Source organism: Arcobacter sp. ISO1 (genome assembly GCF_058105185.1).
This window is the reverse complement of record NZ_CM176573.1, coordinates 2,479,746-2,537,416: the sequence shown is the minus strand read 5'-3', so window position 1 is coordinate 2,537,416 and position 57,671 is coordinate 2,479,746. Positions and strand designations below refer to the sequence as shown.

At 28.4% G+C, this 57,671-nt stretch carries 56 protein-coding genes (2 of these 56 cut by a window edge); 41 read left to right on the top strand and 15 right to left on the bottom strand.

Annotated features, from left to right (window positions below):
- The 11 genes from AC2TY9_RS12550 to AC2TY9_RS12500 form a co-directional block, all read left to right on the top strand.
- A protein-coding gene (locus AC2TY9_RS12550) for a hydrogenase 4 subunit F (RefSeq protein ID WP_489777851.1) crosses the window boundary here: on the top strand, nt 1–739 show its 3' portion. It extends 746 nt beyond the left edge of the window; 739 of the gene's 1,485 nt are visible here — the last part of the coding sequence; its start codon lies beyond the left edge, outside the window; the stop codon is at nt 737–739.
- Nucleotides 740–751: 12 nt separating this feature from the next.
- The gene (locus tag AC2TY9_RS12545) at nt 752–2,491 is read left to right on the top strand and encodes an NADH-quinone oxidoreductase subunit D-related protein (RefSeq protein ID WP_489777850.1); all 1,740 of its coding nucleotides are present in this window, start codon (nt 752–754) and stop codon (nt 2,489–2,491) included.
- A 9-nt stretch (nt 2,492–2,500) separates the two neighbouring features.
- Entirely contained in the window at nt 2,501–3,040 is a 540-nt protein-coding gene (locus AC2TY9_RS12540; RefSeq protein WP_489777849.1) for a formate hydrogenlyase complex iron-sulfur subunit, read from the top strand.
- Complete coding sequence (locus AC2TY9_RS12535) at nt 3,033–3,848, top strand: NADH-quinone oxidoreductase subunit B family protein (RefSeq protein ID WP_489777848.1); 816 nt, start codon at nt 3,033–3,035, stop codon at nt 3,846–3,848. Before AC2TY9_RS12540 ends, AC2TY9_RS12535 begins: the two co-directional genes overlap by 8 nt.
- A 14-nt stretch (nt 3,849–3,862) precedes the next feature.
- Entirely contained in the window at nt 3,863–4,213 is a 351-nt protein-coding gene (locus AC2TY9_RS12530) for a formate hydrogenlyase maturation HycH family protein (protein ID WP_489777847.1), read from the top strand.
- The gene (locus AC2TY9_RS12525; protein ID WP_489777846.1) at nt 4,210–4,656 is read left to right on the top strand and encodes a hydrogenase maturation protease; all 447 of its coding nucleotides are present in this window, start codon (nt 4,210–4,212) and stop codon (nt 4,654–4,656) included. The genes AC2TY9_RS12530 and AC2TY9_RS12525 overlap by 4 nt, the downstream gene beginning before the upstream one ends.
- A gap of 18 nt (nt 4,657–4,674) precedes the next feature.
- The gene (locus tag AC2TY9_RS12520) at nt 4,675–5,532 is read left to right on the top strand and encodes a formate/nitrite transporter family protein (RefSeq protein ID WP_489777845.1); all 858 of its coding nucleotides are present in this window, start codon (nt 4,675–4,677) and stop codon (nt 5,530–5,532) included.
- Between the two features lie 239 nt (nt 5,533–5,771).
- Nucleotides 5,772–6,866, top strand: a complete 1,095-nt coding sequence (locus tag AC2TY9_RS12515; RefSeq protein WP_489777844.1) for a transglutaminase-like domain-containing protein — start codon at nt 5,772–5,774, stop codon at nt 6,864–6,866.
- Entirely contained in the window at nt 6,863–7,192 is a 330-nt protein-coding gene (locus AC2TY9_RS12510; RefSeq protein WP_489777842.1) for a mercuric transporter MerT family protein, read from the top strand. The genes AC2TY9_RS12515 and AC2TY9_RS12510 overlap by 4 nt, the downstream gene beginning before the upstream one ends.
- Nucleotides 7,193–7,195: 3 nt before the next feature.
- Nucleotides 7,196–7,477 (top strand): heavy-metal-associated domain-containing protein, encoded by a 282-nt coding sequence (locus AC2TY9_RS12505; RefSeq protein ID WP_489777841.1) that lies wholly within the window; start codon nt 7,196–7,198, stop codon nt 7,475–7,477.
- Nucleotides 7,478–7,619: 142 nt separating this feature from the next.
- Nucleotides 7,620–9,713: a methyl-accepting chemotaxis protein gene (locus AC2TY9_RS12500; RefSeq protein WP_489777840.1), complete on the top strand. Its 2,094-nt coding sequence runs from the start codon at nt 7,620–7,622 to the stop codon at nt 9,711–9,713.
- Here AC2TY9_RS12500 and AC2TY9_RS12495 read toward each other — a convergent pair.
- Nucleotides 9,710–11,503: a sensor histidine kinase gene (locus AC2TY9_RS12495; protein WP_489777839.1), complete on the bottom strand. Its 1,794-nt coding sequence runs from the start codon at nt 11,501–11,503 to the stop codon at nt 9,710–9,712. The genes AC2TY9_RS12500 and AC2TY9_RS12495 overlap by 4 nt on opposite strands.
- Complete coding sequence (locus AC2TY9_RS12490) at nt 11,496–12,146, bottom strand: response regulator transcription factor (protein WP_489777838.1); 651 nt, start codon at nt 12,144–12,146, stop codon at nt 11,496–11,498. The genes AC2TY9_RS12495 and AC2TY9_RS12490 overlap by 8 nt, the downstream gene beginning before the upstream one ends.
- A gap of 201 nt (nt 12,147–12,347) precedes the next feature.
- Here AC2TY9_RS12490 and AC2TY9_RS12485 point away from each other — a divergent pair, with 201 nt between their 5' ends.
- From AC2TY9_RS12485 to AC2TY9_RS12470, 4 genes are all read left to right on the top strand, one after another.
- On the top strand, nt 12,348–14,717 hold the full coding sequence (locus tag AC2TY9_RS12485; RefSeq protein WP_489777837.1) for a cytochrome C: 2,370 nt from the start codon (nt 12,348–12,350) through the stop codon (nt 14,715–14,717).
- 109 nt (nt 14,718–14,826) lie between these two features.
- Nucleotides 14,827–15,519, top strand: coding sequence for a thioredoxin family protein (locus AC2TY9_RS12480; protein WP_489777836.1), 693 nt, complete (start codon nt 14,827–14,829; stop codon nt 15,517–15,519).
- Nucleotides 15,520–15,522: 3 nt separating this feature from the next.
- Nucleotides 15,523–15,993, top strand: a complete 471-nt coding sequence (locus AC2TY9_RS12475; protein WP_489777835.1) for a thioredoxin family protein — start codon at nt 15,523–15,525, stop codon at nt 15,991–15,993.
- 64 nt (nt 15,994–16,057) lie between these two features.
- Nucleotides 16,058–17,491 (top strand): sensor domain-containing diguanylate cyclase, encoded by a 1,434-nt coding sequence (locus tag AC2TY9_RS12470; RefSeq protein ID WP_489777834.1) that lies wholly within the window; start codon nt 16,058–16,060, stop codon nt 17,489–17,491.
- Between the two features lie 5 nt (nt 17,492–17,496).
- Here AC2TY9_RS12470 and AC2TY9_RS12465 read toward each other — a convergent pair whose 3' ends face one another.
- The 4 genes from AC2TY9_RS12465 to AC2TY9_RS12450 are packed head-to-tail and all read right to left on the bottom strand — an operon-like array spanning nt 17,497 to nt 21,401.
- Nucleotides 17,497–17,991 (bottom strand): type II toxin-antitoxin system antitoxin SocA domain-containing protein, encoded by a 495-nt coding sequence (locus tag AC2TY9_RS12465; protein WP_489777833.1) that lies wholly within the window; start codon nt 17,989–17,991, stop codon nt 17,497–17,499.
- Between the two features lie 9 nt (nt 17,992–18,000).
- A complete protein-coding gene (locus AC2TY9_RS12460; protein ID WP_489777832.1) occupies nt 18,001–18,666 on the bottom strand; it encodes a response regulator in 666 nt (221 codons plus the stop codon).
- Nucleotides 18,659–20,260 (bottom strand): ATP-binding protein, encoded by a 1,602-nt coding sequence (locus tag AC2TY9_RS12455; RefSeq protein WP_489777831.1) that lies wholly within the window; start codon nt 20,258–20,260, stop codon nt 18,659–18,661. Before AC2TY9_RS12455 ends, AC2TY9_RS12460 begins: the two co-directional genes overlap by 8 nt.
- Nucleotides 20,253–21,401 (bottom strand): ABC transporter substrate-binding protein, encoded by a 1,149-nt coding sequence (locus tag AC2TY9_RS12450; protein ID WP_489777830.1) that lies wholly within the window; start codon nt 21,399–21,401, stop codon nt 20,253–20,255. The genes AC2TY9_RS12455 and AC2TY9_RS12450 overlap by 8 nt, the downstream gene beginning before the upstream one ends.
- Nucleotides 21,402–21,563: 162 nt before the next feature.
- Here AC2TY9_RS12450 and AC2TY9_RS12445 point away from each other — a divergent pair, with 162 nt between their 5' ends.
- From AC2TY9_RS12445 to AC2TY9_RS12360, 18 genes are all read left to right on the top strand, one after another.
- Nucleotides 21,564–23,267 carry a 4Fe-4S binding protein gene (locus AC2TY9_RS12445; protein WP_489777829.1) on the top strand — a complete coding sequence of 568 codons (1,704 nt, stop codon included), beginning with the start codon at nt 21,564–21,566 and terminating at the stop codon, nt 23,265–23,267.
- On the top strand, nt 23,264–24,037 hold the full coding sequence (locus AC2TY9_RS12440) for a TorD/DmsD family molecular chaperone (RefSeq protein ID WP_489777828.1): 774 nt from the start codon (nt 23,264–23,266) through the stop codon (nt 24,035–24,037). Before AC2TY9_RS12445 ends, AC2TY9_RS12440 begins: the two co-directional genes overlap by 4 nt.
- A gap of 92 nt (nt 24,038–24,129) precedes the next feature.
- Nucleotides 24,130–24,336 (top strand): twin-arginine translocation signal domain-containing protein, encoded by a 207-nt coding sequence (locus tag AC2TY9_RS12435; RefSeq protein WP_489777827.1) that lies wholly within the window; start codon nt 24,130–24,132, stop codon nt 24,334–24,336.
- Between the two features lie 15 nt (nt 24,337–24,351).
- On the top strand, nt 24,352–27,183 hold the full coding sequence (locus tag AC2TY9_RS12430; RefSeq protein WP_489777826.1) for a formate dehydrogenase subunit alpha: 2,832 nt from the start codon (nt 24,352–24,354) through the stop codon (nt 27,181–27,183).
- 10 nt (nt 27,184–27,193) lie between these two features.
- Complete coding sequence (gene fdh3B / locus AC2TY9_RS12425) at nt 27,194–27,808, top strand: formate dehydrogenase FDH3 subunit beta (protein ID WP_489777825.1); 615 nt, start codon at nt 27,194–27,196, stop codon at nt 27,806–27,808.
- A 15-nt stretch (nt 27,809–27,823) separates the two neighbouring features.
- Nucleotides 27,824–28,723, top strand: a complete 900-nt coding sequence (locus AC2TY9_RS12420; protein WP_489777824.1) for a formate dehydrogenase subunit gamma — start codon at nt 27,824–27,826, stop codon at nt 28,721–28,723.
- Nucleotides 28,724–28,907: 184 nt separating this feature from the next.
- Nucleotides 28,908–29,696 carry a formate dehydrogenase accessory sulfurtransferase FdhD gene (gene fdhD / locus AC2TY9_RS12415; protein ID WP_489777823.1) on the top strand — a complete coding sequence of 263 codons (789 nt, stop codon included), beginning with the start codon at nt 28,908–28,910 and terminating at the stop codon, nt 29,694–29,696.
- A 4-nt stretch (nt 29,697–29,700) separates the two neighbouring features.
- On the top strand, nt 29,701–30,132 hold the full coding sequence (locus AC2TY9_RS12410) for a ModE family transcriptional regulator (protein ID WP_489777822.1): 432 nt from the start codon (nt 29,701–29,703) through the stop codon (nt 30,130–30,132).
- The gene (locus AC2TY9_RS12405; protein WP_489777821.1) at nt 30,104–30,466 is read left to right on the top strand and encodes a winged helix-turn-helix domain-containing protein; all 363 of its coding nucleotides are present in this window, start codon (nt 30,104–30,106) and stop codon (nt 30,464–30,466) included. The genes AC2TY9_RS12410 and AC2TY9_RS12405 overlap by 29 nt, the downstream gene beginning before the upstream one ends.
- On the top strand, nt 30,467–31,441 hold the full coding sequence (locus AC2TY9_RS12400) for a cysteine desulfurase (RefSeq protein WP_489777820.1): 975 nt from the start codon (nt 30,467–30,469) through the stop codon (nt 31,439–31,441).
- 9 nt (nt 31,442–31,450) lie between these two features.
- The gene (locus AC2TY9_RS12395; protein WP_489777819.1) at nt 31,451–32,695 is read left to right on the top strand and encodes a molybdopterin molybdotransferase MoeA; all 1,245 of its coding nucleotides are present in this window, start codon (nt 31,451–31,453) and stop codon (nt 32,693–32,695) included.
- 36 nt (nt 32,696–32,731) lie between these two features.
- A complete protein-coding gene (locus AC2TY9_RS12390; RefSeq protein ID WP_489777818.1) occupies nt 32,732–33,544 on the top strand; it encodes an ABC transporter substrate-binding protein in 813 nt (270 codons plus the stop codon).
- Between the two features lie 13 nt (nt 33,545–33,557).
- A complete protein-coding gene (locus AC2TY9_RS12385; protein ID WP_489777817.1) occupies nt 33,558–34,253 on the top strand; it encodes an ABC transporter permease in 696 nt (231 codons plus the stop codon).
- The gene (locus AC2TY9_RS12380; RefSeq protein ID WP_489777816.1) at nt 34,250–35,272 is read left to right on the top strand and encodes an energy-coupling factor ABC transporter ATP-binding protein; all 1,023 of its coding nucleotides are present in this window, start codon (nt 34,250–34,252) and stop codon (nt 35,270–35,272) included. Before AC2TY9_RS12385 ends, AC2TY9_RS12380 begins: the two co-directional genes overlap by 4 nt.
- Nucleotides 35,273–35,291: 19 nt before the next feature.
- Nucleotides 35,292–35,483, top strand: a complete 192-nt coding sequence (locus tag AC2TY9_RS12375; RefSeq protein WP_489777815.1) for a sodium-dependent tyrosine transporter — start codon at nt 35,292–35,294, stop codon at nt 35,481–35,483.
- A 166-nt stretch (nt 35,484–35,649) separates the two neighbouring features.
- Entirely contained in the window at nt 35,650–36,246 is a 597-nt protein-coding gene (yedF, locus tag AC2TY9_RS12370) for a sulfurtransferase-like selenium metabolism protein YedF (protein ID WP_489777814.1), read from the top strand.
- Nucleotides 36,247–37,278, top strand: coding sequence for a selenide, water dikinase SelD (gene selD / locus AC2TY9_RS12365; RefSeq protein WP_489777813.1), 1,032 nt, complete (start codon nt 36,247–36,249; stop codon nt 37,276–37,278).
- An 81-nt stretch (nt 37,279–37,359) separates the two neighbouring features.
- Nucleotides 37,360–38,151: a PAS domain-containing protein gene (locus AC2TY9_RS12360; RefSeq protein ID WP_489777812.1), complete on the top strand. Its 792-nt coding sequence runs from the start codon at nt 37,360–37,362 to the stop codon at nt 38,149–38,151.
- Nucleotides 38,152–38,169: 18 nt separating this feature from the next.
- Here AC2TY9_RS12360 and AC2TY9_RS12355 read toward each other — a convergent pair whose 3' ends face one another.
- From AC2TY9_RS12355 to AC2TY9_RS12345, 3 genes are all read right to left on the bottom strand, one after another.
- Nucleotides 38,170–39,144: an aldolase catalytic domain-containing protein gene (locus AC2TY9_RS12355; protein WP_489777811.1), complete on the bottom strand. Its 975-nt coding sequence runs from the start codon at nt 39,142–39,144 to the stop codon at nt 38,170–38,172.
- A gap of 86 nt (nt 39,145–39,230) precedes the next feature.
- The gene (locus AC2TY9_RS12350; protein ID WP_489777810.1) at nt 39,231–40,535 is read right to left on the bottom strand and encodes a methyl-accepting chemotaxis protein; all 1,305 of its coding nucleotides are present in this window, start codon (nt 40,533–40,535) and stop codon (nt 39,231–39,233) included.
- A gap of 9 nt (nt 40,536–40,544) precedes the next feature.
- Entirely contained in the window at nt 40,545–40,928 is a 384-nt protein-coding gene (locus tag AC2TY9_RS12345) for a PAS domain-containing protein (RefSeq protein ID WP_489777809.1), read from the bottom strand.
- 160 nt (nt 40,929–41,088) lie between these two features.
- On the opposite strand from AC2TY9_RS12345, the gene AC2TY9_RS12340 reads away from it, so the two are divergent.
- Complete coding sequence (locus AC2TY9_RS12340) at nt 41,089–43,287, top strand: endonuclease MutS2 (protein ID WP_489777808.1); 2,199 nt, start codon at nt 41,089–41,091, stop codon at nt 43,285–43,287.
- Between the two features lie 58 nt (nt 43,288–43,345).
- Here AC2TY9_RS12340 and AC2TY9_RS12335 read toward each other — a convergent pair whose 3' ends face one another.
- From AC2TY9_RS12335 to AC2TY9_RS12315, 5 genes are all read right to left on the bottom strand, one after another.
- Nucleotides 43,346–45,718 (bottom strand): bifunctional diguanylate cyclase/phosphodiesterase, encoded by a 2,373-nt coding sequence (locus AC2TY9_RS12335; protein ID WP_489777807.1) that lies wholly within the window; start codon nt 45,716–45,718, stop codon nt 43,346–43,348.
- Nucleotides 45,719–45,981: 263 nt separating this feature from the next.
- Entirely contained in the window at nt 45,982–46,368 is a 387-nt protein-coding gene (locus AC2TY9_RS12330; protein WP_489777806.1) for a DUF6858 family protein, read from the bottom strand.
- A 13-nt stretch (nt 46,369–46,381) separates the two neighbouring features.
- Nucleotides 46,382–46,930, bottom strand: coding sequence for a hypothetical protein (locus AC2TY9_RS12325; protein WP_489777805.1), 549 nt, complete (start codon nt 46,928–46,930; stop codon nt 46,382–46,384).
- A 94-nt stretch (nt 46,931–47,024) separates the two neighbouring features.
- On the bottom strand, nt 47,025–50,309 hold the full coding sequence (locus tag AC2TY9_RS12320) for a DUF748 domain-containing protein (RefSeq protein ID WP_489777804.1): 3,285 nt from the start codon (nt 50,307–50,309) through the stop codon (nt 47,025–47,027).
- A 69-nt stretch (nt 50,310–50,378) separates the two neighbouring features.
- The gene (locus tag AC2TY9_RS12315; RefSeq protein WP_489777803.1) at nt 50,379–51,257 is read right to left on the bottom strand and encodes a LysR substrate-binding domain-containing protein; all 879 of its coding nucleotides are present in this window, start codon (nt 51,255–51,257) and stop codon (nt 50,379–50,381) included.
- A 105-nt stretch (nt 51,258–51,362) separates the two neighbouring features.
- Here AC2TY9_RS12315 and AC2TY9_RS12310 point away from each other — a divergent pair, with 105 nt between their 5' ends.
- From AC2TY9_RS12310 to AC2TY9_RS12285, 6 genes are all read left to right on the top strand, one after another.
- The gene (locus AC2TY9_RS12310) at nt 51,363–52,391 is read left to right on the top strand and encodes a YeiH family protein (RefSeq protein ID WP_489777802.1); all 1,029 of its coding nucleotides are present in this window, start codon (nt 51,363–51,365) and stop codon (nt 52,389–52,391) included.
- Between the two features lie 41 nt (nt 52,392–52,432).
- Complete coding sequence (locus AC2TY9_RS12305; RefSeq protein ID WP_489777801.1) at nt 52,433–53,236, top strand: sulfite exporter TauE/SafE family protein; 804 nt, start codon at nt 52,433–52,435, stop codon at nt 53,234–53,236.
- Nucleotides 53,237–53,264: 28 nt separating this feature from the next.
- Complete coding sequence (gene dapE / locus AC2TY9_RS12300; RefSeq protein ID WP_489777800.1) at nt 53,265–54,365, top strand: succinyl-diaminopimelate desuccinylase; 1,101 nt, start codon at nt 53,265–53,267, stop codon at nt 54,363–54,365.
- A 230-nt stretch (nt 54,366–54,595) separates the two neighbouring features.
- Entirely contained in the window at nt 54,596–55,810 is a 1,215-nt protein-coding gene (locus AC2TY9_RS12295) for a type II toxin-antitoxin system HipA family toxin (RefSeq protein WP_489777799.1), read from the top strand.
- The gene (locus AC2TY9_RS12290; RefSeq protein ID WP_489777798.1) at nt 55,779–56,018 is read left to right on the top strand and encodes a helix-turn-helix domain-containing protein; all 240 of its coding nucleotides are present in this window, start codon (nt 55,779–55,781) and stop codon (nt 56,016–56,018) included. Before AC2TY9_RS12295 ends, AC2TY9_RS12290 begins: the two co-directional genes overlap by 32 nt.
- Before the next feature lie 13 nt (nt 56,019–56,031).
- On the top strand, nt 56,032–56,517 hold the full coding sequence (locus AC2TY9_RS12285; RefSeq protein WP_489777797.1) for a hypothetical protein: 486 nt from the start codon (nt 56,032–56,034) through the stop codon (nt 56,515–56,517).
- Between the two features lie 368 nt (nt 56,518–56,885).
- Here AC2TY9_RS12285 and AC2TY9_RS12280 read toward each other — a convergent pair whose 3' ends face one another.
- Entirely contained in the window at nt 56,886–57,305 is a 420-nt protein-coding gene (locus AC2TY9_RS12280) for a DoxX family protein (protein WP_489777796.1), read from the bottom strand.
- A 113-nt stretch (nt 57,306–57,418) separates the two neighbouring features.
- On the opposite strand from AC2TY9_RS12280, the gene mmuM reads away from it, so the two are divergent.
- A protein-coding gene (mmuM, locus tag AC2TY9_RS12275; protein ID WP_489777795.1) for a homocysteine S-methyltransferase crosses the window boundary here: on the top strand, nt 57,419–57,671 show its start. It continues 683 nt past the right edge of the window; 253 of the gene's 936 nt are visible here — the first part of the coding sequence; it begins with the start codon at nt 57,419–57,421; its stop codon lies beyond the right edge, outside the window.

Here is a 57,671-nt window from a genome sequence, read left to right as displayed (position 1 = left end):
TTCAGCTATGTTATCAGGTATTCTTTTAAAATGTGCCTTATTAGGTTTAGTAAGATACTACGCAGTTGTAGGAAACTCAACTTTAGGGTTTGAGTTTGTTCAAAATGTAATGATTGTAAGTGGACTTTTAACAGTATTTATTGCAGCATTATTTTTAATTAGACAACATGATGTAAAAAGAATGTTTGCTTATCACTCAATTGCACATATGGGTGTGATTGCTGTTGCTTTAGGTGTTGGTGGTTTTCTTGGAATATTCGCAGCATTATTTCACTCACTTGCTCACTCTTTTACAAAAGCGTTGGCATTTTGTGTAACAGGGAATATCCAAAAAATTTACGGTACTAGAAATATGGAAAAAATGGGTGGGATGATTAAAATTGCACCTATTACAGCAATACTGTTTGGTATAGCAGTTTGTTCTTTAGTTGGTGTGCCAGGCTTTGCGATTTTTGTAAGTGAATTTTATATTATTCAAGAAGCTATTGCCTCAGGGGGTTATATTCCTGTAGCACTATTTATCATTGGATTGATTATCATTTTTATTGCTGACTTTTCACATTATAATTTAGCAACTTTTGGAAAAAGTAAAACAGAAGTTCTATGCGGTGAAGTAGAAAGAAAAGCAAATGCACCACTTATCGCTCTTGCAGCATTAATCATTATATTTGGTATTTTCACAGTTGATAGCTGGGTTGCTTTACTAAATAGTGCAGTAAAAATCATAATTGGTGTATAAGGAGAATTCATTATGAAAAAAGGTGAAAATTTTATAAAAAAAGTAGAAGAGACTATTAAGGTTATTAACGTTGAAAGACAAGCTGATGACCAAATCACTATTACTGTAGATAGAAATGACCTACCAGAAACAGTTAGAATCTTATATTATGATTTAGGTGGTTGGCTATCAAGTATGATTCCAAATGATGAACGACAATTAAATGGTAGTTTTGCTATGTATTATGTGTTATCTATGGAAGGTGGAAAAATGACTCAAGAGGATGAACTTCCTCAAGAAGAAAAATGCTGGATGACAGTTAAAGCTTATCTTCCAGCGAATGATCCAACCTTTCCATCTGTAACTTGTAAGGTACCAGCAGCTGTTTGGTATGAAAGAGAAGCATATGATATGTTTGGTATCACAGCTGTTGGTTTACCAGATCCAAGAAGATTAGTTCTTTCTGATGATTGGCCAGAGGATCTTCATCCTTTAAGAAAAGATGCAATGGATTATAGACATAGACCAGCTGCAGTTGATCACAAAGATGAACCAGATTATGATTTTTTACATCCTGAAGGAAGTAAAGTTTTAGATGTTCCTTTAGGACCATTACATATTACAAGTGATGAACCTGGACATTTTAGATTATATTGTGATGGAGATACAATTATTGATGCAGATTTTAGACTGTTTTATCAACATAGAGGAATGGAAAAACTTGCAGAAAATAGAATGAACTATGACCAAATGGGATATCTTGCAGAAAGAGTTTGCGGAATTTGTGGTTATGCCCATGCCATTGCTTGTATAGAAGCAGCTGAAAAAGCAGTTGGATTAGAAATTCCATTAAGAGCCCAAGCAATTAGGGTTATTTGTCTTGAAATAGAAAGACTTCATTCTCATTTATTAAATATAGGACTTGCTTGTGAAGTTACAGGAAATGTGACTAGTTTTATGCAGATATTTAGAATTCGTGAATACTCAATGGAACTTGCACAGTTAGTAACTGGAGGAAGAAAAACCTATGGAAATGTTGTTATGGGTGGTCTTAGACGAGATATGTCAGGAGAAGAGATTAAAAAAAGTTTAGATCTTTTAAAAATTATTGAACAACAAACAAAAGAGGTTTGGGATGCAGTAATGGATGATAAATCTCAAATTGATAGATGGATTGGAGTTGGAGTATTAGATAAACAAGTTGCAAGGGATTTTTCTCCTGTTGGACCAAATGTTAGAGGTTCAGGATTTAAAAGAGATTCAAGATATGACCATCCATATGACTTTATTGACAAACTTGACTTTAATGTTCCTGTAGAACATGGTGGAGATGTATTTTCAAGGGAAACAGTTAGATATTATGAATTATTAGAATCTGTTTCAATAATTAGACAATGTTTAGAGATGCTTCCAGGTGGACAAACAGTTATTTCAACAAGAACACTTATTAGCCCAGAAGCTTTTGGAATTGGAAATGTAGAAGCTCCAAGGGGAGAAAATATTCACTGGATTATGCATGGAAATGCACAGAAAGTTTATAGATGGAGATGTAGAGCCGCAACTTATAATAACTGGCCATCTTTAAGATATCAGTTTAGAGGGAATACTATTGCTGATGCAGCATTAATCGTATGCTCACTTGACCCATGTTATTCATGTACTGAAAGAGTTACTGTAATTGATGTTAATAAGAAAAAATCAAAAATTCTTACACATAAAGATTTAAAACAGTATTCACAGACATTGAAAAACTCTCCTTTAATGAAAATGTAGGAGAATAGTATGAAAATAATAGACATAGCAAAAAAATATGGTTTAGCAACATACAATTACCCTTTTGAGCCTTATGAAGTTCACGAAGGGTTTCGTGGTAAACCAGTTTATGATTATGATAAATGTATAGGTTGTACAGCTTGTGCAGTGGCTTGTCCTTCAAATGCAATTAATGTGAAGTTAAATGATAATGCAGAGAAGTTAGTCTGGGAATTTGATTGTGCACGTTGCATATTTTGTGGACGATGTGATGAGGTGTGTCCTACTAATGCAGTTGTCCAATCAGATCAGTTTGAATTAGCTGTAAAATTTGACAAAAAAGCTCTAAAAATAGTTGGTGAACTCGAATTACAACATTGCGAAGTGTGTGACACTGCTTTTACAACTAAAAGGTTAATCTCTTATAATCTTGAAAGATTACAAGAAGCAGGTTGGACTAGTGAAAGTTTAGAAGAAAAAACAAAATATATTAGAACTTGTCCTGAGTGTAAAAAAAATAAAGTGGTTGAAGAGGCTAATAAATATTTTTCAGGAGTAAATAATGAGTAAAACATATGTAGTTCCAGATGATATTGCTTCTGCAAATTCATTAGAAGCAAAACTAGAACATCTAAATAACATACAAAGAAGTTTTAGTGTTTATAGAGTTGATGTTGGTTCTTGCAATGGTTGTGAAATTGAAATTTTTGCAGCAATTACTCCAATGTGGGATCCAGAAAGATTTGGTTTTAAACTTGTAGCAAGTCCAAGACATGCAGATATTTTACTTTGTACAGGACCCGTAACAAGACAAATGTATTATCCTCTTTTAAGAGCTTATGAAGCAATGCCAGATCCAAAAATAGTTGTTGCACTTGGCGCTTGTGGTTCAAGTGGAGGAATCTTTCATGATGCTTATGGTACTTGGGGCGGAACAGATAAAGTAATTCCAGTGGATGTTTACATCCCTGGATGTCCTCCCCATCCTGCAGGAATAATTTATGGATTAGCAACTGCTTTAGGTATCTTAGATCAAAAAGTTAATTATATTGAAAATAAAGATGGAGAAGACAATTTAAAATTAGTTACTGAATCTGTATTTGGAAATATACTTTTTGAAAGAGATGTCATGGCAAAGGCAAAAGTTTTAATGGGATATTTATTAGCAAGAAAACTTTTTGACAAATATATTAATGCTGTAAAACAATCTTTAGATATTAAAAATGTTGCCCTAACAAAGGTTGCATTGGAAAAAACTTTTGATGATGAAGATGATGAAAGGTATGTTGAGTGTATGAAAATAATACATGATGAAGTGTATCTAACGCATATGGTGTATCATGGAAAAATACTTGATGAATATAAATTTTTTGAATAAAAAGTGAGTTTATAATGATTGAAATATGTAGATTAACAAAAAGACAAGTAGATCCATCTTCAAAGAAAAAAATGCCAACACCCTTGGAACAAATAAAAATTTTTTCTTTAGCTGTAGGACATGGAATTGGAAGTGTTGACTTTGTTGAATGTGTAGGAGAAATAGAAGATAGTGCCTATGATGAAATGCTTAAATCTTGTGAAAAATATGCAACTTTTAAGCTTGGAAATCTTAGTAAATATTTTGAAATAGAAGTTTTCCCTGAGCATGCAAGAAAACTAGTCAATGAAATGCCTGATTGTTTTTTAAAAGAGCAATTTCTTTCATTACAAGAGGGCTATATCGTTATTAGGAAAAAATTATGAAAAAAGCATTTTTAGCAGTTGGAAATACTTTACGTGGAGACGATGGTATTAGCGCTTATGTAGGTAATTTACTAGAAAAAAAAGATTTAGGGTGGAAGGTTTTCTATGCAGAAGATACTCCTGAAAGTCAATTCAATTTAATAAGAGAATATAAACCTGATTTAGTAGTCATAGGTGATGCTATGACAGGTATTAAAGTTGGTAGTGTAGATGTAATTGATGTTAGTGATGATAGAGAATATATGTATTCAACTCACAATTTACCAATGCCAATACTTATTAGTTATCTAAAAGGTTTTTGTAAAGGAGTTCTGTTTTTAGGACTAAATGTAGATATTGAAAATGTATTAGAGATAAATCCAGAGATTTCTTCAGAAGCTAAGCAAACAGCTTCAAGGGGTTTAGAAAAGTTAATTGAAATTAATACAATTTTTGATAAATGATAATAAAAGGATTAATTAATGTTATCTCCAGCAGAAGCAGCAAAAGCTGTATCGGGTGGTTCAGGGCATAAGGCTACTATGCCAATGTTAAGTATAATTTTCTTGTCTATTATGGCAGGTGGATCAATTGCGATGGGTGATATTTTTTGGGCCCATGCAACTGTTGGTGTAGCAAAAGCTACAGCACCAGGGATTGCAAACTTTTTAGGTGGTATTGCATTCTCTGCCGGGCTTATGATGGTTGTGTTCTTTGGAGGACACTTATTTACAAGTTCAGTATTAACTGGTGTAACTACAATGGAACATAAATTACCATTAAGTAAAATGATAATTTATTGGATTGTAGTTTGGGTATTCAACTTTGTTGGATCGGTTTTAATTGCATATATGTATTATAGAACAAATTTACCATTAAAATATGATGGTGAAATTTTAAAACACTTTATTGCATTAGGTGCAGGAAAAACTTCTTTAGCATTTGATGAAGCATTTATTAGAGCAATTTTTTGTAATGTGTTTGTTTGTATGGCAGTATGGACTGCAATTGCAGCAAAAGATACAGCAGGTAAAATTTTAGGTATTGTATTTTTAATTGGTGCATTCGTTGGTTCAGGTTATGAACACTGCGTTGCAAATATGTTCATTATTACTGAAGGTTTATTAGCTAAAGCTCATTATTTAGCAGAAGTTGGTGGTAATATGGAAGCTTTATCTCATCTAGCTCATGTTTCTGTTGACAAAATTAATAACCTAACAATTGAAGCAATGTTAGTTAAAAACTTAATTCCAGTTACATTAGGAAATATCGTTGGAGGTTTTTTCTTTGTTGGTGTTATTGGATTTATGTCGCATAAAGTAGATATGAAAAATGATTAATCTCAAAAACCTTCTTTAAATGAAGAAGGTTTTTGAATAAAAGGGTTTATAAAAGTATTTTAACTTAAAAAATTAAAGGTAAAAATTTTTTTACCTTTAAGAAAAGATTTATACTTATTAGTTTAATATTACGTTTAATATTTAAAAATAAAGCATCACCTAAGGTTTAGGTTTGGACATAATTGATATGCGTGAAACTATTATGACTACATATGCTTCAACACACTTGGAGTAAAAAAATGAACAGAAGAACTTTCTTAAAAAACACAACAATCTTGGCTGCAACATCTACAGTTATTCCTAACTTAGTACTTGCTAATGAAAATAAAAACCCATTTGGTATCAAAGAGGGTGTAAGAAAATTTACAATTAACAATAACTTTAAGCTTGAATCATCAAATGAAAAAGCTCAAATTTGGATTCCAGTTCCATTAAGTTCTAATTATCAAGAACTAGTTGATATCTCTTATTCTGGAAATTATGAAAAAGCAGAAATCGTTGAAAATGAATACAACACAAAAGTTTTATACGCAACTTGGAAAGTAGAAGAAAAAGAACCAAAAATTGATGTAAAATTTGAGGTAATGACAAAACAAAAATTTGCAGATTTATCAAAAGCAAAAAATGATGAAAATTATTCAGGTGAATTAAAAAAATATCTCGAACCAACTGCTCATATCCCTGTAAATGATAAACTTAAAGAGTTTACTGCACAAATCATAAAAGATGCAAAAACACCTTTAGAAAAAGCTCAGGCAATTTATGACTGGACAGTAACTACAATGTATAGAGACAACTCAGTTATTGGTTGTGGTGTTGGAGATGCTGGTAAAGCATTAGATGAAAAAATTTATGGTGGAAAATGTACTGATATTAGTTCTGTATTTGTTTGCTTACTAAGAAATGCAAATATCCCTTCAAGAGAGGTATTTGGAATTAGAGCTGGTAAATCAAAAATCTCAAAAGTTTGCGGTAAAGCAGATGAAAATGGTTTTGCAAAAATTACTGGTGGACAACATTGTAGAGCAGAGTTTTATGCAAGTGGTTTAGGTTGGGTTCCAGCAGATCCAGCAGATGTTACAAAAGTAAGACTTGGTGAAAAATTAACAAATGAATCTAAAAAAATAATTGATACTAAAAAATTCATGTTTGGAAACTGGGAAATGAATTGGGTTGCATTTAACTATGCTAGAGATTTTGTTTTAAATCCAAAACCAACTCAATATCCTTTAAATATGTTAGGTTATCCTTATGCTGAATTAGGTGAAGATGCACAAAACTATTATGATGCAAAATCTTTTGCATATAGTTATACTTCTCAAGAGAGAGTATGAAAAAAAAGGTAAATTTACCTATTATTAGTGCGGTTTTTACCGCACTATTATCAACACTATGTTGTTTACCAGCATTTTTATTTATATTCTTTGGTATTTCAGGTGGTATTTTAACTTATTTTACAACACTTGAATATATAAGAATTCCAATGGCTGTTTTAACAGTTGTTTTATTTATCTATGGAATAAGAAAACTAAATAAAAAAATAAAATGTGAATGCACAAAAGGTGAAAAACTTAAAAACTACACTTTTGTAGTTTTGGCATTTCTTTTAGTTTTATCTATACTTTTATATCCAGAGATAATTCCAATGTTTATGGAGTAGAATATGAAAACTTTATTATTACTAGTTCTTTTAGTGAGTTCTATTTTTGCACAACAAACTTCAGTTTTTGAAGTTAAAGGTATGCATTGTCCTTTATGTACGACAGCTGTTAAAAAAGCTATTAGAAAACTTGATGGTGTAGAAAAAGTAAGCGCCCGATTAAACACAAAAAGAGTAACTGTTGTACACGATGATAACGTCTCAATTGACTCAATTTTAAAAGCAATAAAAACTACATCTTATGAGGGTGTAGAAATCTCTACAGAAAAACCTATTGTAAAATAATAAACTAGTAAATATTTTATTTTCAATAATTAGTAAATAATTTTTTACTTTTTAAACTCCCTTTTAAAATAATTTATATATTATATTAAATTTATTTATTAAAATAATGATTTAATTAAATAATTATCTTCAAGGAGAATATATGTATGGATTATGGCAGAAGCTTTTTGGTAATCTTAAAGTTTTTAAAAAAATGTTATTGGTATCGATTGTATCGCTAATTTCAATGGTTGTATTAACTTTTATCCTTTTATTGGGACAAGAAAAGATGATGGTTAAAGAGAAAAAAACTCAGTTAGTTAATATAATTGACCTATCCTATAGCTTTGTAGAAAAAGAATATAAAAGATTTAAAACTGGTGAAATAACAGAAGATGAAGCTAAAAATAATGTAATTGAAGCATATAAAAGTTTAAGATATGAGGGTAATAATTATATTTGGATAAATGACAATAATTTAGATTCAGTAAAAATGATTATGCATCCAATAGATTCAGATTTAGCTGGTAAAGTTATGGATGCTAAAGTTTATAATGCTGCTACTGCAATCGATTTTGGAAAAGATTCAAAATCAAGTAAAAAACTAGCAAATACTAATATGTTTAAAGCTTTTGTTGAAGCTACACAAGATGGTGGTTCTGGTTTTGTTTATTATTCAAGAGTTGATAAACAAACAAATAAATTACAAAAAAAGCTTTCTTATGTAAAAGAGTTTGCTCCATGGGGATGGGTTTTTGGTTCTGGAATTTATATTGATGATATAGATGAAGAGTTTATGAATTCAGCACAAAAGGCAGGATTGATTCTTTTACTTATCCTTGGTATTTTGTCTTTTATTTTTAGAATGATTACTAAAGAGATTGTATCAAAAGTAACATTTATAAATGAAGGTTTAGAAAACTTTTTTGCATATTTAAATAGAGAAACAAATGATGTAGAGATTAAACAGATTATTTGTAGAGATGAATTTGGTGTTATGTCTGATTTAATTAATTCAAATATTGAAAAAGCTAAAAAAGGTATTAGAGAAGATAGAGAGTTAATTGATGAAACAATAAATGTTTTAGGTGAATTTGAACAAGGTGATTTATGTCAAAGGGTAAATATAAATGTTTCAAATCCAGCAATGCAACAGTTAAAGGAAGTATTAAACAATATGGCTGCTCACTTAGAACATAATATTGATACTGTTTTAGATGTTTTAGAAAAATATTCTAATTTTAATTATCTTGACAAGGTTAATACAAATGGTATTCAAAAAGATTTATTAAAACTTGCAAATGGAGTTAACAGTCTAGGTGATTCGATTACAACTATGCTAGTTGCAAGTAAAAGAGATGGTTTAAAATTAGATGATAGTTCAGCTTTATTATTAGAAAATGTAGAATCTTTAAATAATAATGCCAACGAAGCAGCTTCATCTTTAGAAGAAACGGCTGCATCATTAGAACAAATGACTGGCAATATTAGAAGTAATACACAAAATATCGATGAAATGGCTCAAATCTCACAAAAAGTTACTAAATCAGCAAAAGATGGAGAAATCCTTGCAAGTCAAACAACAACTGCAATGGAAGAGATTGATTCACAAGTAAATTTAATCAATGAGTCAATTACAGTAATTGATCAAATTGCTTTCCAAACAAATATTCTTTCACTAAATGCAGCTGTAGAAGCAGCGACAGCAGGGGAAGCGGGAAAAGGCTTTGCAGTAGTTGCACAAGAGGTTAGAAATCTTGCAAATAGATCTGCAGAGGCTGCAAAAGAGATAAAAAATTTAGTTGAAAGTGCAACTAGTAAAGCAAATGAAGGTAAAGAGATTGCTACAAATATGATTAATGGCTATGTGGCATTAAATGAAAATATTAATCAGACTACCACCTTAATTAGTAATGTAGAAATGTCTAGTAAAGAGCAATTGACTGGAATAGAACAAATCAATCAAGCAGTTGCACAATTAGACACACAAACACAAAAAAATGCCCAAGTTGCTTCTCAAACACAAGAAATAGCCTTAGCAACAGATAAAATTGCAAAAATGGTTGTTGATAGTGCTGATGAAAAAGAGTTTATTGGAAAAGAAAAATTAAAAAGAAGAGACAGATCATCTAGAAAAACTTATACAGGTGAAGAAAGAAGAGAATTAGAAAAACTTATTAAACCTTCATCTTCAGTAAGAAATGAGAGTATTAAATCTAAGATTCAAGAAAAAGATGATGAGTGGGAAAGCTTTTAAGCTTTCAATTTAATGTTAAAAACAGCACCTTCTTCGCTGTTTTTAACAGAAATTTCTCCTTTGAATTTCTCTTCTATAATTGCTTTTGATAAATAAAGTCCAATTCCAGTACCTTTTTCCTCTTTTGTTGTGAAATAAGGGTCAAAAATATCATCTATTATTGTTTCTGGAATTCCTCCTGCATTATCTTCAATCAAAATATTAATATATTCTTCTTTTTTATCTACAGTGATTTTTATTTTTGGACTATTTATATTATTCTCTACAATTGCATCCTTTGCATTTATTATTAGATTCATAATAACTTGAGAAAATTCATTTTTATTACCAAAAATAGAAATTTTTTCTTCTTCTTTTATTGATATATTTATATTACAGTGATCTAAAATAGGGCCAATAATATTAATTATTGAATTATATGATTCATAAATAGTAAAATACTTCTTCTTTTTGTCTTTTTTATAAAAATCTTTAAAATTATCAATTGTATTTGACATAAAATCTATTTGATATAAAGAGGTTTCTATAGATTCCTCTAAAAGTTCATCACTAAGTTTCCCTTTATTGTGATATGCTTTTAAATTTTGTAAATTTAATGAAAGTCTAGTTAAAGGATGTCTCCATTGGTGGGCGATATTCCCAATCATATCACCTAATTCAGCAAGTTTACTTTGGTTTTGTATAAGTCTATCTTTTTTTGCATTTTTTAAAGTCTCTACTTGTACTTTCTTGTCTAAATTTGTAGCCAAATCATGTAGTCTATCTGCTTGAGATACTACTATCTCATACATGTGTTTTAATGGTCTTGAAAAGATTATACTAAATAAAATAGACATAAAAAATGAGAATATTAAAATCGCAATAATCATTTTATTATTATTCTCTTTTACCTCTTTGATGGATTTATCAGTTTCTATAAAAATAAGATTAAATCTCTGATTTTGTAGTGTTAATGGTTGCAGATAAATATTACTTGATAAAGCTCTTCCATTTAAATTTTCACTATAAATCTCTTTTAAAATATCTTTTTCTAACTCTTCATCAATTTTATATTTACTATCATAAAAAGACCAATTGTATATTGGGTTTTTGTGTTTTATAAAAAAACCATTTTTATCCGTTAAATAGATATTGTAAATGGTTGATTTAGTGATACTGTCAAAAAGCTCTTTCATAAATATATTTAGTATAAGTATACCTTTAAATTGATTATTTATAAAAATCGGGGTTGCAACCCTAACTACTGATTTATAGGGAGTTTCTATCTTCCCATGTTCTATATTTAAATCAATTGGTGAAAACCAAATTTCATCTTTTTTTAGTTCTTTTACTTCTTTGAAATAGTATCTGTTTGATTTGTCTTGAAATTTAAATGTTTTAAAAGGCTCTTTAGATTTTTTATCTCTTTCAAACCTAAGTTCTTCCATCCCTTTTTCATCAATAAAACGCATTTGCATGTAATCTTTATTTGCTTCCATCATAGTTAGAAAAAGTAAATCGATATAATAATTATATGAGCCATCATTTATGAATTTTAAGAAATATTCATTTTTAGCAATTGCTAAAACTGAGTCTCCCCTTTTTATAAAGAAGTTATAAAATTCTTTCTTTTTTTCATCACTTTGTAGAGAAGCCTCTCTATCAAATTTTTTTAATCTTAAATCGTCTGATAGATAAATATGTATTATTGTTATAGACGTTATTAGTAAAAGTGTAAATGTAACATATGAAAAAAATAGTTTTAAACCAAAGTTTTTTCGTTGTTGTGAAAGTTTTTCTATTTCAATCATATTTTTCTATCTTGTATCCAATATTTCTAATGTTTGTTATAAAGTTTTCATTTAATTTAGTTCTTAATTTTTTGATTTTAGTTCTTAAAGTATTGTCACAAACATTTTTCTCTTCCCAAACATAGTCTTTTATTAATTCAGGTTTAACAGCTACACCCATGTTTTTAATTAATAAGTATAACAGTTCTTTTTCTTGAGAATTTAAATCTACTATTTCATCATTGTAAAAAAGCTCCATATTGCATAAATTAAAGGAATAATTTTCTGATATTTTCACCACTTCATCACAATTTTTATGAATTAATTGATTTATTCTAAGTTCTAATTCTTCTAAAATAAAAGGTTTTCTAACATAATCGTTACAACCTATAGAATATCCCTCTTTTACATAATCAATTTCATTCATGGCAGTTAAATAGATTGCTGGAGTATCTGATGTTTTTCTTATCTCTTTTAGGGTTTCAAAGCCATTTTTTACGGGGGTATTAATATCTAATAAAAAAATGTCATAGATATTTAAATCTACGTTGTCTAAAAGGCTTTGACCATCGCTAAAAAAATCAACTTTATGGTCATTTAATTCAAAATAATTTTTAACTTGTTTAGAAATAAACTCATCATCTTCTAGTAGTAATATTTTCATCTTCTCTCTTTATCAGTAATCAAACTTGCTTATATTTTAGATAATAAAAACTTAATATACTCATAAACTGTTTCATAATTCTTAAAAAAATATAAATTATTAAAAATAAATTAATATTATTATAATTGGCACTTTGCAAGCACTTTCCTCTGATAAACTTCGTTAATAGTTGGGATAAATCCTAACAAAAAAGGAGAAGAAATGAAAAGCACAATGCTAAAAATTGCAAAAGTAGCTTTTTTTACTGTAGCATTATCAGTTTTTGCTTTTGGAGCTGAGCACTCAAAAGGAAAAGTTGAAATGGCACCTGTAGAAGGTGGTGATTCATGTATCAAATGTCACAAAGGTATTGAGTCTATTAGAGACACAAAATCTGATATGATGAATCAAATTATTGCTATGGGAGAAAGCTTAGGTGATAGTGCAGGTTGTGTAGTTTGTCACGGTGGTAATCCTGAAGATGGAACAGTTTCAGGAGCGCATAAGGGTGCACCTAAAGCTCATGCTGGCGGGTTAGCTGAATTTGTTAGAGATCCAGGTTCAATTTGGATTGCTGATAAAACATGTGGTATTTGTCATGCTGATACAGTAGCAAATACAAAAAAAGCTTTAATGCAAACAGAAGCAGGTAAAATCCAAGGTAATCTACATTCATGGGGAAGTGAACCAACTAAAAAAGTTAAGTTTGCAAACTACGATGTTAAAGATGAAGATGGTAAAGAACCAGCTTGGGGAACAAAAGTATATAAAGATTATATGGTAAAAATGATCGATAAATATCCTGATCAATTCCCTACTGAATTAAAACAATTACCATTACCTCCAACTGGTCCAGAAGATTTCAAAGGTAAATCTGAAGATGAAATTGGATATATGGCTTCTATTACTTATCAAAGATCTGATTGTCAAAGATGCCATATTGGAGTCAGAGGAAGAAAAGGTAGAGGTGACTGGAGAGGTATGGGATGTTCAGCTTGTCATATCCCTTATGGGAATGAAGGATTATATGAAGGAAATGACCCAACTATCGACAAATCACAAAATGGACATATGTTAGTGCATATGATTCAAGGTACTAGAGAAGCAAAAGTTAAAACGCCTTCTGGAATGGAGTTTAGTGGTATTCACCCAGAAACTTGTAATTCATGTCACAACAGAGGTAAAAGAATTGGTGTTTCTTATGTTGGTTTAATGGAACAACCTTATGGTTCACCATTTGATATGGGTGGTGAAAATCAACCTAAAAGTCATGGTAAAAAATATAAACATATCAAAGAAGATCTACACTTTGAAGCTGGAATGACTTGTCAAGATTGTCACACATCTATTGATATGCATGGGGATGGTACATTATTTGGTACTACATTAGGTCAGGTTGAGATTGAATGTTCTGACTGTCATGGTACAAATAATAAATATCCTTGGGAATTAAAAGTTGGATTCGGTGAGAACTTTGGAATAGATACACCCGAAGGTCCAAGAGGAATGGCAAATGAATTACCATATTGGATGACTCAAGGAACAGTTTATGATAAACAAGGTGGGTATTTATTATCAGCTAGGGGTAATCCTTTAGGAAATGTTGTCAAAGTTGAAGGTAAACAAAAAGTTATTGCACATTTAGCATCAGGTAAAGATTTAGAAGTTCCTTTATTAAAGTATAAAGCTGAAACAAAAACATATAAATCTAAAGACGCACATGTTGCTATGGGTGAAGTTCAAGCACACATGGATAACTTAGAATGTTATGCTTGTCACTCTGATTGGGCGCCACAATGTTATGGTTGTCACGTAAAAGTTGATTATACTCCAGGAAAATCAAAAACAGATTGGATCGCATCAGGATCAACTAACTTTAAAAATGGTGAAACTTCAGAGTCTATATTAGGTACAAAAGGTAAAAAATTATTTGGTAAAGCAAGTGAAACTAGATCATATTTAAGATGGGAAGACCCAATATTAGGTATCAATGGTGAGGGATTAGTAACTCCTATTATGCCTGGTTGTCAAGTAACATTTACTGTAATTGGACCTGATGGTAAAACATTAATTATTAACAAACAAGCACAAGTTCCAGATGGACCAAATGGTTCAATGGTTGCAGGAACAGATATGTCTCCAGTTCAACCACATACATCAGGAAGAAAAGCTAGAAGTTGTGAATCATGTCACACTAATCCTAAAACTTTAGGATATGGAATTCAAGATGGACAATTTATGAAAAAACAAGGTGATGATATTTATATGGATCTTCAAGATTTAAGAACCGGTAAATTTATACCTTCAAATAAAAAAGTTCAAATGAAAGGTATTCCTGGTATGGATTATGATTGGTCTCAAGTTGTAACTAGAGATGGTAAACAGTTACAAACTGTTGGTACACACTGGCCAGCTTCAAGACCTCTTGACCAAGACCAAAGGGACAGAATGGAAAAAACTGGTTTATGCATGGGATGTCATGAAAATATGAGTGATAAAGAACTATGGAATAAACTAAATACAGACAAAAAGTTAAATATGCAAGAGCATATTCAAAAAATGAGTGAAATCTTTAAAAAAGCTGCAAAGTAATTTTGAGATGAACATATAAATAAGGGGAGCTTAGGCTCTCCTTTATTGTCTTTAACAATGTTAATGTTTAGAGTTAATATTGTTAATTACATTAAATAAGGGGAAATAAATGAAAAGTAATCTTTTTTCTAAAATGGTATATGTATCATTAATTGGAGTGACAGTTTTATTATCAGGTTGTATAAGTGAAGAGACTAAAATAGATACAGTTAATAATGCTGAAGTTGATAAGAAAGTAAAAGAGATAGAAAAAAATATCCAAAAAGCTATAAATCAAAAGAATGTTTCAAAAAAAGATGAAAAACCATTAGTTTATGCATCTTATGATTATATAGTGCCTGAAGTTTTTAAAGACGTAGCAAAAATTCAACCAAATGGTAAACAAATGATGTTAGTTTTTGGAACTAATTCTGACCCATATTCAGATAGATTAAAGGCTGATATTGCAGCATCAAAAGAATTACAACAAAAAATAAAAGATGAATTCTCATCATATTATTTTAAAGCCCATGAAAATTTAAGACATAAACAATTTCATGAAGGACAATTATTAGATGTAGATACAAAAACTATGATTATGGTTTATGGGATTGAAGCAACCCCAACTATTATTTTTACAGATAAAGATGCAAAAGCTGTTATTGTTGTACCAGGTTATATGCCAACACAGCAGTTTTTAGTAACTATGGATTTTATGAAAAGTGGTGAATGGAAAGGTAAAGATAGAAAAAATGGTGAAGTTTATCAAGCTTTAAAAGATTTCTATATTAAAAATGGAATAGATGTATTAAAAAAAGGATAATAAATGAAAAAACTTATATTAATAGCTTTTTTAATTTTTTCAAACTCATTTGGAAATGAGCTTTTTCAAGGTGGTAATGAACTAGTTGCAAAGGGTAAAGGTGTAATGTTTATTTTTGAAAGTGATACTTGCCCTTATTGTGATGTATTAAAAAAAGATTTTAGAGAAAATAAACAAATGAATACACTAGCCAAAGAGTTTAATATCTATTTGATAAATAGAGAAAAAGAACAAGATTATTTAGTTGGGAAAGCAAAGAAAAAAGAAACGACTACAACTCTTAGAATGGCTTTTGCAGCTAAGACAACTCCAAATATTGTAATGTTTGATAAACATTGGAATAGGATTTTTCAATTACCTGGATATGCAAGTCCATCTCAAATGATTACTTTTATGAAGTTTGTAAAAGGATTACATGAGGGTACATATAATACAAAAGATTGGGAAAAATATTTAAGAGAGAATGGGGTTTAACAATTAGTTTTTAATTGTTAAGTTTTAAAAAGATATGATTTCCTTTTAATTTTAAAGGTTTGATTTGAATTCTAAATATAAAGTTATTATAGTTATTACAAGTTTGTTAATAGTTTTATCGATAAGTATATCTTTTGTAAATTATGTAGTTTCTTTAAATAGTGCCCAAAAGCAATTAAAAAATCAATCCCTTCCTTTATCTTTGGATAATATATATTCTGATATTCAAAAAAATATTATCCAACCCTATTTAGTTTCTTCAATGATGGCAAATGATACTTTTGTTCATGATTGGTTATTAAACGAAGAATCAAATGAAAAGAAAATTATTAAGTATCTTGAAGCTATTAAAAATAAATACAATATGTTTAATACTTTTTTAGTTTCTAATGAAACAAAAAATTATTATACTCCCCACGGAGTTGTAGAAAAAATTAAAAAAGATAATCCAGCAAATAAGTGGTATTTTGACTTTTATAGTTCCCAAGGTAAGCATGAAATAAACTTAGATTTTAATGAACATTTGTCAAATAATATGATTATGTTTATTAACTATAAAATTTTTGATAGTAACTTTCACTTTATTGGTGCAACAGGAGTTGCTATTAAAATATCATATATTGATGAATTACTTGAGACGTTTAGAAGTAAATACAATTTCCATGTAACTTTCTTTGATAAAAACGGAAGGGTAGTTTTATCTGAAAGAAAATTTTATAAATATAAAACTATAAAAGAAGATAAAACTCTTAAAAAATTTGAAAATGTTATAATTTCTAAAAAAAGTAATATCATTGAATATGAGCATAATGACTCAAAATATATTATAAATACAAAGTATATACCAGAGCTTGATCTATATTTAACAGTAAAAGTAAATTTAGATGATTTTACTGAAGATGTAAAGAATATTTTTTATTTTAATTTGATTACTTCTATTTTTATCACCTTTATAATTGCCTTTATTGTTTTTTATATTATTAGAAACTACAGTAAAAAATTAGAATATTTATCACAATATGATTCTTTAACTGATCTTTCAAATAGAAGGGACTTTGAAGAGAAATTAAATAGACAAATTGATTTACACAAAAGAAAACCCCAACACATATCTTTTGTATTTTTAGATATTGATAATTTTAAATCAATAAATGATAACTATGGTCATGCAAAAGGGGATTTAGTCTTAAAAGAGATTGCAAATATTTTAAAAAGAAATACTAGAAAAACAGATATTTTAGGGAGATGGGGTGGAGAAGAGTTTGTTATCTCTTTTATTGGTTCCTCTTTAGAAAATGCTATTTCAGTTTGTGAAAATATTAGAAAAGAGATTGAATCAAATATAAAAATAAAAAAACTTGTAAGTCTTAAAGTAACAGCAAGTTTAGGTATCACAATGCTAAAACAAACAGATACAGTTGATACAATCACTTCAAGGGCAGATGAAGCGATGTATAAGTCTAAAAAGAATGGTAAAAATCAAATAAATAGTTTGTAATAAGTTTAGATGATTATTTCATCTAAACTTTTATTTCTTACATCATCAATTTGAAAACAAGCATTTGCTATTTTTCTTGCTGTGTCTTCTTTGTATTTTTCTACAATGTCTTTGATACACTTCATTTCATCTTTATCAAACATAGAAGAATCAAAATCCTCTTCCATTTTTAAAAAATTTAGTTCAATAAATTTTTCTTTTGTAAGAATTTCAATATCTATAAAATCAAGCATATCAGTAATAAGATAAAGTCTTTCATCATCTTCTTCTAAATCTTCACCATTTGCAATAATATCAAAAAGTTCAGTTAATACAAGAGCTTCTGGATTTCTTTTTTGCTTTATATACTTGTCTCCAAAAATCTTTCTACCTTTATTCTTAAAAAAGTCATAATCAATTAAAAATAATAGAATTAGTAGCTTTCTATCATTTAAATGTTTTACATCCTCATCAAGCATGTAGATTATTACATTTGCAACTTTTGTTATATCAATATTCAAATTATTCCTTTAAATTAAATCTAATGAGTCTTCATTAAATTTATATGTTTTATGTGCAACCTTTGTTAAAATCTTTTTCTCTGCTAATTCTTTAAAAAGCTTAATTAATGTAGGTTTAGAAATAGAAATTTTATCCATAATATCTGAATATGAGGTTACAAGCTCATTATTACTGTCTAAATTTGAAATAATATATTTTATGATTTCAACTTGCTTACTATCTGTAACTGCTGATATTGTTTTTATCACATTAATATTTTTTTGCATCTCATGGGATTGAACTATCGGGAACAAAATATCATGTAAAGTATTTAGCAACTCTTTTATATTTATTGGTTTTACAATATAATTTTCAACTTTTAGTTTTATAGCATCTAAAAGATATTTTGTGTCTGTATGCGCAGTTGTTAATATAGTTGGTATATTTATATCTTTTTGTTTTGTATCCCTTAAAAAGTCAATTCCATTTTCATTTTCTAATAAAATATCTGAAATTATAACATCTACTTTTTTGCTTTCTAAAACTTCAACTGCTTCCTTTGATGTGTTTACTGCATAAACATTTGCAACAAAATCATCTAAGATATCTTTTGTATGTGTTAGTAGAGACTTATCATCTTCTAAATATAGTATATTAAATGTTGACAAGATATTAAGGTTTCTTTCTTTAGTCATCACTTTGTCCTTCATTTTTATTATCTAATGGAATATCCACAATAAAAAGTGCTCCATATTCCAGTTTTTCACTATTTATTTTATTGTAAACATTCTTACACTTTATATTACCATTCATATGTGTTTCAATAATTTGTTTACACATATAAAGTCCAATCCCCGTTCCTGCACTTTTATATTTGGTTGTATAGTATGGTTCAAAGATGTGTGGAAGGATTTTTTCATCTACTCCATCACCATTATCATATATAAGTATTCTTGCTTTTTGTCTATACTCTTTAACCACAATTTTGATAGCTTTTTCTTTATCAATATTTTTTAATGCATCTTTAGAGTTTGAAATCATATTTAAAACTACATGGGATAATTCATTGTAGTATCCATAAATATTTAAGTCATTCATGATGATTATATTTAATTTTATATTCTCTTTTTCGAGTATATATTTAGATAAATCAGCTGCATGTAAAACACAATCCTTTACTGAAAACTTCACTTTATCCTTATTCGGACTAAAAAAGTTTTGAAAATCATCTAAGGTATTTGACATATTTTCTGCAAGAAGCACTGCATCTTTAGTTTTTTGTTCAACAAATTCAAAGGATAGTTTTCCAAATTCCATTTTTGTTTGAAATGATTGAATAATCATCATTAGTGAGCCTAATGGTTGTCTCCATTGATGTGCAATATTTCCTAACATCTCACCTAAACTTGCTAGTTTTGATTGTTGGAACATTATTAAGTCTTTTTTTCTAGAGTTTGCTACTTCTTTATTGATTTTTATTTCAAGATAATCATTTAGTTCTTGTAACTCTTTTGTTTTTTCATTTACTGCATCTTCAAGGTTAAAGTGCAATTTTCTAAAGTTGTTAATTAATAAAACTGATAAAATAACTGAAAATAAAAATACAGAAACAATAGAATAGATTAAAATAGTTGTTAATAGATTAAAGGTTTTTTGAGTCTCTCTTTTTTCTGTTACTGCTAGATTTAAATCATAGTTTGTAAGATTTGTAATATATACATTTACTGAATTTATCTCAAAATAAAGTTTATCAATAAAAAATATTGCCTCAACAAAGTTGTTTCTTTGAAGAAGTTGAACTATTCTATTGATATCTTTATGTAAATCTGAGATTTTTTCATTTATATTCAAAATTAAATTACTTTGTAAAATCTTTTCATTATCATCTTCTTTATTTATTTCAAAAAAATCATTAATAAAATTAGTAATAAAAGATTTCTCATATTTTTTGTCAATAGTTGCTTTTTTATAGTTTTTCCAACTTTTGTTAATAAGTTGTTGTGCTAAAGAGATAATATCTTTTGCTTGATAAATGGTAATATTTTTTTGTTGGATTTCATAAAATGTATCATAAATATTGATTTTATAGATATCTTTTATATTTTCCAGTTCAATAATAGGCTTTGTTCTTTTTTCAAATAGGGTATCAAAGTCACTTTTCATTGAGTAAACAGATATCTGAGATAAAGCAATAATTGATATCATACCACCTGTTATAATAAACAGTAAAATAGAACTTTTATATCTAAATGACAAGTTCTCATAATAATGTAGTATTTTTTTAATCATCTTTATTTATCTCTTTGAAAGTTGAATCTTCATATTTAAATAAGTAGACTTTGTTTGATAGTTGATCTTTCTTATGATCAAGTTTAATACCTCTTAATAGTTCATTTGGCAGTTTATTCCATTGTTCTAAGAAAGCACTTCTAGTTAAAATACCTTTTACATTTTTAATCGATTCAACAACACTTTTTGCAATAAGAAAGGCTTCAAGGGAGATAAAACTTAATGGTTCTTTAGGATAATATCTTCTCATCATATATTTATACTCTCTAACAATTTCAATTTTAAAATTATCAAAACTTGGAACTACTTGAGAGAAGATTATGTTTTTTGTTTCATAATTTAGCTCTTTTACAATAGCACTAGCATCACCAAAAGAGATAATACAAAAAATTGAATCTTTTAATAGGGGATCTAATTTTGCTTTTTTTATAAATAAAGCATTTGCTTGATATGCACCCACCATAATAATAGCTTCAGGTTTAGAATCTCTAATTTCACTAAAAGCATGTTTTATAGATAATGTATTCCTTTTATACATACCTTCGCCATTTAAATCTAAATTTCTATTTCTGAGAGATTTTATGGTTGAAACAAATCCCTCTTCACCATAATCATCATTTTGATAAAAAACAGCGAATTTTTTTATCTTCTTTTTTGTATTTAAATACTCAATTATTTTATCAATCTCTTCATAATAAGAGGCTCTAAAGTTTACAATATTTTGTTTATTTTTATCTCTTAAAAAAGAGGCACCAGTAAAAGGAGCTATAAATGGTATAGAATTGTTTTCTACTATAGGTAATATTTTTTTTACTGTAGGTGTCCCAACATAACCATAAAATGCAAATAAATCTTTTCTATTTAATAGCTTATTTGTATTTTCAATTGTTAAATTAGGTTCATATTTATCATCTAGTGAAACTAAAGATATTTTTTTCTTATTTGGTAAAATACCTTTTTCATTAACATATTTAAAGTAGGCGTTAGTACCAAGCTCTACATTCTTCCCCCAGTCTTTCATGATACCAGTTTTAGGCAAAGAAGCTCCAAGTACTATAGTATTATTATAAAATTTCTTATCATTAAAAAAATAAACTAAAAAGACAAAAATAATAAAAACAGCAATTAAAATTTTTTTCAATAACTCTCCTTAAAATTGTAATTATACCATAATAGTAAACTTAAATTTAACAAAAATTAAAAAGTTATAAAAATTTAGTAAAAAAAACTTAACTATTTAAGCTTTGATAAAGTCTAATCAGTTTAGAATGGTAAAATATTTTTTACCAATAAGGCATAGGTTATGCAAGAGTATATTTACTACAACAAACAAAACTTAGATTTTCCATTATCTGAAAAGATTTTAGTGACTAACAATATGATTGAATATAAAGATTCAGATTTTATTGTTTCAAATACAAATCTTTTTAATGCAGAATTAGTTGCTGACGAAATCGATTTTTATATTAGAAACTCACAAGATACAATAGCTAACAAAATTAAAAATGTTGAAAAACTTTATGACTTAAATGAATCAAGATTTGATAATGCTCAAGATATGACTTTTAGTCAAGATGTACAGAAAAAAGTTTTATTAATCTGTGAAGACTCATGGAAAAAAGAGTTTATTAAAAAAATAGTCTCAAATGAGTTTGATCTTTTTCACATTAATGAAAATATTTTAAAATCAATCGATGGATCAATTGGAAATTTAAAAGTAGTTGTAGATGATGACAATAAAGACATAACTTTAAATATAGATCAAATCATTTGGTTTGACATGAAAGATGAAGGTAAAAAACAAAGTGGATGTTTTGATCCACTTGAAACTTCTATTGACGATGTTTTAGCTCAAGTTAGAGCTAATATTTCAAATTATGAATATAAAAAGTTTTTAAGTTATGATAAAACAATTTGTCAATACCACGAAAGAAGAGATGAAACCTGTGCTAAGTGTGTAGAGGTTTGTCCAACAACAACAATTATTAAAGATGATGAAAAAAAACATTTACATTTTTCACAAATTGATTGTCATGGATGTGGTGGTTGTATCTCAGTATGTCCAAGTGGTGCTTTAGACTATACTCCATCAGATAGAGAGTCTATTTATTCAATGAGTAAATTTTTCAATGGACATATTCCTTTAATTATTCCAGATAAAATGAATGTATCTTCTTTAGAAATTCAATTAAAAGAGGATGTTTTACCATTTAAGATTGAAGGTGAGAAATTTTTACATGAATCAACTTTATTAACAATATTACAAGAATCAGGTTCTCAAGTAGTTTTTTATACTGACTTTTTATCTAAAGGAACTATTGATTCTATTTCTATATTAAATCAAATTTATCAAGCAAAATATCAAAAAGATGCAATTATTGTTGCAATGAATAAAGAAGAGTTAGTTGAGGCTTTAGAAAAAGCAGATTTTATTGATGGTTCAAGATATCAATTAAATGATATGAGTTTAAGAAAAAGAGAAAATTTTGCAATTAGACTTTCAAAAATTGTTGGTGAATATAATTATGGTGAAGTCCAAACAGGACCAAATGTTCATTACGCAAAGGTTGAAGTAAATGAAGCAAATTGTACTTTATGTTTATCATGCGTTGGTGCATGTAATGTAAATGCAATCTTTGCAGATGCAAATGATAATACTTTAAGATTAAATCCATCATTATGTACCTCATGTGGATATTGTGAAGCATCTTGTCCTGAAGTAGATTGTTTAACAATTAAAAGGGATGTGATTGAATTACAACCTATGTGGTTTAAAGAAAATATCTTAGCAAAAGATTCACTTTTTGCTTGTGTTGAATGTGGTAAAGAGTTTGCTACTACAAAAGCAGTTGAAAAAATTGCAAAAATAATGTCTCCTATTTTTGCTAAAGACCCAATCAAAGAAAGAACACTTTATTGTTGCGAAACATGTAAACCAAAAATTATGATGAAAAGTTACATGTCTAATCCAACAAATTATAATAACAAACAAGGAATTGCTATATGAATACTCAAAAAATCAATAAAGCAAGAGCTTTATATTATGCAATGTTTTCTCGGTTTTTTGTTTTTACAACTAACAATAACAGATATTTAGAACTTATTTCTATTATCGATACTTTAAAACAAAATCCATTAGATGAATCAACAAATGAAGCTTTTGAAAATATTAGAAAAGTCTTAAAATCTGATTCAAACATTGTATTTATGAATGAATTTGATGAGATTTTTCACTCACCACATACAAAAACAGTTAGAACAACTGCCTCATATTTTGATGAGAATATTGAAAGTGGTAAAAAAAGAGTTGAGATGCAAAACTTCTTAGGAAAAACAAAAATAAGAAGAGACGAATCTAAATACACTGATTATGAAGATCATATAGGTTTCATCTTCACAATTATGGCAGAGTTATGTGAACTTCAAGCAGAAGGACATGATGAGTATTCAAATACAACTCATTGTATCTTTGCACAAATTTTAAACGAATTTGTAGATGAATTTGCACAAGAACTATATGAACATGAAAGTGCAGATATTTTTAAAAATGTAATTGTTTTATTAAAAGCATTTGTTGAATTTGAAAGAATCTATTTAGAAGTTTCAAAACCAAATATTGTTTCAAAACCTTCAAAAACAAAAGTTTCTGAAGAGATTTCAGATGAAGAAAAAGCTAGACGTGCAAGAAATAAAGCAATGAAAGCAAATGGACCTAAGAAAAAAGATGATGAATCTTGCCCTGTATTCGTAACTTACGATGTGGAAGATGGAATCTAAATAAACTTATCCCTTATGCGACTTAAGTAAGGAAATAACTTTTCTTTATTTAAGTCTCATTTATGGGGCTAATCACAAAAAAAGGAGCAACTATGCAAGAAAGTAGAAGAGATTTTGCTAAAAAAACTGCAATAGTTGTTGGTGCTACTGCTGTTGGTACCACGGTGTTAGCATCTGCTAACAGTTCTACAAAGGCTGACGTAGAATCAAATGGTGTTGTTGTAGGGAAATCTCCTAAAAAAGAGATTCTTTATAAGAAATCAAAAGCTTGGGAAGATTTTTACAAACAAGCTTTATAAGAAGGAGAAGTAAGTATGTCACAAAGTACATATGATGCACTCAAAGCAAAAATAGGTAGAAGATCATTTATTAAAATGGCTGCTGTTTCTGCTGCTGCTGGTGCAACAAGTGCTTTTGCTAATGATGGAGTTACTAGAGAAGCAACTAGTGAAGAGGTTAAAAATCCTTTTCCAGGTTCTAAAAAAGTAAAAACCATCTGTACTGCGTGTTCTGTAGGATGCGGTATTATAGCTGAAGTACAAAACGGGGTTTGGGTTAGACAAGAAGTAGCTCAAGATCATCCAATTTCATTAGGTGGGCACTGTTGTAAAGGTGCTGATATGATTGATATGGTTAGATCAGAAGTTAGATTAAAACACCCAATGGTAAAAGAAGCTGGAAAATGGAAAAGAATTTCTTGGGATGAAGCTTATACAAGAATTTCTGACAAAATGAATGCATTGCATAAATCTGTTGGAGCTGATTCAGTTCAGTTCTTAGGTTCAGCAAAAATGAGTACGGAGCAAGCTTATTACTTCAGAAAATTTGCAGCAATGTATGGAACAAATAATATAGATCACCAAGCTAGAATCTGACATAGTGCAACAGTCGCCGGTGTGGCGAATACATGGGGTTATGGCGCTATGACTAACTCACTTGGAGATATCCAAAATGCTAAAGCTATTATTATATTTGGAGCAAACCCAGCGGTTAATCACCCTGTAGGATTTGGACATTTCTTAAAAGCTAAAGAGAGAAACAACGCAAAAATTATCGTTGTGGATCCAGTATTTACAAAAACAGCTGCAAAAGCTGATCATTATTGCAGAATTAGACCAGGAACAGATATTCCCTTTATGTATGGAATGTTAAACCTTATTTTCCAAAATGGATGGCATGATGATAAATTCATCAATGACAGAGTTTATGGAATGAATGAGATTATGGAAGAAGCTAAAAAGTGGACTCCAGAAAAAGTTGAGGACGTTACAGGAGTTCCAGCAGAACAATTAATGCAAATTACTAGATTGTATGCTAAATCTACTCCAGGTACATTAATTTGGGCTATGGGTCTTACTCAACATACAATTGGTTCTTCTAATACAAGAATGGCACCAATTTTACAACTTGCACTTGGAAACATGGGTGAAGAAGGTGGTGGAACAAACATCTTAAGAGGTCATGATAATGTTCAAGGTGCTACTGATATGTGTTGTTTATCTCATACATTACCAGGTTATTATGGACTAAGTGATGGTTCATGGAAATACTTCGCAAAATCTTGGGGTGTTGACTATGAATGGTTAAAAGGAAGATTTAGAGCAAAAGAATGGATGAATAAACCAGGATTTACACTATCTAGATGGTGGGCTGGTGTTCTTGATGGAAAAGATGGTAACGATAAAGTAACTAATGGTGGAACAAATCTAAAAGCTTTATTTGTTATGGGTAATGGTATTACTTCAGTTGCACAACAAGCAAAAATCAAAGAGGGTCTAGACAATCTAGAAATGCTAGTACTTTGTGATCCTTTTGTAAATGAAGCTGCTATTTTAACAGATAAACAAGATGACGTATTTATTTTACCAAGTGCAACACAATTTGAAACAAGTGGTTCAGTAACAGCAACAAATAGAACTGTTCAATGGAGAACAAAAGTTGTTGAGCCAATGTATGAGTCTAAAACTGACCATGAAGTTATGTTTGAGTTAGCTAAAAGATTAGGATTCTATGAGCAGTTTACTGCAGGAATGAAAATCAAAGATAACAAAAAAGATTTCACTTGGCCAGATGATGCAACTAATGAGATTGCAAGAATCATTAAAACTATTGGTTTAACAGGTTGGACAGCAGATAGAATCAAAAAACATACTGAAAATTGGCATATGTTTGACCAAATTTCAGGGCGTGGGTATGGTGCTATGAAGGGTGAATATTATGGATTACCTTGGCCATGCTGGACAGAAAAACATGGTGGAAGCCCAATTTTATATAACATCAACAGAAGTGTAGTTGATGGAGGTATGGGATTTAGAAATAGATTTGGATTAGAACACGATGGTGTATCTCAATTAGCAGGTGCTGGAAGTGCTCCAAAAGCTTCATCTAATAAAGATGGATATCCAGAGATTACTAGAGACAACATTGAATCAGTTCTAGGAATTACTTTAAGCGCTGATGAAAAAGCAAAAATTGGTAAAAACTGGAAAGTTGATACTTCTAATATTATTGCTGAAAAATGTATGGAAAGAGGAATTGCTCCTTATGGAAATGCAAAAGCTAGAGCTAAAGTATGGACATTCCCTGATCAAATTCCAATGCACAGAGAGCCATTACACTCTCCAAGACAAGATTTAGTTAAGAAGTATCCAAGTTATGCGGATAAAGCAAATCACTATAGAGTTGATACTAAATATGCTTCAAAACAGTCAGAAAAAGATTGGTCTAAAGAGTTCCCAATTAACTTGGTAACAGGAAGACTTGTAAATATGAATGGTGCAGGTATGGAAAATAGAGCAAGTAAATATCTTGCTGCATTAACTCCAGAAATGTTCTGTGAAATTAATCCTAATTTAGCTGGTAAACTAGGAATTAGAGATGGTGCTATGATGTGGGTTCACTCACCAGAAGGTACTAAAATTAAAGTTAAAGCTAAGTATTCATTTAGTGTTAGTGAAGATAGAGTGTTTATGCCATTCCACTTTGCTGGTGCATTCCAAGGGGAAGATATGTCGCACAAATATCCAGCGGGTACAAAACCATATGCTATAGGTGAAAGTGCAAATACAGTTACAAACTACGGTTACGACATCATCACTCAGATTCCTGAGACAAAAGGTGGTTTATGTCGAGTCGAGCTTGCCTAAGGAGTTGTAGATGAGTAATAGTGAAAAAGCTAGATTAAAATTTTATTGCGATGAACAAAGATGTATCGCATGTGATGGTTGTTCCGTTGCTTGTGCAGAAGCACATGAGTTACCAGCAGGTATCAATAGAAGAAAAGTAATTACAATGAATGAAGGTATTGAAAACCTTGAGTATTCATTGTCAATTGCTTGTATGCATTGTACAGATGCACCTTGTGAACAAGTTTGTCCAGTAGATTGTTTCTACATTAGAGAAGATGGAATTGTTTTACACGATAAAGAAAAATGTATTGGTTGTGGTTATTGTTTATACGCTTGTCCTTTCGGCGCTCCTCAATTTCCTCAAGATGGTGCATTTGGTACTAAAGGTGCTATGGATAAATGTACAATGTGTGCTGGTGGTCCACTTGAAACAAATAGTGAACATGAAAGAGAACTTTATGGGCAAAATAGAATTGCTGAAGGTAAAGTTCCTGTTTGTTCAGCTATGTGTTCAACAAAAGCATTATTAGTTGGTGACTCTCAAGAAGTGTCTAAAATTTATAGACAAAGAGTATTATCAGCTGGACACGGTGCTAAAGTTCAACCATATGGATGGTCGACAGCATATAGTTCAAATATATAATAAGGTAGATAGAGAATGAAAACGAAATATATAGTTTTAACTCTATTGACTCTTTCAGTATTAGCCTTTGGTGCTAATGCTGATAGTGCAATATGGGGGAAAGACTTAGTACCCAACATTTTAGGTTATGATAAAGAGGGTTCATTGCATCTTGGACCTTTATTTACACTTTTACAAGGTAAATATTTTTCAATTGCATTTTTAGCGATTTTGTTTGGTGTACCTGCAGTTTTCGCTATACACTACTTTATTATTGGCCCTAAAATATTTTCTCATGATAGAAAAAAAATTAAAGTATTCAATATGTTCCACAGATTAATTCACTGGATTGCTGGGTTCTCATTTTTAGTACTTATCCCTACAGGATTTGTAATGATATTTGGTTCAGTATTTGAAGGTGGAGCTTTTGTTAGAATCTGTAAAGAGTTACATGCAATTGCAACAGTGTTCTTTGCTATTTCTATTATTCCCATGACAATCATGTGGATAAGAGAGATGTTACCAACAATGGACGATGTTAAATGGATGATGATTCTAGGTGGATATTTGAGTAAAGTAAAAAGACCAATCCCTGCAGGTAAATTTAATGCAGGTCAAAAAATGTGGTTTTGGGTTTGTACTTTTGGTGGAATGTTAATGATTCTTACTGGTGCAGCAATGTATTTTCAGGACTTCACTCTTCCTGTACTTGCTACATATGGTATAACACAAATCGATTTTTTAAGAGCATGCGCAATTATTCACAATGTAATGGGAATGGCTGTGGCTGCATTATTTTTTACTCATGTATATATGTCAATGTTTGCAATTAAAGGTGCAATTCATTCGATGATTAGTGGGTATAAAGAGGAAGAAGAGATAGAAATTCTTCACAGCTCTTATTATAAAAAGTTAAAAGAGCAAAAACAATTATAAAAGAAAAGCTCTCCATAAAGCATCAAAATGGAGAGTTTTTTTTAATTGTCATATACATGACAGACTAGAATATTAAATTTATATACAATCTCATGTATAAATTGATTTTGTAATACTAATTTAAGTTTTAGTTTATTTTTTTAATTTAAAATATGCAAAATATGCATATTAGAGAAGGTAGAAGATGGATAATTCAAGATATTTGAAAAAGATTATCATAGATAAAGTAAACGGTGATGAAGTAAGAGAAGTAGAAGATATAACAATTGAAGAAGCTAGATTAAATGTATATTTAAATGGAGAAAAAGCTATTTCAATGATGTGTATACCAATAGATCAAGATGCCCATGCTATTGGTTTTTTGATGAGTGAGAATGTAATCTCTTCTATGGATGATGTTCAAGAAGTTATTTTAAGTGAAAATGGATTAAGAGTCGATGTAACAGCAAAGATTGATGAAAATTCATTAAGTAATCTTTATAAAGAAAAAACACTAGTAAGTGGTTGCGGTGGTGGAGTAACTGGAAATATTGCTGGAAGTGTAGAAGTACCTTTCAACCAAACAAATTTTGTGATTAGTCCAGAGGTTATAAGCCGGGAAGTTGCCATTTTCTACAGAGATAGTGAATTATATAAACTTACAGGATGTGTTCATAAAGCAATGCTTTATTTAGAAGATGGATCAACTGTAACATCTGAAGATATAGGAAGACATAATGCCATCGATAAAGTAGTTGGGAAATGTAAGCTAAAAGGCTTAAATACTACAAAATCAGTTTTATTCGTTAGTGGGAGATTAAGTTCAGAAATGGTTGTAAAAGCTGTAATGCATAAAGTACCTATTGTTGTTTCAAGAACAGCACCAACGCATTTAGGTGTTATGACAGCACACAATCATGGAGTTACACTTATAGGATTTGCAAGAGGCAAAAAAATGAATGTATATACACATAGTGGTAGAGTTGTAGGATAATATTATGGGAAAAATGCAAAAAGAGATCAACCTAGATGAAACTCAAAAAGAACTTTTATTAAGCAATTTAGACGAAGATGGGAAACTATCTTGTCTAAAGGCTTTTAAAGTTGCAAGATTAATTGGAGTAGAACCAATTGATATGTCTGATGCTTGTAAAAGTGAAGATATAAAAATTACAAACTGTGAATTAGGTGTATTTGGAAAAATACAATTCCATGACGCTGAAGATTCAATCTATAATAAAATATCTAAAAATTTCACACAAGATAAAGATGTTACTTGTAGGATTTTATGGGAGTTAGCAAAGGAATCAAGCTTAAGAAGAGTAGGTTCAACAGTTAAATTTACTGATGTGGAAGTAACTAATTGTCAATTGGGATGTTTTAGAAAAAGAAAGGGACATCGTGAAGTCAAAAATAAAAATTTGGATTGAAGATGATGAAAACAATTTAATATTTGGTGGAGGGAAAACACAAATATTAGAACTTATTGATGAAACGGGTTCCATTTCAGAAGCATCAAAAAAAGCTGGTATGAATTATAAAAAAGCTTGGAGTCATATAAAAATACTTCAAAAATATATTGATGATGAACTTGTAATTGTACAAAAAGGTAGAAATAGTGGTGGTACAAAGTTAACACCAAAAGCAAAAGAGTTAGTTGAGAATTTTAAAAAACTAAAAGAAGACATAAAAGCTTTTAGTGATGAAAGGTTTACCCAACTTTTTTTAGATGAAAAAATGATTAATTGCGCTAAGGAAGATTAAATGATAAAGTTAAATTCACTTCAGTTCTCAAATGTCTTACCATTGGATTTTGATAAAGAACAAACATTGAATCCATTAAAAAATAATGAAAATGTCGAAAATAAAATTAAAGAATTTTCATTAAAATTTGGTTTTAAAAATCTTAAAACTTTTAAGTTTAACAAAGATGGTTTTATCTCATTAATGCTTTCTTTAAAAGGAAAAATTAGTGTTAGTGTAGGGGAGAGTGAAGCTATAGTTCAAGCTGCAAATTTCTTAATAGAAAAAGGTTTTGAGATAGATTTAATTCCCCTTACAAAAGAGGGCTTTGTAGATTTATCTAAACTATCAAAATGTGACTATATATTTTGCTCTTCATATGTAATGGATACATATATAAAAACTAATTTAGATGAAGTAAAACAAAAAACGCAAGCCACAATTATCTCTAATATTAGTGCAACACTAACGAGTCTTGGTTCAGATATTGTATTGTTAGATTCATATAAACTTACTGGTTACTCTTTAGACTCAATACTCTTATACAATAATGAATTTGAAGAGAGTGTAATCTCTGAAATATCAACAGTTTCAATTTATCAAATAGAAAAAAATATTAAAAAAATAAATTATGAAAAAAATATTAAAAATAGATTTTTGGAAACTCTTAATGGGGAGTTTAAGACTAACATTTATTATTTTGTAAACCCTAAAGATAGTTTAGAGTATACACTTCATTTTGGATTAAAGGGTATAAAAGCAAGGGAGATAATTAGAACTTTAGCCTTAGAAAACATTCTTGTTACAAATGGAGAGGGTTGTTCTCTTGGTTTTTCTAAACCGTCAAGAATTATACAGGAAATGGCTTATACAGAAAGTGAATCTAGATGGGCATTGAGTTTAGATTTTAGTGAATATTTAGATGATGAAACTATTTTAAAAGTAGTTAAGAAAATCTCTAAAAAATATAGACAAATTTTACTTTTAAATTCATAGGAGAATATTTTGAAAAAAGAGTTTTTAGATTTCGAGCTTGCAGTTGAAAAGTCTTTGGAAAATGCAAAAGCAACTAGTTTTACAGAGATTGTAAATATTGAAAATGCACTAAATAGAATCATTGCAAAAGATGTCTTATGTAGCAAAAACCTTCCTTCTTTTAATAACTCAGCAATGGATGGTTTTGCAGTTAAGTTTTTAGATGCTGGAAAATCTTTAAAAGTTAAAAAAATAATTTTTGCAGGTGAAAAAGTTGAAGCTTGTTTAGACGAGAATGAGTGTTATAAAATTATGACTGGGGCACAAGTTCCAAGTGATGTTGACACTATTATTCCAATTGAAGATGTAATAAGTTTTGAAAATGAGATTGTAACAATTCCTGAAAATATAAAAAAAGGTTCTTCCTTAAGATTAAAAGGAGAGGAAAAAGCAATTGATGATATTTTATTTAAAAAAGGTGAAGTTATAAACTCTTCAACTCTTGCAGTTTTAGGATCACAAGGGATTACAAAAATTGCAGTTTATAAGAAAATATCTATTGCAGTAGTATCAACAGGGAATGAACTTAAAGAGCCTTGGGAAGAAGCAAGTAATGATGAGATTTATAATTGCAATTCTTACGCAATTACTACACTTCTTGAAGAAAAAGGTTTTGATTCTACATATGTTGGTGTTATTCCAGATAATTTAGAGCAATCTATTGAGTTTATCAATAGTTTAAGTTGTTATGACGTTGTTATAACAACAGGAGGTATATCTATGGGTGATGCTGATTTTATGGCAGATGCTTTTAAACAAAATGGTTTAAAAACAATTTTCCATGGGGTTAATATAAAACCAGGACGTCCTATTATGATGGGTGTTATAGAAAAAGAGTTAAATAATTGCTTTGTTATGTGTCTACCAGGTAATCCCTTAACAGCAATGGTGAATATGCATCTGTTCGCAATACCTGTATTAAATAAGATTCAAGGAGGAAATTCTATTTATCAAGATATTTGTTTAGCCGTAAACAAAGAAAATTTTAAAACAAAAACTGGTCGAGTAAATGTTGTACTAGGAACAGCTAAAAGTGGCGAATTTAAAGTTACAAAAAAGAACAAATACGGTTCAGGAATGATTACAGTACTAAATGAAAGTAATGCAATTGTTGTTACAAGACCAACTAGAGATACAACAGTTGAAGGTGAGTTTCTAAGAGTGATTAGATTTTCTTGCTCATATTTAGAAACTAAAACAGAAATATTTAATTAAAAACATAAAAATAAACTTTATATTAGGAGAAGAAAAATGAAGAAGACGTTATTAGGATTAGGTTTAGGTGCTATGTTAGCATCATCAATGATGGCTCAAGATTTAATGATGGCAACAACTACAAGTACAGATAATACTGGATTATTAGATTATTTAGCACCAAAATTTGAAAAAGATACTGGTGTAACTTTAAAATGGGTAGCAACAGGAACAGGAAAAGCACTTAAAATGGGTGGTAATTGTGATGTTGATATTTTGTTTGTTCATGCACCGGCATCTGAAAAAAAATTTATTGCAACTGGATTTGGTGTTGATAGACAACAAGTTATGTATAACGATTTTGTAATTATTGGACCAAAAGAAGATCCAGCAAAAGTTTCAGCTATGTCTCCAAGTGAGGCACTTAATTCTATTCAATCTCAAGAAGCTAAATTTTTCTCAAGAGGTGATAATTCAGGGACTAATAAAAAAGAACTTTCTTTATGGAAAAATGCAAAAGTTGATACAAAAGAAGCTTCATCTTGGTATGTTCAAACTGGTCAAGGTATGTTAAGAACTATTAATATGGCGTCTGAAAAAGCTGGATATACAATGACAGATAGAGGAACATGGATTAAATACATGTCTCAACAAGGAGATAAAAATCCAATGAAAATCGTTGTTGAAGGTGATAAAACATTATTCAATCAATATTCTGTAGTTTCAATTAACAAAGAAAAGTGTTCAAATGTAAAACCTGAATTAGCTAAAAAATTCACTAATTGGGTTGTTAGTCCTAAAACACAAAAAACTATTGCTGATTTTAGACTTTTAGGTCAAGCTTTATTTATTCCAAACGCAGGGAAATAAGGATTTTTAAAGAATGAATCTATTTACCGATGGTTTCAAAGAGGCAATAGAGTTATTAACTTCTGGTAATGAGAGTGTTTACTCTGCAATTACTACAACTATTACAGTCTCTTCATGGTCTTTGATAATTAGTTTATTAATTGGACTACCTTTAGGATTTTTTCTAGGGTATTACAACTTTAAAGGTAAGGTAGTAGTAAAAACAGTAGTTGATACTCTACTTGCCTTACCTACTGTAGTAATTGGTCTAATTGCCTATACTATGTTATCCCATGTTGGACCATTTGGTAAATATGATTTACTTTTTTCTCAACAAGCAATTATTATTGGTCAAGTTGTATTAGGACTTCCAATCATAATTGCTTTGACAGCTGCTGTTGTAGAAGCAGTGGATAAACGTCTTTATGTATCTTTAAAAGGTTTAGGTGCTAAACCTAGACAAATTATGTTTGCTACTTTAGAAGAGGCTAGATTTGGTCTTATGACTGCAGGTATGACTGCATATGGAAGAATTATTACAGAAATTGGTATTTCTATGATGGTTGGTGGGAATATTAAATATCATACTAGAACTGTTACAACAGCCATTGCACTTGAAACAGGAAAAGGTGAATTTGTTACTGGTATAGCATTAGGTTTAGTGCTTTTTGCTGTTGCCTTGATTGTAAATATTAGTTTGTCACTATTTAAGAGGAGATGGACACAATGAGTACACTTTATGAATTAAGAAACATAGAACAGTACTATGAAGATAAAAAAGTTCTTAGTGTAGAGAATTTAAAACTTGAAGAGAACAAAATTATAGGTTTTTTTGGTCCAAATGGTAGTGGTAAATCAACTTTGTTTTCTTTGTTGTCTTTTATAAATAAACCTACAAATGGTTATTTAAACTATAATGGAATAGATAATAAAAGAATAGATACTGAAACAAAAATGAGTATAGTTATGGTACCGCAAAATCCATATCTACTAAAAAGAAGTGTTTTTGAAAATATTTCATTTGGTTTAAAACTTAGAAATAAAACAAATAATATGGAAGAAAAAGTTGAAGAAGCTTTATCTTTAGTAGGTCTTGATAAATCATTTAAATATAGAAAATGGAGTCAACTATCTGGTGGAGAAGCTCAAAGAGTTGCACTAGCTGCAAGACTTATTTTAAAACCAAAGGTTTTAATCCTTGATGAACCAACAACAGGTGTTGATACAAATTCTGCTCAGCTTATAAAAGAAGCTATTTTAACTGCAAAACAAAAATGGAATACAACAATATTAATCTCAAGTCATGACCATAATTGGTTAAATAAAATTTGCGATAAAAAAGTTGCACTTTATCAAGGACGTTTAATAGAAAGTGGTAATGTAAATTTACTATTTGCTCCATGGGAAAAAGATGAAAATGGTAACTTAGTTAAACTTTTCCTTGATGGCCAATTTCTTAGTATTAAAAATAGCGAATCTAAGAAAAAAGATTCTGTTGCCTTGATAGACTCAAATGACATAACTATTTGTAGAAAAGATTGTGATAATATGTTTAATGAAAATACACTAATAGGACTTGTCTCTTCAATTTCACAACAAGATCAAATTGATTTCTTATTAGTTGAATTTTCAATAGGAGGAATTTCTTTTTCATGTCGTATCAGTAGAGATATAATGCAAGAGCAAAGATTCTTACCTGGAGATAAAATATATGTGAATATAGAAACTTCAAATATACATTGGATATAAATTTTAGAAAGGAGAAAAAATGTTTGTAAAGCTTAATGATAGAGTTTATCTTAATATGGCAAAAATCACTAGAATGAAAATTGACCATGTTGAAGATGGAATAAGAGTTAGATTTTATGAGTGTCAAGACCAAGTTGCAAAATCAAAGAAATTTGAAACAACTGATGAAGCATCAGCTTGGATTGAAGAACTTTTAAAACAAGTAAAATAGTATAGCTCTTGCTATACTGTTTTTTAATGGCATTTAGTTAAAATAAATGCTATTAAAAAATAGAATATTATTCTTAGTTTCTTAAGTATCTTAAAATAACACCTAAGGTTTAGGTTATAAAACTTCACAAACTATAAATATGATTAAAAAATTATCGGAGAAAATTATGAATTTAGATTGCAAAGGTTTAGTTTGCCCAGAACCTGTTTTAAAAACAAAAAAAGCTTTAGATGAGTTAGAAGAAAACTCTGTTTTAGAAGTATCAGTAGATAATATTGCCTCTCAAGAAAATGTAGTTAGATTTGCCACAAAACAAGGCTTTAGTTCTGAAGTTGAAGATTTAGGTAATAATGAGTTTAAAGTAACTATTGTAAAAGGTTATGATTGTAGTGTTGCAACAAAAGACTCTTTAGATGAATCAAATTTTTTAAATAAGACAGTATTTATAAAAGATGATAAAGTAGGTGAGGGTGAATTAGGTAGTATGCTTGTAGTTGGCTTTTTGAAAAGTATACTTGAATTACCAAAATTACCTAAAACTATTATTTGTGTAAATAAAGGTGTCTTATTAACAACAGCAGATGAAAATAGTGATATTATTGAAATATTTAAAAATTTAGAAGAAAAAGGTGTAGAGATTTTTTCTTGTGGAGTTTGTTTGGAGTTTTATGAAGTTGCCAATAATCTTAAAGTTGGTAAAATAGGAAATGCCTATGGAACAGTAGAGACATTATTAAACAGTGAAGGAACTATAAGTTTATAAATGAATAACCAACATAAATTAACTAAATATGTAAAAGCCGCAGGTTGAGCAGCCAAATTAGCTCCGGGGGAGCTATCACATTTACTTGGTAAGCTTGAATGCGATGATGAAAGATTAATTGTAGGAATTGATAGTAGTGATGATGCAACTGTATTTGTATTAAATGAAAATCAAGCAATGGTACAAACAGTTGATTATATTACTCCAGTTATTGATGATCCATTTTTATATGGACAAATAGCTGCTGCAAATTCACTTAGTGATATTTTTGCTATGGGAGCTGATGTATTAACAGCTATGAACTTAGTAGGATTTGATGGTTGTCATCACCCAAAAGAGGTTTTAGCAGAAATCTTACAAGGTGGTTTAACAAAAGTTAAAGAGTGTGGAGGTGTTCTTGCTGGTGGTCATACCATTGAAGCTCCTGAGATGACTTATGGTTTAAGTGTAAGTGGAACTGTTCATCCAAAAAAAGTATTTAGAAATAATACACCAAGAATTGGAGATGTTTTAATACTTACTAAACCTATTGGAATTGGGATTTTAACAACTGGAATAAAAGCAGATATGTTAGATGATAAAGTAATACTAAAAGGTGCATCTATAATGGCACAATTAAATCATAAAGCTTCTTTGTGTGCTAGAAAGTTTGATGTTAGTGCTTGTACCGATATTACAGGATTTGGTCTAGCTGGGCATGCTTTAGAGATGGCTTCAAAAAATGTAAGTCTTGAGTTTGACTTTGAAAAGATTCCAATAATAGAAGAATCAATTGAATTAGCCTCAATGGGAATAATACCAGGTGGAACATATAATAATAGAGCCTATGTAAAACCAAATGTAGAAATAAAAAAAGATTTTGAAAATGAGATTTTCTTTTATGATGCTCAAACTTCAGGGGGACTTTTAATAAGTGTATCTCAAGAAGATGCACCAAAATTATTAGATAGACTTAAAAGTGAAGGCTATGAGTATAGTGCAGTAATTGCTACTGTAAAACAAAAAGAGCAAAAGAGTTTAATACTCAAATAGTATAAGCAGTACTTATTTTAACCTTGAATTTAAGAATTATATTTTATTATATATTATTAAATTTGAGGGAGAAATAAGACAATGTTAGATCCAGAAGAAGCATACTATAAGTTACTAGAAGTTTATGGTCAAAATGTAATTGCATCAAAGACTGATTTAAAAGGAAACATTGTTTATGTATCCGATGCATTTTGTAAAATAAGTGGTTATACTAGAGAAGAGTTAATGGGACAGTCTCATAATATAATAAGACATTCTGATACTCCAAGTTCAGTATTTAAAGAGCTTTGGGATGCAATAAAAAACTCAAAAATTTTTAAAACTCAAATAAAAAATAGAAAAAAAGATGGCTCTTTTTATTGGGTTGATATGACTGTATCTCCTATGTTAGACGATTTTAACAATATTGTTGGATATACAGCAATTAGACATGACATTACTACACAAAAAGAGCTTGAAGAGCTTAACTTAGAACATCAAAAATTAATTGAATCATTTAGTAAAAATGTAATTGCATCAAAAACAGATTTAAGAGGAAACATAACTTACGTTAGTGAAGCTTTTTGTGAAATAAGTGCTTATTCAAAAGATGAACTTCTTGGAAAAGCACATAACATTATTAGACATCCTGACATGAGTAAAACTTTTTATAAAAATATGTGGCAAATTTTAAAAAGTGGTAAAGAGTTTAAAGGTGAAATTAAAAACAAAAAGAAAAATGGTGAAGCATATTGGGTAGATGTTACAATCTCATGTGATTATGACAAAGATAACAAACATATTGGGTTTACATCAATTCGAAGAGATATTACAAAACAAAAAGAGCTTGAAGAAAAATTAAAAGAAACTACACTGAAGAAAAAAGAAGGCTAGTAAAAACTAGCTTCTTTTTCAACTATACTCTTCTGTCATTTTGTTGTAAAATTCAACATAATTTGTATCACCAGTATCTCTAGCTTTCATAGCAGCTCTTGGGTGTTCATTTAAATGACCACTAACGATATAAGGAACACTACATCCCCAATCTAGCTCTTTTTCTAAAGGTACAATATAATCTTGGATAAATCCTAATACAGGTAGATATTTATATTTAGGGTTTTTCAAGAATCCTAGTAAAAGTTCCATAGCACAGTTTCCTGCACCTCTACCTAATCCTGAAACAGTAACATCTAAATAACTTGTTCCATAAACCATAGCTTCAAGTGTATTTGCATAAGCTAATGACAGATTATTGTGTGCATGGATACCAACTTTTTTACCAACTGGTTTCGCCACATCTAAATATTTATCAGTTAATTTATTAATTTGTTCAGGGTAAAAAGAACCAAAACTATCAGCAATATAAATAACATCAACATTTGATTTAGCAACTTGTGCTAAAACTTCATCAAGTTCATTGTCAAATGATTTAGAAATAGCCATAATATTACATGTTGTTTCATATCCCTTTGCATGGAAATCTTCAATTAATTCTAAAGCTTCTGGAATTTGGTGAATATAAGTTGCAACTCTAATCATATCAACTACTGATTCGTCTGCAGGCGGAATCTCTTCTTTAATAGTTCTTCCAACGTCAGCCATAGTAGCAATTTTTAGATTTGTGTTGTTTTCACCAACAATACTTCTAATATCTTCTTCTTTACAAAAGTTCCATTTCCCATATTCCTCTTCACTCATAACTGTTGGGGATACATTTTTCCCAATCTCCATATAATCAATTCCAGCATTTACACACATGTTATATAAAGCTTTTACAAACTCATCTGAAAAGTGATAGTTATTTACAAGTCCTCCATCTCTGATCGTACAATCAAAAACTCTTAAATCTTCTCTAACTGAAAGGATGCTTCCCTCTTTTTGTAACATATTAATTCCCTGTTTAAATTTTGTGTAATGATACTGAAAAGTAGTTAAATAGGTTATAAAAGAGCTATAATACTCCCTTATAACCTTTAGTGTTCTCTTTTTTCTGCACCTTGATAGTTTTTATTGATGTTTTCATCTCTAATTTTAATAGACTCTTTACCAACAAATTGAGATTTAGAAATTAGTTCAACATTTTTATTGGCAATATTAGACATTTGTGACGAGATAATTCTGACATTTTCTGCAACTTGTGCATTTTTTTGTGTAAGTGTATCTATTTGAGCAACTGTATTATTTATCATAGAAATACCTAGTTCTTGCTCCTTTGAAGATTGAACAACTTGTTCAATAAGTGAGGTGGTACTATTTATTTTTGTACTTAGATTTTCATAACCTAATATCATATCATCAGCAATACCTTTACCTTCATTTGCTTTTATTGATGCAGATTCAACTAAATTCTTTATCTCTTTTGCTGCATCAGCACTTCTATTTGCTAGATTTCTTACTTCCCCTGCTACAACAGCAAACCCTTTTCCTGCTTCCCCTGCTGTTGCTGCCTCAACAGCCGCATTTAGTGAAAGTATATTTGTTTGAAAAGCAATTTGATCAATCATATCTAAAGCTTCATGAACAGCTCTTGTTGAATCATTGATTTCATTCATTGCTGTAACTGTTTTTGTTGCTAAAGATAAACCACTTGAAATAGAATCAGTTACTTCAGTACCATAATTTTCCATCTCATTTGCCATATTTGTATTATTTTTAATTGTACTAGTTATCTCTTCAATAGCTGCAGATGCTTCTTCTAATGAAGCAGCTTGTGTTGTAGTTGATTGAGATAAGTTTGATGAAATATCAAGTAGGTCAGTAGATTCTTTTTGTAAAACTAAACTTGTTCTATATGTGCTTTTTAGTTGTTTAGTTATCTCCTCTTTTAAAGAGTTAATCCCTTGGGTCATTTTTTTTAAATTTCCACCTCTAAACATTGTCTCATCAATTTCATTTAAAAAGTTTTGTTGAGAGTATTCATTTAATATTTTTTCAATATTTGTTAATGATTTTTGAAGCTTTTCAGACATAACATTCATAGTCTTTGCAATATAGTTAAGTTTGTTATTTGAACTTTCTTTTGTAACTCTATCTTCTGTAAAACCATCTGATAGTTTTTCTGCACAAAGCATTATTTCACCATAGATAGTTAAATCTTCAGTGTTTTTACTTTGAATTAAATTAGAGATATTTAAAATCTTTTCCATAATAAGTTTATCTTTACCACTGCAAATATTATCACTTGATTCAATTTTATTGATATCCTCTTTTACATAGCTTTCTATAGTATCTAAAGCTTTTAATATATCATTTGAGTCTTGATTATTTTTAAAAAACATTTTCTGGCCTTAGTCTAAAGTTTTATACAGTTTTTCTGCATTTTTAATTTCTTCATCTGTTGGCTTTATCCTAACAGAGATATATCTTAAGTTACCATTTACATCTTTAGAGGGAAATGCTGTTGCATTCACCCAATAATAGGCACCATTTTTTGTTTTATTTTTAACAATTCCATTCCATATTTTACCAGCTTGTACAGTTTTCCATAGATCCTCAAATGCAGCCTTTGGCATATCTGGATGTCTTACAAAATTATGTGGTTGACCTATTAATTCTTCTTTCGTATATCCTGCTATTTTACAAAAATCTTCGTTTGCATAAATAATTATTCCCTTTGAATCAGTTTCAGAAACAATCATTGTTTCCTTACTAAGTTTAACTTCCCCATTCATTATTTCCCCTTTTAAAAGTTAAAAATAATATATTTACTTTTAGTATACAATAAAATATAATGAAGATGCCTCTTTTTTCAAAAGTGTCATTTTGTGTGTGTATTATTTGCTACTTTTTTTACTTATATTTCATTTATAATAAATTGGATATAATCCGCGAATGAATACGATATTAAAGAAATTAGACTTAAGTGATTATATAGATTCTTTTTCTAAATTATTAGCTAGAGAAAAACCTATAGTCCTTGAAGGGGATATAAACCTTCACCATAGACTTATTAGTGAATTATCAAAATTTGATTTAAAAGAACCAACAAAAGTTTCAAACCTTGATAGTGCCTTATTACACATTCAAAAACAAGGTATATTAAAAATATACGACATTTATGAATTTATAAAAATTATTAAATATTTTAATTATCTAAAAAAATTTAATTTTGAAGGAAAACTCTCTGAATGGATAGATAGGATTATAATTCCATCTGAAGTTAACAAAATATGTGATTACTTTGATGAAAAAGAGAATCTAAAGCAAGGTGTTAATGAAGACTATGATGCTATTAAAGGTGCTATATATAATAATAAGCAAGAGATAAAACAAAGCCTTTATAAATTAATAAACAATACTAAGTTAAGAAGCTATCTAGTTGATTCGCAAGTTCATTATATAAATGGGGAAGAGTGTTTATTAGTTCGTGGTGGATTTAACCATATTATAAAAGCAACAGTTTTAGATAGATCAAACTCTGGATTTTTTTATGTTTTACCCCATAGTGTTAGTAACTTAAAACAAAAACAAAGTGATCTAATAAATAAACAAGAAGAGATAATACTTAAAGTATGTAAAGAGATAAGTTCTCTTTTTGAAAAGAATTTGCTGTTTTTAAAATTTATTAATAAAGAGTTTGATAGATTTGATCATTATCAAGCAAGAATATTCTTTTCAAAAATAGGTGATAAGAATTTTATATTACCAAATAAAAAAGGTAAAAATAAACTAGTAGAGTTTAAGCATCCAGCTTTAAGTGATGCAAAAGCTATAAGTATAGACTTCTCAAAATCAGTAGTTATGATTACAGGGGTAAATGCTGGTGGTAAAACTATGATGTTAAAATCAATTCTATCAGCTGTATTTTTATCAAAATACCTTTTACCATATTATACCCATCATACAAGTGAAGTTGGAACCTTTAAAGAGATAGCCGCAGTATTAGATGATCCTCAAAGTGTTAAAAATGATATTTCTACTTTTGCAGGACGTATGGTAGAGTTTTCTAAACTATTTTCTTCAAAAAGTGCAATTGTTGGTGTAGATGAGATAGAACTAGGAACAGATTCAGATGAAGCAGCTAGTTTGTTTAAAGTTATAATAGAAGAGCTAATTCAAAAAGATATAAAAATTATTATAACAACACACCATAAAAGATTAGCCTCACTTATGGCTTCAAATGAAAATGTAGAATTAATAGCTGCGCTTTATGATGAAGAGAATCAAAAACCAACATATGAGTTTTTACAAGGTACTATAGGAAGATCATATGCCTTTGAAACAGCCTCAAGATATGGAATACCATTTAATGTAATTAAAAAAGCAAAAATTGTTTATGGTGAAGATAAAGATAGATTAAACGAACTTATTGAAAGAAGTAGTGCTTTAGAAATAGAGTATAAACAAAAGATTAAAAAACTTGAAGAAGAGCAAGAGAAGTTTGAAAAATTAAATAAAAATCTAAAAGAGACTAAAGAGAGTTTAGATGAGCATATCTATGAAGAGAAATCAAAACTTCATAAAGAGTATAAAGATGCAAGAGAAGAAGCAAAAAAAGCTATAAAAGCAAAAATAGCTATTGGTCATCAACATCTAAATGTAGCCCATGCAAAAGCACAGTCTATTAAAACAGAAAAAGTTCAAGAAATAGTTGAACTTAAAGTAGGGGATAGAGTTAAATATAGAAGTTCAAAAGGTGAGATAATATCTATAAAAGGGAAAAAAGCTTTCATCGAAAATGACATGGGTATGAAAATGCAGGTATTACTTTCAGACTTACAAAGAAGTGGAAATCCACCTAAAATTAAGGCAAAACCAAAAGCTAGTGTAAATGTTCAAAAACCTGATTCAGGGCATGTAAAATTAGACTTGCATGGACAAAGAGCAGATGAGGCAATAGAAAATTTAGATAAATTTTTATCTGATGCATTAATTGCAGGGTTTGATGAGGTATTAGTTTATCATGGAATAGGAACAGGAAAATTATCATATGCAGTTAAAAAGTTCCTAGATAAACATCCAAGGGTAAAATCATACGAGGATGCTCATCCATCTTCTGGAGGTTTTGGGGCTAAAGTTATTAAACTATAAGATATTTTTTTCTAATCTCATTTTTACATAAGGGTTTAGAAAATAAATATCCAATGGTTTATATTTTCTTTATCCTTTCGCAAGGTGCACTAAATAAATAGCCTTGTGAATAATCGATTCCTAAATCTTGTACTTTTTTTAAAATTGATTCATTTTCAACAAATTCCGCAATTGTCTTCATCCCTAAATCTTTTGCAAAATTTACTATATTCTTACAAACTTTTTCACTAAGAATATCTTTATCAATATTTTTTATCAAAGAACCATCTATTTTTATGAAATCTGCTTGAAGTTTTAAAAGATATTCAAAATTACTATAACCAGTACCAAAATCATCAATGGCAATTCTACAACCAAAAGATTTAACTTTTTTAATAAAATTTGAAACAATTTCAAAGTTTTCAATTGATTCAGATTCAACTATCTCAAAAACAACTCTTTTACCAACTTGTGAGTCTGATAGTATTTTATAAATAAACTCTTTTATTTCGGCATTTAAAATATCTTCAATTGTTAAATTTATAGAAAAATTATATTCAAGGTCTTTGAATTTTTCTATGGTTTTTTCTATCATAATTTTTGTAATTTGATTGTAAAATTTAGTTTTCTTTGAAATTTCTAGAAAAAAGTAGGGTGATATTAATTTATCTTTTTTCCTCATCCTAACTAAAGCTTCATATTTTTCAACCTTTAAAGTTTTGTTATTTATAATTGCTTGATATACTGGTAGAATATTGTCTTTTTCTATTGCATCTTTAATGGATTTAGTCCATTTTATATTATTTTCATACTCTTTGTCTAAAGATATATCATCTTTGTAAACTAAGATATCTTTATTGTGTTGCTTTGCAATTTTAATAGTCATTGTTGCTGTGTTTAAAATTCTATTTTTTTCTTCAAAGGAGATTCCAATGGTAAAATTTAAATTGATAAAGTCTTCACTATCAATATAAAAATTTTCTTTTTTTAGTTGGGTGTTTATAGAGTTAATTTTTTGCAAAAAAAGATCAGTACTTATATCTTCATAAAAAATTACAAATTCATCACTATGTAAACGATAAATGTTACAACTATTTGAATCTTTTATAATGTTTAGTTTTTCTGCAAATCTTTTAAGTATCTTGTCACCAATTATATATCCATAAAAATCATTTATTTCAGAAAATCTATCAATATTTATAATTGCTAATGCAGGCTTAGTGCTTTTGTTTATATCATTTATAAGTTTATATCTATTTCCTAAGTTTGTTAGAATATCAGTATTAACAATAGTATCTAATCTTTGTTGTTGTTGAATAGTTTTAGTTACATCATGTCTAATTCCAATATATTCATTTATATTATTTTTATCATCAAGTATAGGTACTATTGTAATATCTACCCAATAATAATCTCCATCTTTAGTGATGTTTTTTAATGTTTTTTTCCAAACTTTTTTTGATTTAATTGTTGACCATAAATCTTCAAAAATAGATTTTGGGTTGTCTGGATGTCTAATAATACTATGGGGTTTACCAATTAATTCCTCTTTTGTATAACCACTTATTTTGCATAGGTTTTCATTAACATAGGTTATTTTTCCTGTTAAATCTGACTTTGAAACGATACTTGATTTATCCATTGCAATTTTGTAACTTTCAAATAAAGATATTGTCCTTTTTAATTCATATTCTATCTCTTTTATTTGGCTTATATCTTGAACTATACCCATAGATCTATATGCTTTACCCTCTTTGTCAAAATAACTATCACATTTTTCTTCAACATATTTTATTCTTCCATCATTCATTTTTAATCTATGTTGAATTGTATAAGGTTTTTTTGATTTAAGTGAATTCAAATATGCACTTTTTACCATCTCTTTATCTTCTGGAAGAATTACATTTAAAAAATATTCATAAGAGGGTTCAACTTTAGATTTATCTACTTCAAGAATTTCATATATTTGATTAGACCAAAATATATTGTCTTTAGTAATATCATAGTCCCAGTTACCAATATTTGCTAATCTTTGAGCTGTATTCATTTTATTTTTTATTACAACTTCTCTTGTAACATCTTTTATAATACCTATAAAAAACTGTAATTTATTGTTTTCATCAAAAATTGGGGTAATTGTTAATTCACAGTGAATTATCTCGCCATTTTTTTTCTGATTTTTTACAATAGTAGTGATTGAATTTTGTTCTTTTATTGCTTTTTTTATTTCATCTATTGATTTTTGTTCTTTATTGTTAGATTGTAGGAATCTGCCATTTCTACCTAAGATTTCATCCTCTTTATAATCAAACATTTTATAAAAACTTTTATTTGCGTAAATTATAGGATTATCATCTTTTTTGGGATCAGTGATTAGTATTCCATTTCCTGCTTGATCTATGATTTCTGAGAGAAATATATTTAAGGTTTCATCTAAATAATTCACTCCCATAAATATCCTTTAAATTTATATTATTTTATTACATTATTTTAACATAATCTTTTTATAATTATCAAGTTAAAAAAACTTTTTATAGAATTAAATTATTTTATATATATGGTATTATTAAGTTGTCTTTTTTTAGGTTTTATTTTACAGATAAATTATTATTATAGGAATTAATAAATTTTTTGTATTTTTTTATTTAAGATTAATAATAAAAAACTAATATCTTACAATTATATATCTTGTAGTTAAAAAAAGACTAGTTTAAACTAGTCTTTTAGTGATTTAATTATATTTTCCATGATTACATTTGCTTGTTCATTTGGTGCTTCTAAAAAGTTTACCACAAACATACCTTCTAATTCACAAACACCTATTGCTCTTGGTCTTACAGCTAAAACTTCAGGAGTAGGTATCTCTTTCCCAAAACAAAATATAATGTTTTTTGCATCTTTTATATCTTCTCTTATAACTCCATTTACTCTTTTTGTTTGCGAAAACTGATCAAATGTTGAAATATAAGCTATCACAGGATGCTCATCAATCTTGTCTTTTAAAGCTGCTAATATCTCATTTACATTTTTAAATTTTAATTCATCTTTAGAAAATTCAATTTCAAAAATATGGTATTTATCCTTAAAAATTTTTTGTTTCATTTAATTTCCCCTTTTATTTTTTTAATGTTATAAACGATTTAATGACACAATCCATTCTTTCAGGGATATCACTAGTATCCATATTCATATAATCAGTTTGTATCTTATAAATTAGTTTATTGTCAAGTTTAAATTCAAAGACTAGGTACCCAGCATAAAGTTTACATTTTGTTCCTTTTTTTCCCTTGTCCTCTTTATCATTTTCAAGTATGTAATAATCAATTAAAAGTTTTTTATCTTTTAGTTTTTTGTCTTTTATATACTTATTTATAGTTTTATTTAAATATTCATTTGCTTTCTCTTCACATATATGTTTATCAATTTGTGATTCCATATATACAGATTTTTCGATTCTAGATTTAATAATATAATTAGAACTTTCAAGAAGCTCAATAGCCTCTTGTGTAAGTTGTTTATTTGATATTTTTTCAAAGGTTGTAGTTTTTGTTTGGCAGGTTAGTCTTTTTTCTTTTTTTATGGGGTTATTTGATTCTTTAGTTAGTAAGCCATAAGAGAAAAATCCAACAATAAAAATTAATATAAAGATAAAAAATTTGTTCATAGTATTCCCTTTTGTTAAGTTTAATAGAATACTAACGTAATAATTATTATAAGTAAATTAAATAAATGTATTATAATTTATAGTTATAATACATTTATTTTGTAGAGACATCGAAGTTAAATACTGCCCATTTGTTTTTCTCATCTTCTTGTTTTGCAATGTCATCTATAATAATAGATTCTTTTGGAACTTTTTTCATATTAAATAAGTAATTTTTAATATTTTCTATTCTTTTTTTAGTGATTGAAATCAATTCTTTTTCTGAAACATTTTGTTTAGAAGCAAGGAAATCTCTTAAGTATTCTGTATACGCATCAGTTTGAAAATACTCTTTTCCATTTTTATCTTTTTTATAATATGATTCTTTTATTTTATCTAACTCTTTTACATCTTTTAACTCATTATAAAACTCTTCTAAAGCTTCTTTATAATCATCCCCTTCAGGTATCTTTTCCATTCTCTTTAATACAAATTGTTCAAATTTTATATCTTGAAGAGCTTTTTTATCTTTTTGAGGATTATAAATTGGTTTTATTTTTATTGCAAGTCTAGGTTTTTTTGCTAGTAGTTTTGCAATACTATCTAAGGTCTCTTTTTCAGAAGGTACAATATCACTTTTGCCAAACTCAAAATCCATACTTTTTATCTTCTCTTCATCAATTCCTAACATTGCTCCAAGTAAGGCAAATGGCGAAGTGATTGCTTTAACTATTAAGTTTGTGAATACTTTCCAAACAATAGGTGCAATTGAAAATTGAGGATCATCAACATTTCCTGAAATAGGTAAATCAATATCTATAACTCCATCTGAATCTTCTAGTAATGCAATAGCTAGTTCTAATGGAAGATTAACTGCGTCTGGACTTTCTACTTTTTCACCCAATTTTATATCACTAATAATAACTGAGTTTTGGGCATTTAAATCAGATTTTTTTATATTGTATTTTAAATCTAAATTTAATTTACCACTATCGATTTTTCTACCTACAAACTTACCTGAATATGGAGTAAAGTTTTTAATTGCAATATTCTTAAATAATAAATTTGTATCCGTTAATAATTTAATATCATTTATATCAACAGTTCCAACAATTTTTGTATAACCATATTCATCAACTTTTCCTTCTAATTGAAGTTTTGTTGGTTTTGAATTATTTGAGTTTAATCTTGAAAAACTACCCTGAAGTTCATTTATATTTGTTTTAAATGGTATTGGAAGGTTTTTATCTTCAAAGGTCATTTTCATATTTTTTATTTTTACTGGACCTATATCAAATTTAAAATCACTTTTTTCTTTTGAAGCTTTTTTAACTGTTTTTTCTTCAACTTTTTTGTCTTTTGATTCCTCTTTTTTTCCTAGTGTAATTGATAAATAGGGTTTATTTATATTTGAAGATTGAACTTTCAGATCGTTATTAGCAAAAGAGATTTTATTTACATTTATATTAATATTTTTTGCAAGAATATCAGTTTTTGCTTTTTTATCTTTTATATTTGTATTTGGATTGTATAAATTTAAATTAGAAACTGAAATTGCACCTTTGTTATTAATTAGATTATCCACTTTTAAGCTAATGTTTTTTGCAACAATATTTTGGTCATTTTTATTATCAACTAAGTAGATTGAAGGCTTAGCTAATCTAATTGTTTTGATATTTAATTTTTCATCTTTAAGTGTTGTATTAAATGCACTTAAATTTAAACTTTTTGTAGTGATATTCATTTTACTTTTTTTATCATTGAACTTAATTGTTGGAATACTTAATTTTGCTTCATCAAGAGCTATATCAGTGTTGTTTAGACTAAAATTTTTAGCTGTAATAGTATTTGAGTTAGCTAAAACATTCATAGAATTTTTTCTATCTAAAAAATAAATAGATGGATTTGTTAGTTTAATATTTGAAATAGTAGTATTTTCATTCTCTTTTTTGATATTGGCGATATTTAAATCAGTTTTTTTAGTAAATACAGTGCTTTTATTTTTTATGTCTTTAAAATTTAAAGCACTATTCTTTATTTTTAATTCATCAAGTAAGATATTTGAATTTGAAAAAGAAAAATTACTTGCATCTATTTCTAACTCTTTATTTAAAATTGATAGATTATTTTTCTTATCATCAATTGTAATATTAGGTTTTGATAAAAGTAGGTTTGCAAGAGTAATATCGTTACCATCAATTTTTAAATCTTTTAAGGTGATATTTAAATCATCTGTTTTTGTAAAAAGTTTAGCTGATAAATCATCAAACTTTATATTTGATTCTTTTAGATCAAAGTTTTTTAAAGAGATAGTCCATTTGTTACTTTCTTCTTGCTTTTGTGAAGCATTTGTTTCAATATCAGTATTTTTAAGCTCTTCAACTTTTTCTTGATTACTTGCAATTAATTTAGCAAAGTTAATTTGACCTTTATCATCTATTATTGCGTTAAGATTTAGTTGATTTAAAACTATTGCATCTATATCAATGTTGTTTTTTGGATATTGCAGGTTTATATTATCAATTGCAAAATTTTCTAAAGAAGTTAGTGTCTTTTTATCTTTTGATATATTTAGTTTATTTAATGCTAGATAACCATCATTTAAGATGATATTCATTTCATTTTCATTATCAACTTTATAACCAATTTTCAAATCAATAAAAGTCTCTTCACTTAAATCAAAGTTTACTAAATCTTTTTTGTAGTCTAAAAATTGTCTTGGTCTAATATTTTTTAACTCTATATTACCATACATTTTAAATGGAGTAAGTCTTAACCCTCCATTTATCTCTAACTCACTATTTTGATTGATTAACATTCTTAAAGAGTGTGAAGCTAAAATGTTTCTAAATGTACCCATATCATAAAATGTATAATCAAATTTACTAATATTTAGTTTATATGGCTCATTATCTTTATTTAATTTTGTGAAATTAATAGTTGCATTATCTAAAACAGTTCTATATATTTGGAATTTTATATCTGAACTAGTTGTTTTAGTTTCTTCTTTATTTTTTTCCTCTTTACTTTCTTTTAAAAGTTTTTCTAGGTTAAAGGTTCCATCATCATATTCAATAATATTTACATAAGGGTTTACAAGTTTTAAATCTTTAAAAGCTATGTGAAGTTCATCAATTGATCTTAAAACAGCAAAATCAATATAAATATTATCTATTTTTGCTGTTGTTTCTTTATCATTGTAAATCTCTAAGTTTTGTAAAGATAATTTCAATAAAAAAGGATTGAATTCTATTTTTTCTAATTTTGCTTTTTGAGTGATGTTTTCATTAATAATTTTTTCTATTTGTGGTTTAAGAATTTTTGGGATTGCTATAAAACCAATAATAGTATAAATCAAAAGAATCGACGATATTGTTATAAGTAGTTTACTGTTTTTCATAAGTAATCCTTTTCATATATCTATGATTATAACACATCAAAGTTAATAAAAAATAACAATTCTTGTATATTATATATTTTTAATAAGTTGTGATTCTATAAAATCTTTAAAGGTAAGAAATAGTTTATTTTTGTTTTTATTCTTATTATAAATAAGATGAAACTCCCTTTTAAAATCTATATTTATAAGTTTTATTTGAAAAAGTTGTTTAGTTTTTAATTCCTCTTCCACTGCAACTTTTGATATAGCTGTTATCGTATCTTTATTTTTAATCAAAATCTTTTTTATTTCATCAAATTCATAAAGTTCCATAAATATATTTATATCTTTTGATAAAGCTCCCAATTTATTTATAAATATATCTCTTGTACCTGAACCACTTTCTCTTAAAATCCATTTTTTATCTATTGTGTCTATAAAACACTCTTTTGGCGCATTTTTATCACTAGTTACAATAATAAGTTCATCATCTATAATCTTTTCTTTTATAATATCTGTATTATCAAAAGAGGTTTCTATAAGACCCATATCTAGTTTACCATTTAGTATTTGTTCCACAATTACAGAAGAGTTAAGAGAGTTTATATCAAGTTTTACATCTTTGTATTTAGATAGAAAAGTGTAATAAATATTTGGCATCATATAGTTTGCAATAGTTTTACTTGCAGCTATAGTTATTTTTCCAGCAAGTTTATTTTTTTTGAATATATTTTTTGAATCTGTAATTGCAATAAAATGTTCATAGGTGATTTCTTTAAAGTATTTACCTCTTTCATTTAAAATAAGTTTTTTACCAACTCTATCAAATAAACTCTCACCTAACTTTCCTTCTAAAGATTTTATAGCTAGTGAAATTGCTGATTGGCTTACATTTATCTCATTTGCTATTTGACTTATATTTGGATTATCACATAGTTTATAAAAAAAGTTTAGTTCTTTGAGTGTCATAAAGTATCCTTATTGAAAATATTTATTATTATATTAAAAATAATATATTTTACAAATAAAATCCTTAGTGATATACTTTGGTTTATAAAATTTAGAGGATTTATTATGTTTAATAAAGAGAATAGAAAAGATACATTTAGTGGGATTTTATTTGTTGTACTCTTTGCTTGTGCAGCTACATTTTTATCAGAGTTTCATATTTTTAAATCTTTGGGTATTAGTCCACTTATCATTGGTATAGTCCTTGGTATGATATATGCTAATACTTTAAGAAACAAACTCCCACAGCAATGGCATGCAGGGATTGTTTTTTCTACAAAAACTATATTAAGAGCAGGGATAGTTTTATATGGATTTAGATTGACTTTTCAAAGTATAGAAGAGGTTGGTATAAATGGTATTATTATAAGTTTTTTAATAGTTTCACTAACCTTTATTATTGGTTACATAGTAGGAGTTAAATTTTTAAAACTAGATAAAGAAACAACAATCTTAACAAGTGCTGGAAGTTCTATATGTGGAGCGGCAGCTGTACTTGCAACTGAACCGGTGATAAATGCAAAACCATATAAAAGCGCAATAGCTGTATCAACTGTTGTGTTATTTGGAACTATAGCTATGTTTTTATACCCTTTTTTATATAAAGCAGGATTAATACCTTTTGATGAATCTACAATGGGAGTTTATATAGGAGCAACTATACATGAAGTAGCACATGTTGTTGCTGCTGGAAATGCTATTGGAAGTGTTGCAAGTGCTGATGCTATAGTCGTTAAGATGATTAGAGTTATGATGATTGCTCCTTTTTTAATAGTATTATCTATTTGGTTGGCAAAAAGTGCAAAAAATACAACAAATAAAACAAAAACTAAGATAACTATTCCTTGGTTTGCTGTTTTTTTTATAGTTGTAGTTGGTTTTAACTCATTTAATCTTTTATCACTAACTACAATAAGCACTATAAATGCAATAGACACTTTTGCTCTTACTATGGCTATGAGTGCATTAGGTATGGAAACAAGTATTGATAAGTTTAAAAATGTAGGAGCAAAACCTATATATTTAGCGTTTATTTTATTTTTATGGTTAATATTTGGAGGCTTTTATTTAGTAAAGTTTGCTATTACTTTATAAGAAAAGAAGTGATACTATAATCCTTTTTATTAGGATTATTTATGCTAGGTTTAGAATCAATTTTACTTTATATTTTACTAGGTTGTTTTGTGGGAGTAGCAGCAGGTCTGCTTGGTGTTGGAGGTGGTGGAATTATAGTACCATCTCTAACTGTAATATTCTTAATGCAAGGTATGTCAACAGATGAGCTTATGCATATGGCATTAGGAACATCTATGGCAACTATAGTAATAACTTCAATCTCAAGCTTTAGAGCCCACAATAAAAAAAGTGGTGTTCTTTGGGATGTGTTTAAGATGATGGCTCCTGGGATTATAATAGGAACATTTTTAGCTACCTTTTTAGCCTCAATTTTAAGCTCTTTTTATCTAGCTATATTTTTCTCAGTATTTATGGCTTATGTTTCATTGCAGATGTTTTTAAATAAAAAACCAAAACCAAGTAGAAAATTAGCTAATTCAAAAATACAGTTTGGTGCAGGAACTATTATAGGTGCAATATCAGCCATGGTTTCAATAGGTGGAGGTTCTTTAACTGTACCTTATCTTTTATGGCAAAATGTAGAATTGAAAAAAGCTATTGGTACAAGTGCAGCAATAGGTTTTCCAATAGCAGTTAGTGGAACTTTGGGATATATTATAAATGGGTGGAGTAATACTGATCTGACACATTATACTTTAGGATTTGTATATTTACCTGCATTTTTCTTTATAGCAATTTGTAGTTATCTAACTGCACCTATAGGAGTAAAGTTAGCACATACTTTACCTGTTGGCATAGTTAAGAAAATATTTGCTTTACTCTTAATCTCATTAAGTCTTAAAATGCTTTTTTCTTTTATTTAGATATAATCGCGAGATTAGAAGGATATAAATGACTATTATAGAACTATTTCAAAAACTATTAAGATTTAAATCTGTTACACCTGATGATGATGGAGCATTTGATTTTATTGCTGAGTATCTTGGAGATACTTGGGAGTGTATAAGTGTTGATATGGAAGGTGTTAAAAATAGATTTTATTATAAAAAATTTAATGAAAACCCACAACATTTGTGTTTTGCTGGACATATAGATGTGGTACCTCCTGGGCAAGGTTGGGATGTAGATCCATTTGCAGCTGATATTATAGATGGGGTTATTACAGCAAGGGGAACACAAGATATGAAAAGTGGTGATGCTGCTTTTTTGTATGCTTGTAAACATGCAGTTGATTTTGATGGAACATTAAGTATTTTAATGACTAGTGATGAAGAGGGTGAAGGTACTTACGGAACTATTAAAATGCTTGAACATCTAAAAGAGATTGACTTTATCCCTCAATATGCAGTTGTAGCAGAACCAACTTGTGAAGAGGTTTTTGGTGATGCTATAAAAGTAGGGCGACGTGGAAGTATAAACGGATATATTACAATTAAAGGTAAACAAGGTCATGCTGCGTATCCTGAAAAGTGTATAAACCCAGTTCATAATTTTGCCGAAATTTTACCGCAAATTGCAGGTTATAACTTAGATAATGGAGATGAATATTTTGCTCCAAGTAAAATGGTTATAACAGATATAAGAGGTGGGATGGAAGTTACGAATGTAACTCCAAATGAACTTAAACTAATGTTTAATGTAAGAAATTCAACAAATACTACAAGAGAGTCTGTAGAAGAATTTATACATGAAAAATTAAATGGTTTAGAGTATGATTTTAGAACAACACAAGGTTCATTTCCTTTTGTAACTAATAAAGAATCAAAAGTAGTTAAAGCTATGGAAGATTCAATTCAAAAGGTTTTAGGAATAAAAACAAAACACTCAACCCATGGTGGAACTTCTGATGCTAGATATTTTGGTAGCTTTGGAATTGAGGCAATTGAGTTTGGTGTTATAAATGATACTATTCATAGTGTAGGGGAGAGAACTACAGTTAAAGAGGTTGAAGGTCTTTGTAAAGTATATCAAGACTTGATTAAAAACTTTTAAATTTAATTATATTACGCAATCTTTTATATTATTTTTAAAATATATAGATAGAATTACTCCATATGCTTTTACTGAGTATGGAGTAGCTATCTTTCATCTGTACTAAAAAGTAAATAGCTATTCTAATAAATTAGGATTTTATTATCTAATGTTCCAAAATGATAAATCTACTTTACATTTCTGATAAAATATTCTATAATGATAAGTAAAATTATCATAAAAGAAAAAATATGGAAAATATTGAAGTCTTTATTAACAATAAAGAAGTAGGAAAACTATTTTTTGAAAAAGAAAAAAATCAGTTTGGATTTAATTATACACATGATTATAAACCTATTTCTTTAATCATGCCTTATAAAATTTCTTCATATATTTGGAAATACAAACTTCATCCTATTTTTGATATGAATATGCCAGAGGGGTATCTTTTTGAAATATTTAAAAAGTATTTGACAAAAGAGTATGGATATATAGATGATTTTCTGATTTTTTCTCATATTTGTTCAAATATTCAAAGTAGATTATCTTATAAAAGTTCTATAAATAAAAAAGAGTTTTTATCCTTAGATATTAATGAAGTTTTACAAAATGATTCTATGGATACATTTACAAAAATTGTTACTACATTTTTGGATAAAAATGCTATATCTGGTGTTCAACCAAAATCTTTAGCAATATTAAAAGATAAAGAGAGTGTATCTACAAAAGAATATATTATCAAAACTTGGGGTGAAGAGTATCCTCAATTGGCATTAAATGAATATTTTTGTTTAAAAGCTATAGAAAAAGTAGGAGTAAAAATACCAAATATACAACTATCAAAAAACAATAAGTTTTTATTGGTTGAGCGATTTAATTATGACAAAGAAAATGATGCTTTTTTAGGTTTTGAAGAGGTTTTAACATTACTTGGAAAAAATAAAGATGAAAAATATAGTGGAAGTTATGAACAAATAGCAAAAGTGATTTATAGCGTTAGTACAGATAAGTTGGTTGATATGAAGAACTTCTATAAAGTTATAATCATGAATTATTTACTTAAAAATGGAGATGCTCACTTAAAGAATTTTGGCATGCTTTATAATGATGATTTTTCTAAAATATTATTTTCTCCAGCTTATGATGTAGTAAATACGGTAGTTTACATCTATAAAGATAAACCAGCTCTTACAATGAATGGTAAAAAACTCTGGATAGGAAAAAAGAAGCTTATAAAGTTTGGAATACAAAATTGTTATTTAAATGAAAATAGTGCAATAGAAATTTATGATAATTGTATTGAAAGTTTAAAAAATAGTATCGATGAATTAAAAAAATATATAAGTACAAATAAAGAGTTTAGAGAAATAGGTCAAAAGATGATTGACTCATGGAGCTTGTCTTTAAATGAAAAAACATATAAGGAGATTCCAGTTGAAATTATACGAAATTGGTCAGCAAATTAAAGTTTTAAGAGAAGCAAAAAAACTAACTCAAGAACAATTATCATCTAAATGTGGTATTAGTAGAGTTACCCTTGGAAAAGTTGAAAGAGGAGAGTTAGGTAATACTTCAGTGAAAACATTAGATCTTATTCTTTCAAGTTTAGGGTTTGAAATTGATTTTAAATCAACCCAAGGTTTTGGATTAACAAACCTTGATGAGTTGACATAAATAGGATATAAACATGAATGCCATAGAATATTTAAAGCAACATCACCATAATGATTGTATCATCACAAAAGAGATTACCTTAGCAAAATTTTCTACTGTAAATAGTAATTATAAACATACTTTTGAAATACCATGTAACCTTTTAAATATAGTATATAGTGGAACAAAGGTTTTACATACAGTTGATGGTGATATCGAAGTAAAGCTTGGTGAAGCCTTTTTTATGACTAAAGGTGAATATGTGATGAGTGAAGTTACAGGGGAAGAAGACTATGAATGTTTATTAATCTTTTTTGATCATCACATGACAAAAAAATTTATAGGTGAATTACCTTTTAAGTTAAATTCAAAAAATATAAAAAGTACTTTTAAGTTTAGAATGAATAACTTTTTACGAAATAGTGCAAATACACTAAAAGAATATTTAGAAGATAAACCTAAGTTTAGTGATGAATTAATTAGTCTAAAATTAAAAGAGTTGAAAAAGGTAAGTTTTTAATCCAAGAATTAGGCTATGATATTGGAATTGCAGCACTAAGCGTTAGATTTAAAACACATGCTCATTTTACAAGGGTATATAAAGCTCAATATAACACTACACCTAACCTAATAGATAAAGAATTAAAACCAACAATAAAAGATGCAGATGGATTCATCTCTAAGTTATCAAAGGATGGAGTGATTGAAAACTTACACTTTATGGATGGTTTAGATGCACCAAAAGGTATGAGTATCGTAAATAATACTCTTTTTGTAGTTGATATCTATTATTAATCTTAACGAATAAATAAAAAAAGAAAATAAACTTAATTTATCTATTTTTGTAAAATAGAATTATATTTTTTAAAGTGATTTCCTTAATAGAAATCACTTTTTATCAAAACTATATTTACCAGCTCCAATAAACATCAAAGCAATTGCACATAACATATAAAGTAATGGTAATTCAATAATCAATCCACCAGTATTATTATTTATCTCTAATAGCTGAGAAAAATGAGCTAAATATATAGCAAATCCCATAGTTACTGCAAATATTAAACTACTAATTCTAGTGTATAATCCAATGATTAATAAAAGTGGAATGATAATTTCACCTAAATAAACACCATATGCTAAAAAAGCTGGAAAACCTTCTTTTACAACTAAACCTTCGATTCCAGTTATACCAACCGTAGCCTTTTTATAACCATGAAATATCATTAAAAATCCTAGTGCAAACCTTAAAATTAGTTTTCCTAGGTCAGGACTTAAAATTTTCCCTAAATAGTTTTCTAAATTGTTCATTGTTAAACTCCTTCATAGCCTAGAATTATAGTGCAAATAAGTTTATATTACTACTAATTAGTATGAAATTAAATAAAAAAATTGTATAATTTCAAAAAATACAAGAAGTAGATATGAACTTATTTAAACAACTTTTAGAAAATCAAAGAGCAATTATAATTGATGGCGCCTTAGGTACTCAAATACAAAAAAATGGTTATGATGTAAATGATTCATTGTGGTCAGCCAAATATTTAGATGAAAATCCAGATGTTATAAAAGAGGTACATAGACAATATTTAGAAGCTGGAGCAGATATTATAATCACTTCTTCTTACCAAGCTTCATTAGAAGGCTTTATAAAAAAAGGTTTTTTAAAAGAGAAAG

Excerpts from the sequence above, each read along its gene's own strand:
- AC2TY9_RS12545 (WP_489777850.1), top strand. The coding sequence starts at position 752 with ATGAAAAAAGGTGAAAATTTTATAAAAAAAGTAGAAGAGACTATTAAG.
- AC2TY9_RS12540 (WP_489777849.1), top strand. The coding sequence starts at position 2,501 with ATGAAAATAATAGACATAGCAAAAAAATATGGTTTAGCAACATACAAT.
- AC2TY9_RS12535 (WP_489777848.1), top strand. The coding sequence starts at position 3,033 with ATGAGTAAAACATATGTAGTTCCAGATGATATTGCTTCTGCAAATTCA.
- AC2TY9_RS12530 (WP_489777847.1), top strand. The coding sequence starts at position 3,863 with ATGATTGAAATATGTAGATTAACAAAAAGACAAGTAGATCCATCTTCA.
- AC2TY9_RS12525 (WP_489777846.1), top strand. The coding sequence starts at position 4,210 with ATGAAAAAAGCATTTTTAGCAGTTGGAAATACTTTACGTGGAGACGAT.
- AC2TY9_RS12520 (WP_489777845.1), top strand. The coding sequence starts at position 4,675 with ATGTTATCTCCAGCAGAAGCAGCAAAAGCTGTATCGGGTGGTTCAGGG.
- AC2TY9_RS12515 (WP_489777844.1), top strand. The coding sequence starts at position 5,772 with ATGAACAGAAGAACTTTCTTAAAAAACACAACAATCTTGGCTGCAACA.
- AC2TY9_RS12510 (WP_489777842.1), top strand. The coding sequence starts at position 6,863 with ATGAAAAAAAAGGTAAATTTACCTATTATTAGTGCGGTTTTTACCGCA.
- AC2TY9_RS12505 (WP_489777841.1), top strand. The coding sequence starts at position 7,196 with ATGAAAACTTTATTATTACTAGTTCTTTTAGTGAGTTCTATTTTTGCA.
- AC2TY9_RS12500 (WP_489777840.1), top strand. The coding sequence starts at position 7,620 with ATGTATGGATTATGGCAGAAGCTTTTTGGTAATCTTAAAGTTTTTAAA.
- AC2TY9_RS12495 (WP_489777839.1), bottom strand. The coding sequence starts at position 11,503 with ATGATTGAAATAGAAAAACTTTCACAACAACGAAAAAACTTTGGTTTA.
- AC2TY9_RS12490 (WP_489777838.1), bottom strand. The coding sequence starts at position 12,146 with ATGAAAATATTACTACTAGAAGATGATGAGTTTATTTCTAAACAAGTT.
- AC2TY9_RS12485 (WP_489777837.1), top strand. The coding sequence starts at position 12,348 with ATGAAAAGCACAATGCTAAAAATTGCAAAAGTAGCTTTTTTTACTGTA.
- AC2TY9_RS12480 (WP_489777836.1), top strand. The coding sequence starts at position 14,827 with ATGAAAAGTAATCTTTTTTCTAAAATGGTATATGTATCATTAATTGGA.
- AC2TY9_RS12475 (WP_489777835.1), top strand. The coding sequence starts at position 15,523 with ATGAAAAAACTTATATTAATAGCTTTTTTAATTTTTTCAAACTCATTT.
- AC2TY9_RS12460 (WP_489777832.1), bottom strand. The coding sequence starts at position 18,666 with ATGACTAAAGAAAGAAACCTTAATATCTTGTCAACATTTAATATACTA.
- AC2TY9_RS12455 (WP_489777831.1), bottom strand. The coding sequence starts at position 20,260 with ATGATTAAAAAAATACTACATTATTATGAGAACTTGTCATTTAGATAT.
- AC2TY9_RS12445 (WP_489777829.1), top strand. The coding sequence starts at position 21,564 with ATGCAAGAGTATATTTACTACAACAAACAAAACTTAGATTTTCCATTA.
- AC2TY9_RS12440 (WP_489777828.1), top strand. The coding sequence starts at position 23,264 with ATGAATACTCAAAAAATCAATAAAGCAAGAGCTTTATATTATGCAATG.
- AC2TY9_RS12435 (WP_489777827.1), top strand. The coding sequence starts at position 24,130 with ATGCAAGAAAGTAGAAGAGATTTTGCTAAAAAAACTGCAATAGTTGTT.
- fdh3B (WP_489777825.1), top strand. The coding sequence starts at position 27,194 with ATGAGTAATAGTGAAAAAGCTAGATTAAAATTTTATTGCGATGAACAA.
- AC2TY9_RS12420 (WP_489777824.1), top strand. The coding sequence starts at position 27,824 with ATGAAAACGAAATATATAGTTTTAACTCTATTGACTCTTTCAGTATTA.
- fdhD (WP_489777823.1), top strand. The coding sequence starts at position 28,908 with ATGGATAATTCAAGATATTTGAAAAAGATTATCATAGATAAAGTAAAC.
- AC2TY9_RS12410 (WP_489777822.1), top strand. The coding sequence starts at position 29,701 with ATGGGAAAAATGCAAAAAGAGATCAACCTAGATGAAACTCAAAAAGAA.
- AC2TY9_RS12400 (WP_489777820.1), top strand. The coding sequence starts at position 30,467 with ATGATAAAGTTAAATTCACTTCAGTTCTCAAATGTCTTACCATTGGAT.
- AC2TY9_RS12390 (WP_489777818.1), top strand. The coding sequence starts at position 32,732 with ATGAAGAAGACGTTATTAGGATTAGGTTTAGGTGCTATGTTAGCATCA.
- AC2TY9_RS12385 (WP_489777817.1), top strand. The coding sequence starts at position 33,558 with ATGAATCTATTTACCGATGGTTTCAAAGAGGCAATAGAGTTATTAACT.
- AC2TY9_RS12380 (WP_489777816.1), top strand. The coding sequence starts at position 34,250 with ATGAGTACACTTTATGAATTAAGAAACATAGAACAGTACTATGAAGAT.
- AC2TY9_RS12375 (WP_489777815.1), top strand. The coding sequence starts at position 35,292 with ATGTTTGTAAAGCTTAATGATAGAGTTTATCTTAATATGGCAAAAATC.
- yedF (WP_489777814.1), top strand. The coding sequence starts at position 35,650 with ATGAATTTAGATTGCAAAGGTTTAGTTTGCCCAGAACCTGTTTTAAAA.
- AC2TY9_RS12360 (WP_489777812.1), top strand. The coding sequence starts at position 37,360 with ATGTTAGATCCAGAAGAAGCATACTATAAGTTACTAGAAGTTTATGGT.
- AC2TY9_RS12355 (WP_489777811.1), bottom strand. The coding sequence starts at position 39,144 with ATGTTACAAAAAGAGGGAAGCATCCTTTCAGTTAGAGAAGATTTAAGA.
- AC2TY9_RS12350 (WP_489777810.1), bottom strand. The coding sequence starts at position 40,535 with ATGTTTTTTAAAAATAATCAAGACTCAAATGATATATTAAAAGCTTTA.
- AC2TY9_RS12345 (WP_489777809.1), bottom strand. The coding sequence starts at position 40,928 with ATGAATGGGGAAGTTAAACTTAGTAAGGAAACAATGATTGTTTCTGAA.
- AC2TY9_RS12340 (WP_489777808.1), top strand. The coding sequence starts at position 41,089 with ATGAATACGATATTAAAGAAATTAGACTTAAGTGATTATATAGATTCT.
- AC2TY9_RS12335 (WP_489777807.1), bottom strand. The coding sequence starts at position 45,718 with ATGGGAGTGAATTATTTAGATGAAACCTTAAATATATTTCTCTCAGAA.
- AC2TY9_RS12330 (WP_489777806.1), bottom strand. The coding sequence starts at position 46,368 with ATGAAACAAAAAATTTTTAAGGATAAATACCATATTTTTGAAATTGAA.
- AC2TY9_RS12325 (WP_489777805.1), bottom strand. The coding sequence starts at position 46,930 with ATGAACAAATTTTTTATCTTTATATTAATTTTTATTGTTGGATTTTTC.
- AC2TY9_RS12320 (WP_489777804.1), bottom strand. The coding sequence starts at position 50,309 with ATGAAAAACAGTAAACTACTTATAACAATATCGTCGATTCTTTTGATT.
- AC2TY9_RS12315 (WP_489777803.1), bottom strand. The coding sequence starts at position 51,257 with ATGACACTCAAAGAACTAAACTTTTTTTATAAACTATGTGATAATCCA.
- AC2TY9_RS12310 (WP_489777802.1), top strand. The coding sequence starts at position 51,363 with ATGTTTAATAAAGAGAATAGAAAAGATACATTTAGTGGGATTTTATTT.
- AC2TY9_RS12305 (WP_489777801.1), top strand. The coding sequence starts at position 52,433 with ATGCTAGGTTTAGAATCAATTTTACTTTATATTTTACTAGGTTGTTTT.
- dapE (WP_489777800.1), top strand. The coding sequence starts at position 53,265 with ATGACTATTATAGAACTATTTCAAAAACTATTAAGATTTAAATCTGTT.
- AC2TY9_RS12295 (WP_489777799.1), top strand. The coding sequence starts at position 54,596 with ATGGAAAATATTGAAGTCTTTATTAACAATAAAGAAGTAGGAAAACTA.
- AC2TY9_RS12285 (WP_489777797.1), top strand. The coding sequence starts at position 56,032 with ATGAATGCCATAGAATATTTAAAGCAACATCACCATAATGATTGTATC.
- AC2TY9_RS12280 (WP_489777796.1), bottom strand. The coding sequence starts at position 57,305 with ATGAACAATTTAGAAAACTATTTAGGGAAAATTTTAAGTCCTGACCTA.